The 56,544-nt window shown below is 43.8% G+C and carries 62 protein-coding genes and 5 tRNA genes (1 of these 67 only partly in view); 30 read left to right on the top strand and 37 right to left on the bottom strand.

Annotation, left to right across the window (positions count from 1 at the left end; all coding sequences use genetic code 11):
- The 12 genes from RT143_RS05105 to RT143_RS05050 all read right to left on the bottom strand — a co-directional run.
- Positions 1-318, bottom strand: partial view of a hypothetical protein gene (locus RT143_RS05105; protein WP_313091612.1) — the 5' portion only. It extends 204 nt beyond the left edge of the window; 318 of the gene's 522 nt are visible here — the first part of the coding sequence; its start codon is at positions 316-318; its stop codon lies off the left edge, out of view.
- 162 nt (positions 319-480) lie between these two features.
- Positions 481-1,056 (bottom strand): hypothetical protein, encoded by a 576-nt coding sequence (locus RT143_RS05100; protein ID WP_313091611.1) that lies wholly within the window; start codon positions 1,054-1,056, stop codon positions 481-483.
- Positions 1,053-1,202: a hypothetical protein gene (locus RT143_RS05095; RefSeq protein WP_313091609.1), complete on the bottom strand. Its 150-nt coding sequence runs from the start codon at positions 1,200-1,202 to the stop codon at positions 1,053-1,055. The genes RT143_RS05100 and RT143_RS05095 overlap by 4 nt, the downstream gene beginning before the upstream one ends.
- Positions 1,199-1,729 carry a hypothetical protein gene (locus RT143_RS05090; protein WP_313091608.1) on the bottom strand — a complete coding sequence of 177 codons (531 nt, stop codon included), beginning with the start codon at positions 1,727-1,729 and terminating at the stop codon, positions 1,199-1,201. The genes RT143_RS05095 and RT143_RS05090 overlap by 4 nt, the downstream gene beginning before the upstream one ends.
- A gap of 185 nt (positions 1,730-1,914) precedes the next feature.
- The gene (locus RT143_RS05085; protein ID WP_313091607.1) at positions 1,915-2,121 is read right to left on the bottom strand and encodes a hypothetical protein; all 207 of its coding nucleotides are present in this window, start codon (positions 2,119-2,121) and stop codon (positions 1,915-1,917) included.
- On the bottom strand, positions 2,118-3,368 hold the full coding sequence (locus RT143_RS05080; protein WP_313091605.1) for a YdaU family protein: 1,251 nt from the start codon (positions 3,366-3,368) through the stop codon (positions 2,118-2,120). Before RT143_RS05080 ends, RT143_RS05085 begins: the two co-directional genes overlap by 4 nt.
- A complete protein-coding gene (locus RT143_RS05075; RefSeq protein ID WP_313091604.1) occupies positions 3,368-4,063 on the bottom strand; it encodes a phage antirepressor KilAC domain-containing protein in 696 nt (231 codons plus the stop codon). The genes RT143_RS05080 and RT143_RS05075 overlap by 1 nt, the downstream gene beginning before the upstream one ends.
- A gap of 58 nt (positions 4,064-4,121) precedes the next feature.
- The gene (locus RT143_RS05070; RefSeq protein ID WP_313091603.1) at positions 4,122-4,550 is read right to left on the bottom strand and encodes a hypothetical protein; all 429 of its coding nucleotides are present in this window, start codon (positions 4,548-4,550) and stop codon (positions 4,122-4,124) included.
- A 2-nt stretch (positions 4,551-4,552) separates the two neighbouring features.
- Positions 4,553-4,768, bottom strand: coding sequence for a hypothetical protein (locus RT143_RS05065; protein WP_313091601.1), 216 nt, complete (start codon positions 4,766-4,768; stop codon positions 4,553-4,555).
- 10 nt (positions 4,769-4,778) lie between these two features.
- The gene (locus RT143_RS05060) at positions 4,779-5,033 is read right to left on the bottom strand and encodes a hypothetical protein (protein WP_313091600.1); all 255 of its coding nucleotides are present in this window, start codon (positions 5,031-5,033) and stop codon (positions 4,779-4,781) included.
- Entirely contained in the window at positions 5,030-5,497 is a 468-nt protein-coding gene (locus tag RT143_RS05055) for a phage regulatory CII family protein (RefSeq protein ID WP_313091599.1), read from the bottom strand. Before RT143_RS05055 ends, RT143_RS05060 begins: the two co-directional genes overlap by 4 nt.
- A gap of 47 nt (positions 5,498-5,544) precedes the next feature.
- Positions 5,545-5,760, bottom strand: coding sequence for a helix-turn-helix domain-containing protein (locus tag RT143_RS05050; RefSeq protein WP_313091597.1), 216 nt, complete (start codon positions 5,758-5,760; stop codon positions 5,545-5,547).
- Positions 5,761-5,864: 104 nt separating this feature from the next.
- Here RT143_RS05050 and RT143_RS05045 point away from each other — a divergent pair, with 104 nt between their 5' ends.
- From RT143_RS05045 to RT143_RS04975, 15 genes are all read left to right on the top strand, one after another.
- The gene (locus RT143_RS05045; protein WP_313091595.1) at positions 5,865-6,533 is read left to right on the top strand and encodes a LexA family protein; all 669 of its coding nucleotides are present in this window, start codon (positions 5,865-5,867) and stop codon (positions 6,531-6,533) included.
- Positions 6,530-6,898 carry a surface-adhesin E family protein gene (locus tag RT143_RS05040; RefSeq protein ID WP_313091593.1) on the top strand — a complete coding sequence of 123 codons (369 nt, stop codon included), beginning with the start codon at positions 6,530-6,532 and terminating at the stop codon, positions 6,896-6,898. Before RT143_RS05045 ends, RT143_RS05040 begins: the two co-directional genes overlap by 4 nt.
- Positions 6,899-6,911: 13 nt before the next feature.
- Positions 6,912-7,085 carry a hypothetical protein gene (locus tag RT143_RS05035; protein WP_313091592.1) on the top strand — a complete coding sequence of 58 codons (174 nt, stop codon included), beginning with the start codon at positions 6,912-6,914 and terminating at the stop codon, positions 7,083-7,085.
- A 13-nt stretch (positions 7,086-7,098) separates the two neighbouring features.
- The gene (locus tag RT143_RS05030) at positions 7,099-7,650 is read left to right on the top strand and encodes a DUF6932 family protein (RefSeq protein ID WP_313091591.1); all 552 of its coding nucleotides are present in this window, start codon (positions 7,099-7,101) and stop codon (positions 7,648-7,650) included.
- Positions 7,643-8,557 (top strand): hypothetical protein, encoded by a 915-nt coding sequence (locus tag RT143_RS05025; protein WP_313091590.1) that lies wholly within the window; start codon positions 7,643-7,645, stop codon positions 8,555-8,557. Before RT143_RS05030 ends, RT143_RS05025 begins: the two co-directional genes overlap by 8 nt.
- A gap of 227 nt (positions 8,558-8,784) precedes the next feature.
- Positions 8,785-8,943, top strand: a complete 159-nt coding sequence (locus RT143_RS05020) for a hypothetical protein (RefSeq protein WP_313091589.1) — start codon at positions 8,785-8,787, stop codon at positions 8,941-8,943.
- A 2-nt stretch (positions 8,944-8,945) separates the two neighbouring features.
- The gene (locus RT143_RS05015) at positions 8,946-9,110 is read left to right on the top strand and encodes a hypothetical protein (protein ID WP_313091587.1); all 165 of its coding nucleotides are present in this window, start codon (positions 8,946-8,948) and stop codon (positions 9,108-9,110) included.
- A complete protein-coding gene (locus RT143_RS05010; protein ID WP_313091586.1) occupies positions 9,110-10,261 on the top strand; it encodes a hypothetical protein in 1,152 nt (383 codons plus the stop codon). The genes RT143_RS05015 and RT143_RS05010 overlap by 1 nt, the downstream gene beginning before the upstream one ends.
- A 2-nt stretch (positions 10,262-10,263) precedes the next feature.
- A complete protein-coding gene (locus RT143_RS05005) occupies positions 10,264-10,449 on the top strand; it encodes a hypothetical protein (RefSeq protein ID WP_076774314.1) in 186 nt (61 codons plus the stop codon).
- Positions 10,450-10,531: 82 nt separating this feature from the next.
- The gene (locus RT143_RS05000; protein ID WP_313091584.1) at positions 10,532-10,825 is read left to right on the top strand and encodes a hypothetical protein; all 294 of its coding nucleotides are present in this window, start codon (positions 10,532-10,534) and stop codon (positions 10,823-10,825) included.
- A complete protein-coding gene (locus RT143_RS04995; protein ID WP_313091583.1) occupies positions 10,819-11,349 on the top strand; it encodes a hypothetical protein in 531 nt (176 codons plus the stop codon). Before RT143_RS05000 ends, RT143_RS04995 begins: the two co-directional genes overlap by 7 nt.
- Positions 11,346-11,549 (top strand): hypothetical protein, encoded by a 204-nt coding sequence (locus RT143_RS04990; protein ID WP_313091581.1) that lies wholly within the window; start codon positions 11,346-11,348, stop codon positions 11,547-11,549. The genes RT143_RS04995 and RT143_RS04990 overlap by 4 nt, the downstream gene beginning before the upstream one ends.
- On the top strand, positions 11,546-11,860 hold the full coding sequence (locus RT143_RS04985; protein ID WP_313091580.1) for a hypothetical protein: 315 nt from the start codon (positions 11,546-11,548) through the stop codon (positions 11,858-11,860). The genes RT143_RS04990 and RT143_RS04985 overlap by 4 nt, the downstream gene beginning before the upstream one ends.
- Positions 11,847-12,206 carry a hypothetical protein gene (locus RT143_RS04980; RefSeq protein WP_313091578.1) on the top strand — a complete coding sequence of 120 codons (360 nt, stop codon included), beginning with the start codon at positions 11,847-11,849 and terminating at the stop codon, positions 12,204-12,206. The genes RT143_RS04985 and RT143_RS04980 overlap by 14 nt, the downstream gene beginning before the upstream one ends.
- Positions 12,207-12,398: 192 nt before the next feature.
- Entirely contained in the window at positions 12,399-13,529 is a 1,131-nt protein-coding gene (locus RT143_RS04975; RefSeq protein ID WP_313091576.1) for a tyrosine-type recombinase/integrase, read from the top strand.
- A 66-nt stretch (positions 13,530-13,595) separates the two neighbouring features.
- On the opposite strand, the gene RT143_RS04970 is transcribed toward RT143_RS04975, so the two are convergent.
- A tRNA-Ser gene (locus RT143_RS04970) sits at positions 13,596-13,685 on the bottom strand.
- Positions 13,686-14,139: 454 nt separating this feature from the next.
- Between RT143_RS04970 and RT143_RS04965 the strand changes: the two genes are divergently transcribed.
- Positions 14,140-15,477, top strand: a complete 1,338-nt coding sequence (locus RT143_RS04965) for a dicarboxylate/amino acid:cation symporter (RefSeq protein ID WP_313091575.1) — start codon at positions 14,140-14,142, stop codon at positions 15,475-15,477.
- Positions 15,478-15,568: 91 nt separating this feature from the next.
- Here RT143_RS04965 and RT143_RS04960 read toward each other — a convergent pair whose 3' ends face one another.
- From RT143_RS04960 to RT143_RS04945, 4 genes are all read right to left on the bottom strand, one after another.
- Positions 15,569-15,874 (bottom strand): CopG family transcriptional regulator, encoded by a 306-nt coding sequence (locus tag RT143_RS04960; protein WP_313091573.1) that lies wholly within the window; start codon positions 15,872-15,874, stop codon positions 15,569-15,571.
- Between the two features lie 214 nt (positions 15,875-16,088).
- On the bottom strand, positions 16,089-16,577 hold the full coding sequence (locus RT143_RS04955; RefSeq protein ID WP_313091572.1) for a hypothetical protein: 489 nt from the start codon (positions 16,575-16,577) through the stop codon (positions 16,089-16,091).
- Positions 16,578-16,735: 158 nt separating this feature from the next.
- Positions 16,736-16,811: transfer RNA gene (locus tag RT143_RS04950), tRNA-Asn, on the bottom strand.
- Positions 16,812-16,992: 181 nt separating this feature from the next.
- A tRNA-Asn gene (locus RT143_RS04945) sits at positions 16,993-17,068 on the bottom strand.
- A gap of 409 nt (positions 17,069-17,477) precedes the next feature.
- Between RT143_RS04945 and RT143_RS04940 the strand changes: the two genes are divergently transcribed.
- The 4 genes from RT143_RS04940 (at position 17,478) to RT143_RS04925 (ending at position 18,886) form a co-directional block, all read left to right on the top strand.
- A complete protein-coding gene (locus tag RT143_RS04940) occupies positions 17,478-17,927 on the top strand; it encodes an acyl-CoA thioesterase (protein ID WP_313013336.1) in 450 nt (149 codons plus the stop codon).
- Between the two features lie 8 nt (positions 17,928-17,935).
- Positions 17,936-18,610: a DUF2059 domain-containing protein gene (locus RT143_RS04935; RefSeq protein WP_313091571.1), complete on the top strand. Its 675-nt coding sequence runs from the start codon at positions 17,936-17,938 to the stop codon at positions 18,608-18,610.
- 87 nt (positions 18,611-18,697) lie between these two features.
- Positions 18,698-18,773 (top strand) — tRNA-Val (locus tag RT143_RS04930).
- A 36-nt stretch (positions 18,774-18,809) separates the two neighbouring features.
- Positions 18,810-18,886 (top strand) — tRNA-Asp (locus RT143_RS04925).
- Between the two features lie 358 nt (positions 18,887-19,244).
- Here the strand turns inward: RT143_RS04925 and RT143_RS04920 are convergent.
- From RT143_RS04920 to cydD, 7 genes are all read right to left on the bottom strand, one after another.
- Positions 19,245-19,949, bottom strand: a complete 705-nt coding sequence (locus RT143_RS04920; RefSeq protein WP_313091570.1) for a potassium channel family protein — start codon at positions 19,947-19,949, stop codon at positions 19,245-19,247.
- A 23-nt stretch (positions 19,950-19,972) separates the two neighbouring features.
- Entirely contained in the window at positions 19,973-21,754 is a 1,782-nt protein-coding gene (locus RT143_RS04915) for a TrkH family potassium uptake protein (RefSeq protein WP_313091568.1), read from the bottom strand.
- Between the two features lie 153 nt (positions 21,755-21,907).
- Positions 21,908-23,770: a sensor histidine kinase gene (locus RT143_RS04910; RefSeq protein ID WP_313091567.1), complete on the bottom strand. Its 1,863-nt coding sequence runs from the start codon at positions 23,768-23,770 to the stop codon at positions 21,908-21,910.
- A gap of 68 nt (positions 23,771-23,838) precedes the next feature.
- The gene (locus RT143_RS04905) at positions 23,839-24,507 is read right to left on the bottom strand and encodes a response regulator (protein WP_313091565.1); all 669 of its coding nucleotides are present in this window, start codon (positions 24,505-24,507) and stop codon (positions 23,839-23,841) included.
- 111 nt (positions 24,508-24,618) lie between these two features.
- Positions 24,619-25,533, bottom strand: coding sequence for a PepSY domain-containing protein (locus tag RT143_RS04900; RefSeq protein ID WP_313091564.1), 915 nt, complete (start codon positions 25,531-25,533; stop codon positions 24,619-24,621).
- A gap of 220 nt (positions 25,534-25,753) precedes the next feature.
- Positions 25,754-27,547 carry an amino acid ABC transporter ATP-binding/permease protein gene (locus tag RT143_RS04895; RefSeq protein ID WP_313091563.1) on the bottom strand — a complete coding sequence of 598 codons (1,794 nt, stop codon included), beginning with the start codon at positions 27,545-27,547 and terminating at the stop codon, positions 25,754-25,756.
- A 4-nt stretch (positions 27,548-27,551) separates the two neighbouring features.
- Positions 27,552-29,249 carry a thiol reductant ABC exporter subunit CydD gene (gene cydD, locus RT143_RS04890; RefSeq protein ID WP_313091561.1) on the bottom strand — a complete coding sequence of 566 codons (1,698 nt, stop codon included), beginning with the start codon at positions 29,247-29,249 and terminating at the stop codon, positions 27,552-27,554.
- A gap of 439 nt (positions 29,250-29,688) precedes the next feature.
- Here cydD and RT143_RS04885 point away from each other — a divergent pair, with 439 nt between their 5' ends.
- The 6 genes from RT143_RS04885 to RT143_RS04860 all read left to right on the top strand — a co-directional run bounded on the left by RT143_RS04885 (position 29,689) and on the right by RT143_RS04860 (position 35,930).
- Complete coding sequence (locus RT143_RS04885) at positions 29,689-31,317, top strand: cytochrome ubiquinol oxidase subunit I (RefSeq protein ID WP_313091560.1); 1,629 nt, start codon at positions 29,689-29,691, stop codon at positions 31,315-31,317.
- Complete coding sequence (cydB, locus tag RT143_RS04880) at positions 31,310-32,446, top strand: cytochrome d ubiquinol oxidase subunit II (RefSeq protein WP_313091651.1); 1,137 nt, start codon at positions 31,310-31,312, stop codon at positions 32,444-32,446. Before RT143_RS04885 ends, cydB begins: the two co-directional genes overlap by 8 nt.
- Before the next feature lie 32 nt (positions 32,447-32,478).
- The gene (cydX, locus tag RT143_RS12305) at positions 32,479-32,688 is read left to right on the top strand and encodes a cytochrome bd-I oxidase subunit CydX (protein WP_135889256.1); all 210 of its coding nucleotides are present in this window, start codon (positions 32,479-32,481) and stop codon (positions 32,686-32,688) included.
- Between the two features lie 259 nt (positions 32,689-32,947).
- Positions 32,948-34,234, top strand: coding sequence for an ammonium transporter (locus RT143_RS04870; RefSeq protein WP_313091649.1), 1,287 nt, complete (start codon positions 32,948-32,950; stop codon positions 34,232-34,234).
- Positions 34,235-34,340: 106 nt separating this feature from the next.
- Positions 34,341-35,105 (top strand): hypothetical protein, encoded by a 765-nt coding sequence (locus tag RT143_RS04865; RefSeq protein ID WP_313091558.1) that lies wholly within the window; start codon positions 34,341-34,343, stop codon positions 35,103-35,105.
- A 252-nt stretch (positions 35,106-35,357) separates the two neighbouring features.
- Positions 35,358-35,930, top strand: coding sequence for a BLUF domain-containing protein (locus RT143_RS04860; RefSeq protein WP_313091557.1), 573 nt, complete (start codon positions 35,358-35,360; stop codon positions 35,928-35,930).
- A gap of 160 nt (positions 35,931-36,090) precedes the next feature.
- Here the strand turns inward: RT143_RS04860 and RT143_RS04855 are convergent, their stop codons facing one another.
- Both RT143_RS04855 and RT143_RS04850 read right to left on the bottom strand, forming a co-directional pair.
- Positions 36,091-36,666, bottom strand: coding sequence for a BLUF domain-containing protein (locus tag RT143_RS04855; RefSeq protein WP_284034451.1), 576 nt, complete (start codon positions 36,664-36,666; stop codon positions 36,091-36,093).
- A 160-nt stretch (positions 36,667-36,826) separates the two neighbouring features.
- Entirely contained in the window at positions 36,827-37,258 is a 432-nt protein-coding gene (locus RT143_RS04850; RefSeq protein ID WP_313091554.1) for a BLUF domain-containing protein, read from the bottom strand.
- A gap of 188 nt (positions 37,259-37,446) precedes the next feature.
- Between RT143_RS04850 and RT143_RS04845 the strand changes: the two genes are divergently transcribed.
- Positions 37,447-38,391, top strand: coding sequence for an alpha/beta hydrolase (locus RT143_RS04845; RefSeq protein WP_313091552.1), 945 nt, complete (start codon positions 37,447-37,449; stop codon positions 38,389-38,391).
- A 315-nt stretch (positions 38,392-38,706) separates the two neighbouring features.
- Positions 38,707-40,161 (top strand): NAD-dependent succinate-semialdehyde dehydrogenase, encoded by a 1,455-nt coding sequence (locus RT143_RS04840; RefSeq protein ID WP_313091551.1) that lies wholly within the window; start codon positions 38,707-38,709, stop codon positions 40,159-40,161.
- Between the two features lie 103 nt (positions 40,162-40,264).
- Here RT143_RS04840 and pncB read toward each other — a convergent pair whose 3' ends face one another.
- The 4 genes from pncB to RT143_RS04820 form a co-directional block, all read right to left on the bottom strand.
- On the bottom strand, positions 40,265-41,461 hold the full coding sequence (pncB, locus tag RT143_RS04835) for a nicotinate phosphoribosyltransferase (protein WP_313091549.1): 1,197 nt from the start codon (positions 41,459-41,461) through the stop codon (positions 40,265-40,267).
- 88 nt (positions 41,462-41,549) lie between these two features.
- Positions 41,550-42,056: a flavin reductase gene (locus RT143_RS04830; RefSeq protein ID WP_313091548.1), complete on the bottom strand. Its 507-nt coding sequence runs from the start codon at positions 42,054-42,056 to the stop codon at positions 41,550-41,552.
- 20 nt (positions 42,057-42,076) lie between these two features.
- Complete coding sequence (locus RT143_RS04825) at positions 42,077-43,132, bottom strand: methionine synthase (RefSeq protein WP_313091547.1); 1,056 nt, start codon at positions 43,130-43,132, stop codon at positions 42,077-42,079.
- A 49-nt stretch (positions 43,133-43,181) separates the two neighbouring features.
- Complete coding sequence (locus RT143_RS04820; RefSeq protein WP_313091546.1) at positions 43,182-44,159, bottom strand: DUF1852 domain-containing protein; 978 nt, start codon at positions 44,157-44,159, stop codon at positions 43,182-43,184.
- Between the two features lie 513 nt (positions 44,160-44,672).
- Here RT143_RS04820 and RT143_RS04815 point away from each other — a divergent pair.
- The gene (locus tag RT143_RS04815) at positions 44,673-47,162 is read left to right on the top strand and encodes a glucose/quinate/shikimate family membrane-bound PQQ-dependent dehydrogenase (RefSeq protein WP_409519687.1); all 2,490 of its coding nucleotides are present in this window, start codon (positions 44,673-44,675) and stop codon (positions 47,160-47,162) included.
- 124 nt (positions 47,163-47,286) lie between these two features.
- Here the strand turns inward: RT143_RS04815 and RT143_RS04810 are convergent, their stop codons facing one another.
- Positions 47,287-48,834, bottom strand: coding sequence for a cryptochrome/photolyase family protein (locus tag RT143_RS04810; protein WP_313091545.1), 1,548 nt, complete (start codon positions 48,832-48,834; stop codon positions 47,287-47,289).
- Positions 48,835-49,122: 288 nt separating this feature from the next.
- Between RT143_RS04810 and RT143_RS04805 the strand changes: the two genes are divergently transcribed.
- Entirely contained in the window at positions 49,123-50,238 is a 1,116-nt protein-coding gene (locus RT143_RS04805) for an energy transducer TonB (protein ID WP_313091544.1), read from the top strand.
- 134 nt (positions 50,239-50,372) lie between these two features.
- Here RT143_RS04805 and RT143_RS04800 read toward each other — a convergent pair whose 3' ends face one another.
- From RT143_RS04800 to RT143_RS04775, 6 genes are all read right to left on the bottom strand, one after another.
- Complete coding sequence (locus RT143_RS04800) at positions 50,373-51,887, bottom strand: outer membrane protein transport protein (protein ID WP_313091543.1); 1,515 nt, start codon at positions 51,885-51,887, stop codon at positions 50,373-50,375.
- 245 nt (positions 51,888-52,132) lie between these two features.
- Positions 52,133-52,354 (bottom strand): translation initiation factor IF-1, encoded by a 222-nt coding sequence (infA, locus tag RT143_RS04795; protein WP_007116282.1) that lies wholly within the window; start codon positions 52,352-52,354, stop codon positions 52,133-52,135.
- A gap of 128 nt (positions 52,355-52,482) precedes the next feature.
- Positions 52,483-53,289 (bottom strand): tRNA pseudouridine(38-40) synthase TruA, encoded by an 807-nt coding sequence (gene truA / locus RT143_RS04790; protein WP_313091541.1) that lies wholly within the window; start codon positions 53,287-53,289, stop codon positions 52,483-52,485.
- Between the two features lie 61 nt (positions 53,290-53,350).
- Positions 53,351-54,454: an asparaginase gene (locus tag RT143_RS04785; RefSeq protein WP_313091539.1), complete on the bottom strand. Its 1,104-nt coding sequence runs from the start codon at positions 54,452-54,454 to the stop codon at positions 53,351-53,353.
- Positions 54,455-54,462: 8 nt separating this feature from the next.
- Entirely contained in the window at positions 54,463-55,089 is a 627-nt protein-coding gene (ybeY, locus tag RT143_RS04780) for an rRNA maturation RNase YbeY (protein ID WP_313091537.1), read from the bottom strand.
- 3 nt (positions 55,090-55,092) lie between these two features.
- Positions 55,093-56,262, bottom strand: coding sequence for a PhoH family protein (locus tag RT143_RS04775; protein ID WP_313091535.1), 1,170 nt, complete (start codon positions 56,260-56,262; stop codon positions 55,093-55,095).
- Between the last annotated feature and the right edge of the window lie 282 nt (positions 56,263-56,544).

The following is a 56,544-nucleotide window of genomic DNA, read 5'->3' as shown; positions in this document are numbered from 1 at the left end:
CACAAATTTAAACTTCTCAAGAATTTCTCGTGCCCTTTGTGTAGTAATGTCATCACTTCCTTCATGTAAATACGCGCAACGTAAGGCATAAAAATCTGAGCCTGTTAAGAATACATGCTCTTGCCTTTCAGCACCTACTGCCGAAGTATAAGTTGGTTTCAAATATTTGTTATACCAATTTATTGTTCTTGCTTTTGAACCTAATGAAGGCTCGTCAATTTTACCGCAAATATCTGGCAAGGTTAATGAAATGAAAAGAACAGCATACCAATTTTCTGTATCAAGCGACTTTCTTAAAGCATTAGTAAAATTATTCATTTTATTCAGTTCCTTATTACGTTTATTATAACATTAAGATTTTGAAATCCTTTTGATGATGAAAATTTATAAAAATCATTTAAAACTGTAATAAAAATTATTTAATTTTAAACACTTACATAATATATAAGAATTATTCTTTTTACAATTAAGATTATCAGATTACAAACTCTGTGATTTGATGAACCCTAAATTCTGACGATAGCTGCTGACGTCTTTATCTATCTGTAAACTTAAATCTTTGATTTGGTCGGATAGCATTCTTTGATAGCTAAGCATTTGGTTGCTATATGTGCGGTCATTCATATTAATCCCACTGAATACCAAACGACCCTGTACCGTATAAAGCTCCCACAAATCGTACAGAGTAAAGTACAAAACCATCCGTGCCATCTTACTTGCCATGTCATCGATAGAGTAGGGACAGCCTTTAGGCATTGCTTTTTTATCCGCTCGACACTGAGCTGCCATCTTGCCCGCTAAGTGATCGGCGATAATATCAAACTGATCCTGGTCATATCCCCAGACAAGTAAGCTTGCCAGCGCACGTGCCGGCTTGGACTTAATCATGGCCACAGCTGCGCATCGGTCCTCCCATGTAACCTCAGGTGTGCCACCACCTTTGCCAATATCAAACCTGACCGTTTTTGCATGCATAGTTGACTCTAGCCATTCAAGCGCCTCAAGATTCAGTAAGCGACTTTGACCAAAACGTTTCCTCAAAATATCACTCTTCATTTATTTTTCCTTTGCTTACTGTGACGATGTTTTTTAAATTTTGACTTTCTTTTACGCTCTTTTAAATCAAAGCTTTCATCAAGTAATTCTTTGACTTCCATAAGCGTAAAAGGTTTGCGCTGGTCAAACTTGGTGTATTGCATCATGTACCTTTTTTACCCTGAGCCAATTGCGCTGATTTAATCTCCGATGGTTTCTTTGGCATCTGAACCATGCCTTTGGTAATCAGGCGATGATACTTCCATGTCATCATGCCAGCATCGCGGGCGTGCTCGCTGCATCGCTTGCCAGTCCAGCCAGTACGCTCACGAAAATCTTTCTCAGTCATCTTGGTTAAGCCTTGCAAGTGAGCAGGCGGTACTAGCAAGTAGGGGATATCGTGATACTCGCAAAACTCTTCCCAGATTGCGCCATCACGATTGACCGAGCCAACACCTTTGAGACGCTCACGTCCTACATCATGGCGTACCCATTTGCGCTGGCGTGTGTCTTCGATGCAGACTATAAATTCATGACCATAAACTGGGCATGATGGATTAAGCGTACCCTGATAAGTTTGCATGACAACTTGCTGTGCTTGAATGATGCCCAAAGTCTCAAGCTCTGTAATTGCACCATTAAAGTTGATGGCAAACCCCGTCTTGGTGCCAGTATCGATGCCTATGATGATCAATTAAATTCTCCAAAGTGTGACTTGATGATTGCTGAAATAATTTTGTTAGTTTTGGCCAGTTTAGGGTTAGCAGTCTTGAATGTTAATTCTAGGGGGCGCTTTCGGCACTTCTCGCATTTACCCATAAAAATATCGTTCGATGACGTCAACTTTGAACCACAAACACATTTGTACTGATTAAACACTTACGACTCCTTTATGATTAAATTCCCCATATCATGGTCAATCGCCAATCCATTGTCTTGCCAGCCGCGATGCCACTTAAAATACTGGTCATAGAACGGATTGTCTTTGACCATCCTAATTTTTCCTGACCACTGCTTTTGCCTGTGAGCATCTTCAATGCGCTGCAAGGCAAAGACTTGATAGCCAAGGGTGGTTAACGCTTTCACGCCACCGCTCCTGATAATTCATCTTTCAGAATTTGGTATGCCTCGGCGAAGGTGTAAAATTTACCCATCTTCTCGGTGACTGCCTCAAAGGTGCCTTTGGCGTCCATACCCTCAAGTGGCATGTAATTTTGACCATAAGCGCTAAACATACCAGGTAACTTTTTGGCTGGCGCTACAGGTGCATGGCTTGGGTGATAGGTTTGGTCTGACTGGCTAGATTGACGGTAAATCTCTGGTAAATCGTCATCATGTACCACAGGTGCGGCTACTGCTTGCTTCGACGCATGTTGTTTATTTGCTAAAATCTTGAACCAATCGATAAACTTGGTCATTCGGTAACTATCATCGACCAAAGATACTTTACCTTGAGCTGCCATGTTTGCGTTGTAGCCTTTGAACTTTTGCGCCTCGGTTGAGTACAAGTCCTGTGGTAATACCATGTGAATATCATTGTCCTGCAGAATTTCAATGAAGTCTGAGTATTCAGGTTCCACCCAATCACGAATGTCAAAATTTTGCTCGCGCGGTGTAGTGTTGTTTTTATCTTGGTTATTGGTTACTGGTTCTTGGTTATTGGTTATAGCGTCATGAAATGCGTTACTTTCAGAATTTCCAACGTTACCAGTTTCGTTACCAACGTTACCGCTAACGTTACCCAAGTTAGTACCAAAAAAGTTACCGTGTAATTCTCTTAGCGTCTTCATATCTGCATTGGGGTCGAAGTCAGCGCCTAAGTCTTGTAAGTCTGCAATGATTTTTTTACGCTCAGCTTTTGATTTAGCAGTTCTTTCTGCCTGCGTTAAAACGTTACCTTTTTTGTCATTGGTAACGTTTTGAACGTTACCGATAACGTTACCAACGTTACTTTTAACGTTACCGATATCGTTACCAGTAATGTTACCTTGCGTTACCTCTCTTGTATGGTCATATACGCGTCCGCCGTTTGCATGATGATAGTTTTTGATTTCGTTATCGATGCGGGCGTGGTGATAACATTCGACTGTGTCACCAGTTAGCTTGAGTTTTTTGACTTTGAAAAACTCAGATAGAACAGACTGCAACGCTTGGCGCTCATCGTCAGTTTTGAGCATCAACACGCGTGCAATGTAGTCAATGTCATTGGCCGGCATTGGACGCTCGTTGAGATAGTACCAATCGATTAGGCTGCGATAGACATAGTGCTCAGTTGGTGTAAGGTGGGCAGTATGACTACGATAGTCGCCAATGTTGAAGTTATAAAAATACATCACGCCACCTCTCGAGTATAAATTTTGGCAAGGTGAGTCAATCCTTTTGGCGTAAACATTGGTTGCATGGTCGCTCGCTCGGTTGAATCACTACCACGATACAACACAGACTTTTGGGCCATAAATCCCTGTTGAATGCGATTAGCGTAGGCTTTTAGCCGTTCGCAGTCATCACGGTATAACCAACCATGCTTAAGGCACCAACTAATAAAGTCGCTCTGTTTTGCTCCCAATGCTTTGGCAGTATCTCGAATATTGCTATTGCCTTTAGCATGAGTAATGGCATCAAGCGCTTGCGCCTTGGGTTGTAGCTCAGCCACTTGAGCAATGGCTTGTTGCTGGCGCTCCATGGCATCTGCCCATGCACGTGCAGCTTGTACTGGGTCAGCAAAGTTGGGTAGGGCATTGTTTTGGGTTTCAAGCTCTTGCCAGCGATCAATGACTGCAGCAGTAAATTCTGGAGATAGACGCGCAACGACAACAAGACTGTCACGTTTGTCTGATAAAAATTCTGTATACCATTGACCGTTTTGTGGGTGCATGTATTGGTGGGGTGTCGTAGATTTTACGATACCCCCATCTATCAAGCTTCTAATAAGTTTTAGCACATTGTCATGCGGTTTTTGGCAAAGCTGAGCAATCTCTCGGCTTGACATTGTTTGTGCTGTTTGTTTTAATATCGCTAAGTTATTCATTAATTACATCTCCTGTGATTAATACCAAAGCCCTAATGATTGCCGTCATTAGGGTTTTTTATTTTTGCCACACGCCTCTGTACTTTCTGTACCCAAGATCGGTTAAAACGCTTTGTAAAACTTCGCGGTTATTAAATCCTTTTAGTTCAGACTCTAGGATGCGCTTGCTATTCATTTTGACAATCTTGCTATGTATGACTTTATAAATTGCTGATTTGTCATTTAGATTGACGCTAGACTGCACGACTTGCTTACAAGTCGTAGATGCATGGCTAGGTTTATGATTAGCAGACAGTAACTTATAGCTTCTAATAAAGTAGCCATCGTACTCTGGCATCACACCCATACCTTGTTTCGCAAGTTGTTTTTTTGCCTGGTACATGTGTTGTTGTATTTTGATGCGATTACCTTCACCAAAGTCTGGCAATACTAACTCGCCCTTTGTTAAAAGGGTTTCTACGATTTGGCTAGTAGTTACGATTTGCATGGTTAGTTACCACCTTGCTCAAGTGGCATCACGACATCTTTGGCGACCAGCAAGCCATTTAGCATAAAAACGTGGGCATCCGCTTCATTATGATGATGTTCGTCTCGAGCATCGATAATGTGAGCTTGCGCTTTGTTGTCAGTGCGGATTGCTTCATGACAACATACGCCGTCAGTGTTATTGCAATATTTACAATCATCTGGGTTGAATTTCGCCATTGGTATCTCCTTATGACATTGGCTTAAGTGGTTTTGGTGGTCGAGTCGCTTGGCGATGAATCTGCTCAGCGTGATCAGCAATCCAAGCGATAGGGTTAACTTTGGCACCACACGTCAGGCACGTGAGCTCATCATCGCGTCGGTTAAAGCTGACGTTGTGATGCAAGCAAGGCTGTTTGTCTTGGTGATGACGTGCGAAGTCAACTTTGACTGTGATGCCATCATCACTTGCATCAATGATGTACTGGGTGGCTGATTTGGTCATTTTTTAGTATCAAATGGGTTGCTGTGGTCTGTATCAATTTGCATTGCTTGTTTGATGCAGTAGAGCGTCTGGATTGTCTCGTCAAGCGCTTGATTGATATCTTTGCGCTCAATGTGATCAAGATAACCATCTGCCAAAGCGTCACTGAATACTTTGCAAGTATTGCCGTGTGCGTTTGATGCGTTCAGCAACATGGCAATTAGCGACTGCTCAGTAACTTGTGATGTAGGAAGAAGGGCAAACGTGCCGCCAAGCTCGCCCGCCATGGCTTCAATGATTCTATAATCACCCGTCACTGCCATCATGCGCACAGCTTCATCAAGGCGTAAATGGTGCGTATCTGTAGTAGGATTGACTTTATTGCGTAGAACCTGTGGCGACTTTATGCCCATACGCGGCGCTAGGCTTTCGGCACCGCCTGGGTAGTCATGTACGGTAGCGTGGGTGGCATCTTTGACGTTCATGTTTTATTACTCGTTTGTTGCTGTGTTGGTTAAACGTATTTTTATTTTTACGCTGGGGTTATAGTTTCATCACAAGTTAATGGTTTGCTGAGATCGGCTTTTAACGCGCCCTTTGTTTTTATCTCAATCAATGATTGAGTTTTCTCAGGTATCCCATTGGCACGCCAAGTACTAAGCGTACTTTTAGCAGCGATTTTGGTTTTTAAAAAAAGCTGATTATCATTTGGAACATTATAAAAAATGAGTAAATCATCAACAGTCATGTTCGGATTTCCAAATATTAATAGTTCGTTTATTAGAACATAACGTTCGAGTAATTGTCAATCGGTTGTGTTCAAATATACGAACGCGGTAAGGAGTAATTTGTATGAAAGACATTGCTGATAGAATTCAAGAACGCATGCAGGTGACAGGGATTAAGCAAGCTGATATCCAGCGGGCTACTGGCGCAGGTAAAGCTACTATTTCTGGGTGGGTCAAAGGCTCAACTAAACCATCTAGCGAATATCTGACACCATTAGCCAGTGTCTTGAAGTGCAATACAAATTGGTTGCTTACTGGTCAAGGCAATCCAAGTGACCAAGTTATCAGCTCGGCAGGCATTGCTAATATTGAAGCTATCCCCCAAAAAATAAGAAAGGCGCCAGTATTGAATTGGGTGCAAGCGGGTGAATTTACTGATATCTATGAGAATGGGTATGATGAGTATGAATATTTCTACGATGACGGTTATGGACTGCAGGTGTATTGGCTACATATACGCGGCGATAGTATGGAACCGCAATTCTTTGAAGGCGACAAGATTTTAGTAGATGCTGAACGACAGGCTAACGCTGGTGATTATGTGATTGCCATGGTTGACCATGAATCTCAAGCGACATTCAAACGATTCAAACCGTGTGGCTACGATGAAAAGCTAGGTCGTGAATACTGCCAACTCGTACCGCTTAACGAGTTTTATCCTATTATTGACAGTCGAGCCGTGCATATTAATATCATCGGTGTGGTGGTCAAACATGAAAGGAAGCTTATATGAAAAGAATGATGCTTGTGTTGCTGCTTTTTGCTACAAATACCTATGCTAGTGAATGGGAGTCTTTGATTAAAAATGAAAAAGGGGAGATTTACTTCTCGCCATCTTCGCTTTCTAAAGATGGGCTTGATAGAACATTGGTTTGGGTAAAGTTCGTTGATAAAAGCAAAGAAACTGGGTTTTCTAATATAAAAATGCTAAAGGTTGTAGACTGTGAAAAACGCCAAGTCGGTACTGGTGCTTTTAAAGGTTATAAAGGTAGTAAGCTAGTAAAAGATATGGACTTACCGCCGCTTATGGCTCAGATGAATACGCCTGATCCTGATGGCTTTGATGCTGTTTTGGTTAAAGGTCTTTGCGAAATATAAATAGGGTGCTGACATGTACAGGAATGATTACCCTAAGTCTAAGCCAATCCTTTCAGGCTGGTCATTAGAGAATGTTGACCCTGACCATTATTTCATCGTTTGGTTTATCTACAATGCTGAGCTGATCACGCCAGTGACAAGATGCAAAGAATGGTGTGTGTATCGAGAGATTGAGTTGGATTTTTAGGGAGAGAATTGAAATGTGGAATATTCATGGAGTTATACCACCAATAGCAATTGGTGAGGATGGTCATAGTGCTAATCGTTCTCCTTATCTTATAAATATAATTGATTTTATACAGAGATTTTCCTTCACTGTCGAGCGCACAGAGATTTTGTCTGGGCTTTTAGCCTATAGACAATACTTATATAGTTTAGATATTGTCAATGGTTTACAATGGATTAATGGCAGTTTTACCGAAAATGTAGAGGTGCTAAGAGGAAGGCCACCTGCTGATATTGATTTGGTAACCCTTGGAGATTTGTCAAAAATTAACAACCTATTATGGGTCAATAATAATCCTTCATTCTTTGATAGGGCTTATTTAAAAGAGAATTACAAGGTCGATGCTTATACAATTGATTTGTCAAAACCTTCATCGAGTAATGTAAATATCATTACATATTGGTACAGCATGTGGTCTCATCAAAGAGAAACTGATATATGGAAAGGATTTTTCACAATACCACTATCCCCAAATGAAGATATTATTGCAGGGGATTTTTTGAAAGGAGTTAGTAGTCATGCGTGAACATGATTACAATAAATTATTGGCCGAAAAAAATACCCTTATTCATTTAATAGAGAATTCCTCGGGGGATGATTTTATCGGTCAAATGAGTTTGAAGTCACGCTTAAATTCTATAGAGAATGTATTGTCGTCTATTGACCCAGTGCATCTTATTAAAAAAGCTGTAATAACTTTTCGTGGCAAGCCTGTTCATGAAAGTCATGGTATTACGGCTGAATTTTCTGGCAAAGCAATAGATAGCTTGAATAATATGGTGGCAAGCGTTGTTGCCAGTCTTAATAATAACCTCAAACACCATGGTCCTATCCCTGATAGAGAGCAACATCAGTTAATGATTACAGGGACGGCTGTAGGCTCATTTGGGTTCGAGTTCGAGCTACCACCACCTAATTTCGACTTATTAGCAGAGCGAAATACCTCAGAAAATGCAATTGTTGATATTCAAATGCTTTTAGAGCTTGCTATCAACGGCAATGATGAAGAGATTAGCGATATTGTTGATACTATCCACCCAAGAGCCGTGAAGAAAGTAACTGAGTTCCTTGAGCTTATGAAAAGTTATAATGCACTATTTGCTTTGCAGTTCAATAATCGGCAGTTACGTATTCATAATGATGAACAGCTAACTCGCTTGATAGAACGATTATCAAATGACAATATTGTCGAAAAGGAAGAAACTTATACAGGGGAGTTCCAAGGTGTTCTTCCAAATTCAAGAACATTTGAATTTAAAACCATTGGCGATGGTGAAGTTATAAGAGGTAAATTAGAACCAACATTCGAAAGTCCTGAAATTTTGAATAATGAATATCTCAATCGTCCGATTACGGTAAAATTAAACACCATTACATTTGGTCAAGCCAAGCCAAAATATCGTTTATCTGATATCAATCATATTCATGATTAAAGATAGTTAACACAAAGACCCACTCCGGTGGGTTTTTTATTGCCTTTATCCCACCTTTTACAATTCCTTACAAGTAATGGACCCGCTTAAATGCGGGTTTTTATTGCCTAAAATTCAAGATTACAAACATTTTACAAATTAAGTTCGTATTTATGAACATTAATACTTGCCTTGTTTGTTCGTATATGCGAACATAATAAACATCACAACAACACAGGCAATTAAAAATGAAATCCATCGACCTTGTTGCATTCGCCGCCCTTCTTTTATTCGGTCTTCTCTTTGCTCAACTTGGCGTCCGTGCGCTAGAGACTGAGCAAAAAGGGCAAGACCAAGTTATCACCAGTCACATCGACTATCTCGCCCACAACCAAACAAAGGATTAATCATGCACCAAAACCGCTATCGCATCGACTATCGCCAGAACGGCAAAGAATACAAGTACTTCATCGCCGCCAAAAACGCTGAAGTCGCTGAGCAAATCTTGATGCAAGATGCGCAAGATGAAACCCAACCCCAAGTTCAACAAATCGTCACCTATGGAGAAGTGTAATGGCCGCAATCGTACATTCTGAAAAAGCACAAAAAGCAATCAAGAAAATAAAAGGCGCTATGCAGGATTATCCGCTGGGCGTTGAATTTGGTGAATTAATGCAAAAGACTGGCTATGCCAAATCGTCACTATATAACGCGCTGTCATTGGTGGGTGCGTATAAGTCCGACGATGGGCTTTGGCACTTACCAGGTAGTCAAAACGTTGTCGCGCCAGTCAACGAAACTGCTGAAGATGATCTCGATGATTTAGCCACTGCCATCGATCAGCCAGTCAAACAAGATGACGGCAGTAATATGCAAGATAACGGCGGTAATACCCAAGATGCGCCGGTAAATATCGAAGATGAGGAGCTTAATACCGAAGCTCCTCAGGTAAGCTCCCCTGATAACGAGTCGAGCTCCCCTGATAACGGTGAAGACACCTTAATTAATCCTAGTGCTGGAGTTACTAATCCCAGTGATATCGATACGGATGCCGACCAACAAGATACCACCGAAGTTGGTCAGATTATCGTCAGTAGCGATGACTTGCATCCGGAATTTGCGCAGTTGCCTGATTACCAGTCAAGCAACGGTCAAGCAATTGAGACCACATCTCTAGGCTTAGCAGCTGAGTTAAAGCAATTAGATAACGCTTATTTAGATGGTTTAGCAAGTAAGGCTGAAGCGCCAAATGCAGAAGTCAGTCAAGCAATTCACCCTGAGTTCTTTGGTGGCGATAAGGTTTACGTACTTAATGCTGGTAGTCCCTACATCCATGAGATTGACTGGGTTGAAAATAATCAACTTGGTACCGTGCATTTTAAAGACTCAATGGATTCACGCTCGCAGAAATGGTTATTACCAGCTACCAAAGAAAATCACGCCAAATTATGCGCCCTTATGCCTTGGATTGAGTGGCAGCGCCCTGAATTGGCTGGTAGCGATTTAATGCTTAAAATCCTTGAAGATGATGAAGTGTGGTTGTGTCGTGTTGGTAATGATGGTGATGAAAACTGCAGCTTTGAAGATATTCGCTTAGTTATTGGTCAACATGACGAGAAAGGTTTCTTTGTCGCTGGTCGTGGTGATATAGCTTTTAAAAATGCTGTCCCAGTTAATGTTCATGGCGCTCCGCTCACCGAATCCGATGTATTTGGAGCCGCGTAACAATGCCACGCAGTCACATCGAATACGAAGAAATGTACGAAGCCTGGGCGATTCACTGCGCTGATTGCGGTGAATTCATCGAGCATGCACCAAGCAAGCCAAATCATCATACATTCACTTGCCCAGATGGTTGCGAAGTAGATACTTGGGCGGATGACCTAGACGAGGGCTATGTCGAAGAATGGTAGAACTAACCGAAGAATTTAAAAAGCTGGCAAAAGCATTAACCTTGCCAGCCATCAAACCAAACAAACGAATCCGGAGAAAACCATGAGTTTAGAAAAATTATTAGCAATGGCTGAAGGCAAAGAAGTTATCAAAAAGGCATTTCAAGATGTTAAAAATGAAATTATGACGATCACCTTGATTCGCTTATCTGGTGACAATTTGGGCAAGGAGCTTGATAAATCCATTGATGAATTTATGGCTGCTCAAGATAAAACGGATGAGACCAGTCAAGGTGTCAGCAAGATAATTGCTGCGCATGTAAAAAAAGATGTTTTATGTTCGGTGGCTAATAAAAACGAGAACCCCGAGCGCAGAAGATACGAGATACCATGTTAGAGGCATCCATGATTAAATTCAAACGCTACCCATACCGCGTTGGCGAAACTTATGGCATGAATGGTGGTTTGACTAAACGTCAAATCACTATGGCCATCAACAAGCCCGTCCGTCAAGCCAAAAAGCTACAAGCAAAGGCGCCATTGCTTGCTGAGCTTATCACAGCCGAGCCTATCCAAGATTTTGATGCCAAAGCTGAATATGAGCGTCGTCAAGCCAACCATGATGATTACACGCGCTATCATCGCAGTTGTGAAGCCAAACGATGGCATGAAGCCCGTAAACGTTTCTTTGAGCTTGATAACGACACACAGGCAAAAATCATCAAAGAATGGGAGCAGCTAACGATTAAGGCAAGCATCAGCATGCCAGCTACAGCAGTCCGGTTTGCTGGATTGGTTGACCGTATTAGCGGTGACCGTGATAGACGCTTAGCGAAATACGAAGCTGAGCATAACGAGCGTATGCGACAAATCAGAGAACGACAAGGTCGTCAAATCGATATGTTTGGAGATTTGGCATGACTATTGGCGTAAAAGGTAAAAGAATAAAAACCGAATTGGGCGTTGAAAAACAATGTACTTGTTGCGGTGAATTTTATCCAATTCATAAAGATTTCTTTTACCGCAATGGCAAAGATAGATTTGGCGCTCAGCAATATGTTGCTCAGTGCAAAGATTGCTATGTCACTAACTATAGACCACATCGGAGAAAATCAGCATGAGTAAAAGACCCCCATTTGTACGCGCTGTATTTGACTTGTCAAAAATGACAAACAATGAAGTGCTTGCGTTAGGTGAACAACTTGGTGCTTATTTCAAAGACAATAAAGTCGTTAGCTTTGGCTATAAAAGCCAGTCACATTGTGATTGGACAAAAGAACAAGACGGAATGTTTGGTAGTCGTTATAAGGCTGGATGTTGCGATAATTACCAAGTCTTTAACTTTGGTAATGTGCATGGCAATGATTTTGAGTATTGTCCATATTGTGGGATGCAGATTATTGAAATTGGAGGGGATGATGACATTGATTGAGAAGCTGGAGCAAGAAAGCAAAGTGGTAATGGATAAAGCAAGAAACGCTAACTCAATGTTTGTACAACAGTTTACGCTTGGCATTGTCGCAGGTATTGATAATTCGATTGAGATTTTAAAACAACATAGCCAAGAAGTTTGCGGTTGGAAATGCAATGTAAGCACAGAGGCTTGGAGCGAATGGTCTGATTGTGGCGATTACTCAAGCGATTGCGGACTTGAGTGGAATATGTCAAATCCTGACAGCCCAATCGAAAATAGTATGAATTTTTGCCCTAAATGCGGCAAGAAATTAGTTGAAGTTAAACCACTAAGCGAGGAGCACAATGACAAACCTAGCGATTAATACTACGCCCACCACTGGCGCTGAAGTGGTAAATCTTGATTGGGTAGGGGTAGAACTTTTTACCACCATCACGGGAATCCCCAAAACCACGCTACACAACCGCCGCCAAAGGTGGCAAAAAATGGGGCTTAATATCTGCCAACTTTTACCAGGTAGTAAATCATACGTTTACTCATTAAGGAACTTTTACCAATGGTGCGACAAACTAGCCAACGAAAACTCCCTGAAGGCGTCCGCGTCCGAGAAAACGCCGTGCAAATCAACTTCATCGACCACCACGGCAAACGCCGCTGGATTACCTTGCCGAACCCCGCGACGGTCGAGGGGATCCGTGCAGCGTACAATACCCGTGCTGAACTGATCAACAAAAAACAATGGGGTGTGCTCACGGACGATGATATCAACCTCGCCTGTGGTATCTTGCCTGAGCTATCAGAAGCGCGCCCCACGTTCGCCGATTATGCCCAAATGTACCTAGATAACCTAAACTCGGATAATGTCAGTACGCGTAGCAAGTACAAAGGCATCCTAACTAACCACTGGATGCCCGCATTTGCCCTCATGGCTGTTGAAGATATCACGCCAGCCATCATCCGCCAGCATATCAATGAGCTATCATTTAACACCGAGAAAACGTTTAATAATGCATTGATACCGTTACGTGGTGTATTTGAATTGGCATTTGAAGATGAAGTCATCGACGATTTGCCGACCAAGCGAATTAAAAACAAGAAATTTCAAGAAGAAGAGCCCGACCCATTTACTGAAGATGAAATGACGAAGCTTTTAGGGTGGATAAAAGAGAACGCCAGTGACGTGATGCTTTACTGGTATTTTGAAGTGGCATTTTGGACCGGTGCGCGTCCAAGCGAAATGATAGCCTTGCTATGGTCTGACGTGGACCTTGAGAAAGGCACTATGTCAATCACGAAGGGAAGGGTGAGGGGAATACTGCAGAATAAAACCAAGACGTCAAAATCACGTCTGGTGTACCTAAATGACAATGCGCTATCAGCGTTTAAAAACGCCAGGGCATTGAACCGGGGTAATGAGTATGTATTTGTGAAAGCGGACGGCAGTCACTGGAACCACGAAAGCAATATGCGCTCAGTGATGCGTAGTGCGACCCAAGCCACCCATATACGTCATCGCCCAGCATATAACACTCGCCACACGTATGCGACAATCTTGCTAATGAATGGTATCAATCCAGCATTCGCTGCCAATCAATTGGGGCATAGCCTTTTAATGTTCACCAAGATTTATAGCCGATGGATTCACGGCGAACAATCTAGGAATGAAATAAACAAGCTAAACAAGTGAAGTGTGTCAAAAGTGTGTCAAACAAAAAAACCAACACCGCAAAGTGTTGGTTTTTCTGATGATATATGGCGGAAGCTGAGAGATTCGAACTCTCGAAGGGCTCGCACCCTTGCCGGTTTTCAAGACCGGTGCATTCAACCGCTCTGCCAAGCTTCCAAATTGTGGTGGCTATTATATACAAGTGAAATAACAATGCAAGCATTTTTTTACGTTAATGCAAAAAATATTAGTTAAAGAAAGTTAGATAATTATGCTGAACATTTTGGCTTAATACCTGGGCTTCATACCTTGCGCCGATGTTAAACAAAATATTGAAGCAAAAAACGCTCAAAAACCCACCAATCCTACGTCTAAAAATATTGATACAACGGGTTGTTTCAGTACCTCTAGGTGACCCATAGGAGCTTAACAATAATGTTGAAAATTACCTTGCTGATGCGTTACTACATTGTTAATATACGCGGCACTGCAATCCATTAGATTTTCTAACGATTGTTGATAAAATTCTAAAGGTTGTGCGACTATTTGGCTAAATTTGTTCCACAATTTTTATCGCAAATGTAACCTTATCGCAGTTTTAGGGTTCGTCAGATAAAGGAGTGTATCTGTCATGATACCTATCGATACCACGACGCTCGTGGAACCCCCCAAACCCCGTAAATGGTACCAAATTCTGTATGTACAAGTGATTATCGCCATTGGACTGGGTATCTTGCTTGGCGTATTTGCCCCAGAAGTGGGCGAGGCAATGAAACCACTGGGTGATGCATTTATTAAATTGGTTAAAATGATTATCGCCCCCGTTATTTTCTTGACAGTGGTGACGGGTATTGCTGGTATGAGCAATATGAAGCGAGTCGGTCGTGTTGCTGGTAAAGCGATGATCTACTTTATTACCTTTTCAACCTTGGCATTGATCATTGGTCTTGTGGTTGCCAATGTGTTGCAACCTGGCGCGGGTCTCAATATCGATCCAGCCACACTGGCAACAGGGAAAGATGCGGCTAAAGTGTCAGAGTATGTTAGCAAAGCGCACGATAGTACCATTACCGGTTTTTTGATGAATATCATTCCGGAAACCATGGTAAGTCCACTGACAGAAGGGAATATCCTGCAAGTGTTATTTGTTTCAGTACTGTTTGGTATTTCGTTAGCATCCGTGGGTGATCGTGCTCGTCCCGTGTTAAACTTTTTTCAAGAGTTATCTGCGCCTGTGTTTAAAGCGGTTGAAATCTTGATGAAAGCTGCGCCGATTGGTGCGTTTGGTGCGATGGCATTTACCATTGGTAAGTATGGCGTGCACTCACTGGGTAACCTAGCCTTTTTGATAGCCTGTTTTTATATCACTTCATTGCTATTTGTGCTGGTGGTGCTCGGTGCTGTAGCACGTTACAACGGCTTTTCAATCATCAAGATGATTAAATACATCAAAGATGAATTGCTATTGGTGCTAGGCACCAGTTCATCAGAAGCGGCACTACCAACCTTGATGCAAAAACTTGAACGCGCTGGCTGCGAAAAATCAGTGGTCGGTTTGGTGATTCCAACAGGGTATTCATTTAACCTAGATGGTACCAACATCTATATGACCATGGCAGCGTTATTCATCGCGCAAGCCTGTAATATTGATTTGACATTGACCCAAGAGATTACGTTATTATTGGTTGCGATGTTAAGCTCAAAAGGCGCGGCAGGTATCACGGGCGCTGGTTTTATCACCTTGGCAGCCACTTTGGCGGTAGTGCCAACTGTGCCAATCGAAGGGATGGCGCTTATCTTAGGCATTGACCGCTTTATGTCAGAGTGCCGTGCATTGACCAACTTAACCGGTAATGCCTGTGCGACGATTGTCGTGTCACGTTGGGAAAATGCGCTAGACAAACAGCGCTTGGACGCCGCGCTCAATGGTCAGCCATTACCGCCTATTGAGCATCATCCCACTGTATAATTGTATAAAGAATAAGCCTATAAAAGCGTTGATTAGCCATAAAAAACCCAAAACATTTGCGTTTTGGGTTTTTTTATGGGGCTGAACAAGCTTAAGGTTTTGCCGTATCAGTTGCTTTGGCTTCTGACTCATTGGCTGTCTCCTCAATCGCTTCAAAAATCACCTCGTCCGACACTCCTTGACGCTTCAGCTTTTCGATAAAACGGCTGTCTTTGGCGAGTGAGTAGCCGACATTCTCGGCATCAAGTCCACGGCGAATATATAAGCGAATCAAGCCTTGTATACGTGGAAAACCATGGCTTTTGGCGACTTGGGTCAACAAATCCCGCATTTCTTCAGTGATTTTGATATGGATAGGAACCATGACTTGTTGATTTTTTTTGATTTTAGTAATCATTTGCATGCCTCGCGTGTGATCAATTTTTAGCAATGAAGCTAGATATAACCAAATTATCAATTAGACGGAAAATTTAGCGCAATTAGATATCTTTAACCTAGTGTAATTATTTCATTGGCGATAAACAAGCAAGGCAAACGTAAAATTCCTACAAAAATCTTAGCCAAATGTTGCATTAGCTTAACGCTGGATGTGACAATCAGGCGAAATTTCTTTACAAAATTTGTTGTTCCCAATAGGTCTGTACCGATTTATCACATTGATAAACCTTCTCAACGATGCGATCGGCAGGGGCATTATTCACTTTTTTCACCAATTCAACCCACAGCTCAGGCGTACCGATTTCAATAATCACATTGAACAGGGGCGTCATATCGCGCTGCAACAGCGATTGGTCAATCATATATGCCGCAAACACACACGCTTTTGGGTTTTTATCAGCCACTGCGCGATAAGCCATGCCATCAAGCAAGGCTGGCACGGTGATTTTGAATTCTGGTAAAAGCTGCATGGCTAAATGCGCGCTATCAGGCAGCTTGATTAACTCGATAAATTGGGTAATTAGGCTTTCATAGTAAGATTTATCATCTGACGACAGCTTACCTTGCTGATGATCGCTTACTAGCTGGGTGATGCGGTCTTTATTAATCGCTTGTTGTAGGGTCAAAAATTGAGATTGGGTAGGGGAAAACGACAGCGTCATAACTAGTACCTTATCAATAGTATCTTAAGTACTTTAGCAAGTGAGATAATAGGGTATCAAACAAAGGCGTATTAAACAGCAAATTGCTAAAATTTGCTCATAAAAAAACCCATTCACAAGGGAACGGGTTCAAAATATACAACAGAATTTGGCTTGATTGGCTCTCCAACCTGGGCTCGAACCAGGGACACATGGATTAACAGTCCATTGCTCTACCGACTGAGCTATTGGAGAACAGATAATCAAGTGGTGCGTATATTACTGAGATTTAGACAATGAGTCAAGCATTTTTAGCAAAAAATTCATGGTGCAAAATGACTCATAGCAATCAAAATGACTAATAGCAATAACGATAGATAAAAAATGCCACATAAAAAAAGACCCTTAACAAGCGATGTTAAAGGTCTTCTTAATATGGCTCTCCAACCTGGGCTCGAACCAGGGACACATGGATTAACAGTCCATTGCTCTACCGACTGAGCTATTGGAGAATAAGCGGTAGAATTTTTTGTTAAACCTGCAAAAATCATCGCAGTGTTTAAGTGGTGCGTATTTTAGCAAATTAACCGTGACTGTCAAGCCCTAAATCAAAAAATTCTTTGGATATTTTTATTTTTGACCAGATTGTAGCTAGTAATCAGTCAGTTACTGATTGGCTATTGTGGTGATAAGACGAATTTGCTAGTTTAGCGATTAAGGCATTGCCATATCGGTCAAGTTGATTCACAGCATTGATTCAAAGCTGCGTTGATTTATAGCTTGTTAGTTCACAGCTAGGATGCCGAGGTTAATAATTTTTTATAATAATTGTTATATGAATTAAGAAGGATCTTCATTGTGGCTAATTCGGTTGAATTACAGCAAAATTTGCAAGTTGCCCCTTTACAAAACGAACTTACCATGTCTGTGCTGATGACGCCTGATTTGGCAAATTTCACCGGCAATGTGCATGGCGGTGATTTATTAAAGATGCTTGACCAAGTGGCCTATGCCTGTGCCAGTCGCTATAGCGGTAGCTACGTGGTGACGCTATCGGTGGATCAAGTGATTTTTCGTGAGCCGATTCATGTAGGGGAGTTAGTCACCTTTTTGGCAAGCGTCAATTATGTGGGCAAAACTTCGATGGAAGTGGGTATTCGAGTGCAAGCAGAAAATATCCAAAACCGTACGATACGCCATACCAACAGTTGTTACTTTACCATGGTAGCGGTGGATAAACATGGCAAGCCCACCCGTGTGCCACCCCTTGAAATCAAAGATAGCCCGCAAGAATGCCGCCAAAAAGCCGCACAGATGCGTAAAGCATTACGTTTTCAAAGTAACAACATTCCCCAATGTGATATCAAATAGGCAAGAGAATGCGTCATCAATATCCCTCTAAAAAAACCAACACACCGTTAAATCCATCAGGCTCATTAAATGCTAAAAAATTAGCCTTGCTAACTTTATTGACCTCGACTGGTATGACTATGTTGGTTCATCCTGCTTACGCCGAATTAATCATTCAAAACAATCCAGTCAATGCTCAAACACCAGTTACGACTATCAACGAATTGCAAACCCAGCCCACGGATGCATCGCTTGACAAGCTTATCAAGGTGCTACATATCGATAAAATGATTGATGAAATGATTGCCCAACGTCAGCAAGCGGCCAGTATGATGAAAGGGCTACCTCAAGAATTGCCTACAGATGAAAATGCGGGTATTTTTAGCCGTCATGCGCAAAAACAACTTAAAAATATCTTTGTTAAATATAGCACCATCTTGGGACAGCAATTAGACCAACCCATCTCTAAACAGCAACTGCAACAAGCTTATCAAGCAATTGCCAAAAGAACCTATACCCAAGCTGAAGTCGATGCCCTCAACCAATTTTATGAGACCCCAATGGGACAACGCATCTTGAGTAAACAATCGCAAGTTTCCAGTGAGTTTGTGCAGGTGATGATGCCGACCTTGATAGGTGACACAAGCCAATTTGAAAAAGCGATGCCAAGCTTGCAAAAAGATATCGAAAAAATCTTTAAATAACTAGTTGACAATCCATGACAAGTCTATATAATACGCGTCACTTCGATGATATTGAAGCAACTTGATTGGCTTATAGATTGCCTATCAGGGTCGTTAGCTCAGTTGGTAGAGCGTCTGCCTTACACGCAGAATGTCGGCGGTTCGAATCCGTCACGACCCACCAATTTGACAAGTTTGGGTCATCGTCATCAGCTACCGTGCAGTGGTAGTTCAGTTGGTTAGAATACCGGCCTGTCACGCCGGGGGTCGCGGGTTCGAGTCCCGTCCGCTGCGCCACTTATTTTAGTGGATTTAAAAACGAAATTTTTAAAGTTTTATGCCTCAAATCTCCCCTGATTTGAGGTTTTTTTTGGCTTAAATTTTATACCAAGTTATTGATTTTAAAAAATATATTGTTTTATATATTTTTCTCTTGAGGTGATTAGGAAAATTGATTTTTATTGTTAAGTTGAAAAGATATCTATTTTTAATATTTAAGTAAAACTAACGTGACCAAAGGCTTGTGACCAAACGTGACCATTTTGTGACCAAAAATTTTGGCTGACGACTTGCAAGGTCACAAGCCGTTGTTAAAACAGTCTATCAAAAATCAAAAACATTGGCCACAACGACTAGATGCTTTGATGGAGTATTGTCAACTATTCTGTGAGGCGTGCATATATTTGAACAGTCGTCTTAAGTCATTGGTTTCCCCAAATAATACTAAAACCGTATCAGGCTCAATGACAAAATCTGGATGCACAATGCCATCGATTTTGGATTGCGTTTGATTTCGACCAAATCCAAATTGGTTTTGGTGAAATGAAATGGTGGTTAACAGCATCACATTAAACTGATTGATTAAATCAAGCGCGTGAACTGTTTTACCGTAAAATGTAGGCGGTGTCTGTATTTGAACAATACTATAATCGTTATCGAGCTCAAACGAATCAATTAAGCCATTTAAGGAGAGTTTCTTTGCCCAGTGGGTTGCTGCCTCGTTTTCAGGTTGGATGATATCATCAACCCCCAATGCTTGTAGCACTTTTTCATGCAGGGGGTTAATCGCTCGGCTAATGATATATTTGGCATTAAGATTTTTGAAGAGGGCAGTGACCATCACGTTTTGCCCTTGGTCTTCACCAATGGTAATGAGCACCACATCTGTTTGGGCGATGGGTAACCCCGAGACGGCGTTTTCACTGGTAGAATCGATACAAATCGTGTGCGAAATGGATTCTTTGTAGCGCTCAACTTTATCCATATCGATATCAATGCCAATGACCTCATGCCCTTGACTGGTGAGTTTGGTGGCAAGTGATGAGCCAAAATTGCCTAGACCGACGATGATGTATTTCATATCTAAACCTTATCAATTTATCTTTAGGTGATAATAATTTCTTCGCTGGGATAGCGATAGCTTTGATGTCTTGGGCGATTTAATAAGGCAATTAAGATGGTCAACGCCCCAACCCGTCCACAAAACATCAGCCCAATCAGGACAGATTTGCTAAACGCACTTAAATGCGGAGTGATGCCTAAGCTTAGACCTGTGGTGGTGTAAGCAGAAACACTTTCAAATAACACTTCTGTCATACTCATGTTGGGCTCTGCCCAGCGTATTAACGTACAACCAAACGCAATGATAATCACTGACAAACAGATAATCGCAAATGCCCGCTTCACTGAGATATCCGCAATTTCACGACGAAATACTTCGATACGAGAATAGCCGCGTGCCAGTGACACAATATTGAGCACAGCGACCGCAAAGGTCGTGGTTTTGATACCACCGCCTGTAGAGTTTGGGGATGCCCCGACCCACATCAATGCAATGGTAAGCATCACGGTCGGTGGCGCTAGCTGAGCCATGTCTACCACGTTAATTCCTGATGAGCGCGGTGAAGCTGCCACAAAAAAACCTGTCACAAGTTTGCCTACGACACTGGTATGCTCAGTTAAAGTACCTTGCCACTCAAATACAAGCACACTGACAAAGGCAAGCACTAGCAAGGACAGGGTCGTCACTAGACTAATGCGACTATTGATACTCAGTAGCCACGGCTTGGCACCATATCGTGAGCGGTTAGGAAACAACAGGCGCATCACCTGATGGCGCAAATATTCCACGACATTGGCAACTATCGCAAACCCCAACCCCCCAAACAAAAACGTCACCGCCACAACCATTTGTAACGGATAATTAAAGCGCAGTTGTAACTCATATAAGCTATCACTCATCGTTGAAAAACCTGCATTACAAAATGCAGAGATGGCATGAAAAACCGAAAAAAAGATGCGGCGATGGATACTCATAGGGACATCAAGCATACTGAGATAAATCGCTATGGCTGCCACGGACTCCACTGCAAACGTGACCGCAAAAATTACTTTGAGTGTCTTTAGCACATCACTCATACGATTGGCTGAGGTCACATGCCCAATCTGTAGCTGTGTCTGATAGCTGATGCGTCCTCGGAAAAAATAGCTAAAATAAGTGGCAAAAGTTAAAATCCCTAAGCCGCCCAATTGAAACAAACACATGATAATGATTTGACCCAATGGGGTAAAAAAAGCACCTGTATCTTTTACCGCCAGACCTGTAATACACACCGCACTCGTGGCAGTAAATAAAGCATCAACAAACGCAATATGACCATAGGTGGCATTTGGCATCATCAGCAAAAACGTGCCGAGCAAAATAAGCAATAAAAAACTTAAAATAAACAACTGGGCAGGGTGCGCAACGACTATCTTAAAGCTAAACTCCATCACCAATAACTGACGAATAAAAGAAACCAACAACGCAATTTTTATCAGCGATTTTTCAAACAGGAATTTGTATAAAAAAGAACTATTATCGGCAAAAAAATGTGTCACCAATAACGCAATAACTAATAAAGCAATGGACAAATCAAACGTGAGCACAAGCTTTGAGCGTATACCTTTTTGCACATATTGACTCAATAATTCAATAAAATTAAGCCCAAGCACGATTAAATAAAACGTCGAAGCCACGCCATGCAACCAAACTTTAAAATCAAACCCTGTCTCAATAATCGCAAGCAATACAGCGAATAAACTGCTATAAAATACCAGTTTATTAAACATACCCGATGGCTTGTCATGCATTGAGTCCAGCGCATTTTTTTTATTTTTTTTCAATATAAAATCAAACATCGTAAAGTTGACTTCCGTTTTACCCAAGCATAGTTGTTGTACTTTATACCGCAATTATGCGTTTGAGAAAACTAGATTGAACAATGATTTAAAAAAAGTAGCGATGATTTGACAAAATTACGTTATTTTTGAGGCAGGCTAAAACACCAAGGTTACCGTTAAGCCTTGGGTGGTCGCAGTGGTTTGGGCGTTATTATCAACCACTTGCGTAGGACTGAGATAAATATCGATATTGGCTTGTTGGCAGATTTGATAAACAATCGATAAACCCAAGCCTGTACCGCCAATCACCGTGAAACCTGAATGGGCGCTTGTGTCTTTGGTAGAAAAAGATTTTTTGGCAGTATCGCTATGGGTTTGTGAGCTGCTTTTTTGTCCTTGTGCTAGTGACGCGCTCGACGCATTTTGATTGACACGGTAAAAGGGTTGAAAGACGTCTTGATAATGGGCTGCATCAATGCCAATGCCGGTATCGGCAACTTGGACGATGAGTCGTTTTGCGCGATGATTGAGTGCGTTGCTAGCGTTGTTCACCAACACAGGGGTCGGGGTCAATGCGTTGGCGAAGTTGGCATGGGTGGTATAGGTGGCATGGGTCGAATTGTTGCTGCTTGACGTCTGCGTTAAGTCTTCGATAGTCATCTGGTCAATGACAACCGCGATATTGCCTGTGGTTGGGGTGTATAAAATTGCATTTTGCAGTAAATTTTTGAGGAGGATAAACAAGGCAGTTTCATCTAGACTGACCTGCGTCGCTGACGTACCCAGCGCGGTGAGATGGTTGTCAATTGACAGGGTTTGGTCTTTGCTATCGGCAATCGGAAATAGCAGTTTGATGGCTTCTCGTAGCACTGCGATTAAATCGGTGGGCGTGTTGGTGCGCTCGGTCAGCTGTGATTGCTGGGCTTCCATACGGGCAAGGGTGAGTAGCTGTTCCACCAGATGTTGATTATGTTCCACTCTGACAGCGAGCTTATGAATGTTTTGTTTGAATTTGGCTTGCCTTGCAGGGTCGCTATACATCGCCGCGTCTAGACTGTATTTTTGCAGTTGTTGCACTTGCAGCGAGATGGCGGTCAATGGCGAGCGTAGCTCATGCGCGGCATCCGCGATAAAGCGATTTTGGTTTTGGATATGCGTGTCAACCCGTTGTAACAACGCATTGATTTCAATGACCAAGGGCATGAGCTCGCTGGGTAGAATCGAGCGATGTTGGCTGTCAGTGGGCAGCTCGATTAAGCTGAGATCTTGACCGTGACGTTTTGCCATTTGCTTTGCTAATAACTGAATCGGACGCAATACGCGCTTTAATACCCAAGGCAATAGTGCAAGCAGCATTAGGGTCGTTAGTAAAATTGGGATAATGGATTGCCAAGCCGATTTTAGGGCAATTTTTTTCTGCCATTCGACAGGTTGACGCACAAAAATCACTCGCCTTGGGGTGTCTTTACGAAAGACTTTCCAGATTTCACCATCGAGGGTTAATTCACTAAAACCAATAGGGGTGTTAATTAATTGCGGGTGAGCCTTTGGCTCAATAAAATTGGTGTCAATTTTGCCAAAACGGGCCGGGAAGATATCAACTTGCACACCGTCTTTAACGCCTTGATACTGTAGTACGCTGCTTTCATCATTGGGCGAGAAAACAGTGGTCGGCGTGCTACTGCTAGGGGCAGAAGCTATCATAGCTGGTATAGACGGTATAGGCGGTGGTAAGTCATGCGGTGCAAAATCATTATCTGGGTTTGATAGCCGCCTATTAGGCTTCAGATTGCGGGGAGGAAGTCGAACTGTCGCGCGCGAGCTAACCAGCTCCGCAAGATAGCTAAGATTAGTTTCTTGTGAGGTGTTAAACTCTTGATAGGTATAGCAAAATACCGCAATTTGTACCAAAATGCCAATCGATAGTAACGTGCCAAGTATCCAAACCAGCAATTGTTTTTGTAGTGATTTTTGCAACGATTTGTGCAAGGGTAGGGCGGTTTTTGTAGGGTTAGTCATGGTCATTTTCGCGGCTATTTGGCGGTCATTGTCTGGATATTTTTGAGCCTTTTTTCTATCGCTTTTTGTCAGTCTTGGGATTCGGCACTGATATACCAGCCTAACCCCCGGATGTTTTTAATCCGTTTTTGACCAATTTTTTTGCGCAGTCCATAGATTAAAAATTCAATGGCATTGCTCTCTATCCCAGCTTCCCAATTGTAGATAGAATTTTCCAATTCACTTTTTGAAAACACTTTATCGGGCGCGGTCATAAAAGTGGTGAGCAGCATGTATTCTTTGGCGGTAATATCGATTTCTATGCCGTCACGTTTGAGGCGTTTGGCATTGATATCAAGGGTTAAGTCGCCGACTTGTAGGGTGTTTTGGCTATTGCCCTGTGAGCGGCGCACCAATACACGCATACGAGCGAGTAATTCACTCATCGCAAACGGCTTAGTCATATAGTCATCAGCCCCAGCATCCAGTCCTTTCACGCGGTCTTTGATTTGGTCTCGGGCGGTCAGCACCAGTACAGGCGTATCGATTTTGGCACTGCGAAGCGTCTCTAACACGCTCATGCCGTCAATTTCTGGTAAGCCCAAATCCAGCAAAATCACGTCATACGCTTCGACTTTGAGGGTCAAAATCGCTTCTCGCCCATCTTTTGCCCAGTCTACTGCATACGCTTCTTCTTCTAGACTATCAATCAGACTGTCGGCAATGAAGACGTCATCTTCGACGAGTAATACTCTCATTGGGTTACCTTTATACACGAATATTGTTAAACAAATAGACTATAACACAAAAAACCGCCATTCTAAGAATGACGGTGTTGCTCATAAGCAAGGTTGCCATTTGTCGCTCAATTATGGCTGAGTAGGCGCACGACGGTTGAGGTCGTTAAGTGATTTGACATCGCTCACAGCACCTGTTTGGGCATCAACTTTGACATGGTAGATTTCTTTACCTTTTACCACCTCAATTTGATAGCTTGGGGTTCTTGGTGGTTGATTTTGGGCAGGGTTTGGTGCAGGCGGCATGCCTGTATTGCCCATTTGTGGGTCTCTGTTAGGGCGGCGTTGACCGTCACGAGGACCATGACCCATGTTATTCCCTTTATCCCCACCTAAATGGGCGCCAATGGCTTCACCACCCACTTGGCTTGCTGCCAATTGCATGGCGCGCTCTAGGCTGATATTCGTGGCAGGCGGCGCAGGCGGTTGATTGTTGTTGGGGTTGCCCATGTTATTGGGGCTATTAGGGTTATTGGGGTTGCCCATGTTATTGGTGTTATTGGGTTGTGGCGGACGCGCTGGGCGTGATGGCCGTGATGGCATAGTTGCTTGGGTCACTTGACCATTAGAGGCATTGACGATATAGAGTTGTGGCTGACCATTCGCACTAAGGGTCATGACCCGGTAGCCGACAATGTTGTCATCGGCGTTGTTGCCGCTACGGGCAGGGTTTGGGTTGGGTCGGTTGCTATTGTCATGATATTGTACACCAACAATGCGTGTGTTCGCGGCTTGTTTTTGTACCAATGCGACTGCTTGAGAGGCACTGATGCTGGCATTGGCGGCCGCTTGGGCGTTGGCCTGCATAGCTTGTAAGTGTTGCTCAAAGTTCTTGGCATTGGCTGGATGGCGTTTTTGCATGTTTTGCGCTTGTGGTGCCGCTGAGGTGCTAGCACAGGCGGTGAGTGTCGCACCTGTAACGACACTAAGCAGGGCTACACTAAGCCCAGTGGCTAAAAATGAGGGGTTAAATTTTGCTAAGTTCATAGGTTTTCCTGCGGTTGTTAATATAGTTGTTGATAACCCTTGATTGGATAGTACTATCATACAAAAATTAAGACAGCAGAAACTTAGCGATAACGCAGAATCAGGCTAGGTAGGTTATAGCAATCGGATTAAACAATTTGCTTTGCAAAACGCCGGCAACAATATTCAAAAATGTTTGTATCAATTTTTTTGCCTGTCAAATCAAACCTGACCCCACAGGTTAAATTAAAACATCAGGCTCAGGTAATTGCACGATATTAATTGGACACTCAGTTTGCCAAAGATGATGGGTGACAATGATTAAAATGCCTTGCTGCTGATGCTGTACTAGCATTTGCCACAGTGCTTCACGGCTTTTTTTATCAAGTCCTGCAAATGGTTCATCAAGCAGCAAGATTTTTTTGGGGCTGAGTAATAGCCGTGCCAAGGCAACGCGTCTGGCTTGTCCACCTGAAATGGCTTGCCCGTATTCCCCTAGCGGGGTCTCTAATTGTAGCGGCTGATTGCGCGCCCAGTCTTTGAGTCCAACCTTACCAAGCACTTGCCAAAGCTGTTCATCACTGGCATCGGCGTTGCCCAATCTTAGATTGGTCGCCAAAGTCTGGTCAAAAATATCAATCTGTTGCCCCAGATAACCTGTGAGCGCGGGCGTATCGGGTAAGGCTAGCCAATCCATCCCATTGAGCTCGATGCTCCCTTGTTGCGGCGCTAGTTCATGAGCTAGCACTTGTAACAGTGTTGATTTGCCTGCGCCTGAGCGCCCAGTAATCAATACAGGGATGCCTTGGGTGGCAGTCAAGCTGATAGCTTTGAAACCGACAATCGCCTGCGGCATTTTGGCAGCTAGCTGATTGATAGTGAGTGTGAGTGGTGCATTTAGGCGCGCAACATCAATGGGTAAAGGGGCTAAATCAGGTATTAAATGATGGGCTAAATCATGGGCTAAATGATGGCTAGGTTGTAGCGAAGGATTGAGTAATTCATTGAGTTGATGTTTTGCTGCCAAACTATTGCCAAGGGCTAGCGAATGGGTGACTAACGGTGCTAGCAAGTCGGTCATGCCAATGATACCGAGAAATAGCGCAAGCAACATCGGCACACTGATGACAAGGGGCGTGTGATAAAAACCCACTAACAAGCCGACCAAAACCGCTGCAATCAGCCACTGCATAATCAGCATGACCAATGACTGGGCGCGCTGGATGCGCTTTTGCTGATGCGTATGTTGAGTGTCCACGCTGTTAAAAGCAGTCAATTCGGATTGCCAGCGCTGCCAAATCAATAAATGGGTAAGCGCCGATAGCGGATTGAGCAAACTGACGCGTCTGGACTCTGCCAATGCTTGATGAGCGCGGGCGTGCTTGATACTGCGCCATGTCAGCATGGCAGGCAACATCAAACCTGCGATTAAAAATATGGCAATCAGCATGGGGTTAACCTCATACTGATAAAGTAAGGAGGCTACTAGCAAGCTCGCGGTTGTTGCGACTAGCCAAGGCGATACCACGCGCAGTGGCAACTCATTGAGTACCTCAATATCATGGGTTAAACGGTGCATGACATGGGTAGATTGTAGGGTACTTGATAAGTTTGCCAGTGGCAGGCGTGCAAACTGGTTAAAAAACCGCACTCGCAGCCGCCGCAACAAACCAAACACCGCATGGTGGGATACCATCATTTCACCATAGCGTCCCGCGGTACGTACCATCGCCATCACACGGATAATCGCTGCCGGTACCAGATAATTAAAACTGTGTGAGCCCAGCGCCACCATCCCCGCCATTGCTGCCGCAGAAATAAACCACCCTGACGTCATCAATAGCCCAATCACCGATAACGCAGTCATTATGCCTAAACAGGCAGCAATGAGCCATTTCTCTAGCTGCGTGCTAAACAGCTGGGTTAAACGAAAGGTTTGATGACTGTTTGCTTTTTTTTGCAGGTGAGTTTTGACAAGGCTATTTTCACTAGCAAATTTATTTTCACTATTTTTTTCACTATTAGAGGCTGCCATACCGTTACGCCTTCGCCAAAGTAGATGCAATATCAAGGCTTATTTGCCGATCCAGCCAAGGCAGATTTGTGGCATCGTGCGTCACCCATAACACGGTTTTGCCCCTAGTCACTTGTTGTAATAGCGCATTAATCTCGGCTGCGGTATCACTATCTAAATGCTCAGTGGGTTCATCGAGCAGCCAAAGCTGTGCGTCTTGTAAGAGTAACTGGGCTATTGCCAGTCGTCGCTGCTGTCCCCCTGACAAGCCGCTACCACGCTCACCTAACTGAGTATCTAGCTGATTTGGCAGTGCTTTTATCAAAGGTTTTAACCCCACTTGCGCAAGAATTTGCCATAATTTGTCATCACTGGCGGTTGGGTTTGGCAGGCGCAAATTATCGGCGATACTCATCGGCAGTAGCATGGTTTGCTGTGACAAATAGGCGATTTGGTGGCGAAATTGTGTGGAATTGATGGCATTAAAATTTTGGTTATCAATAAAGATATCGCCTTGGTAGGCACAAAAACCCAAAAAAATTTGCAATAGGGTGGATTTGCCGCTGCCACTTTGACCGACAATCGCCAACCGTTCCCCTGCGGCAATAGCAAAACTTAACGGCGCGAGCCGTGTGCGCTGCTGATGATTGACCCAAATATTATTTGCGTCAATGGCAGGGGGTGCAGTTAATATAAAGGGATTAGCTTTTGTTTTTTCCGCTGACTGAAAAGCTAACAACGGTGATAACTCAGCAATCGCACCTTCCGCTTGCGCTTTGACATGATAATCCGCGCCCAACTGACGTAGCGGGGCATAAAATTCGGGTGCCAACAGCAGTAAAAATAGCGCCGACTGGTAAGGCACAGGCACCGTGTTTTTTTGCCAAGGTAAAATACCGATTAAACCAAAACCCAAATACACGGCAAGTAGCGCAATCGACAGCGCGGCTAATAGTTCTAGCGCTGCGGTGTTTAAAAACGCAATTTTGAGTACCGACATGGTGCGCATACGGTAGGCTTCGGCTGAGGCGTCGATGTCTTGACTCGCGTGCCCGACAGCATCCAGCCGTTGCAGTGTCGCCGTGCCACGCAACCAATCCAAAAATCGCCCGCTCAGCTGTGCCATCGCGGCAAATTGTTGCCGACTTTTACGGGCGGTGGCATGACCAATTAATACCATAAATACAGGAACTAGGGGTGCGGTCAGCAGTAAAATCAGCGTCGCTATCCAGCTTTGGGTCGCAGCGGCGACTAATAGCATGATAGGTGTGGTCACCACAATCAGTCGCTGCAGATAAAAACGGCTGACATAGCCCGTTAAGGCGTCACATTGCTCAATCACCATACTGGCAAGCCCGCCATCACTGCCATACTGATCGCGCGCCGCACCTACTTGTGCCAGTTTTTCAACTAACGTTTTTCGCAGGATGCTGGCTACTTGTAGCCCCGCATCTAACGCCAACTGATCTTTGCAAAAATGCAGTAAAGGACGTAGCAACAGACACCCTAGTAGCCACGGCAGATAATCAAAAAATACGTCAGTGGCAGGGCGGTGATGGGCGATTTGCGTTAACCAATTTGCAAAGATGACCGCAATCAGCCAAGACTGCACAATCAATACCAGCGTGGATACAACTGACAGTCCCCATGCCATATAAATCGGTCGCTTTGCCATAGCGGCATAGTGACGAAGGGTTTGGTTGACAGTAGAAGTTTCAGACATGGTTGGTTAATAGTAACGATAAAATCAATTGACACATCATAGCGTATCAAGCGCTTGTTAGATATGGCGTAATGCTCATCAAGGCAATGAGACTAAAAAATGTAAACACATTGCCCACCGATAAGGGTTGATAAAACCTTGATAAAGGCATATAAGAGACAGTTAAATAAAGCGATGAACGACCGCGCCACTTTAAAATACTACCCATAAACTATCGCTTATCTATAGCATGATACCAGCAGATGGTAGCAGCAGCGCAATACGGCTCGTAGTATTTGCGCAAGATGGGTAGTCGTATTTGGTAGTCGGGTGCGACATTATGCCGCATGACAAATAATTTATAGATTTATATAATGTTTGTAAATAAAAACATTACCCTTTTTTAACCACGCATGAGGGTAATTGACATCTGAATTGGTTGTCAAACCAAGGAGTCAACATGATAACAGAACATCTCGTCGATATCTCCCGTCTGCAATTTGCAGTCACGGCGTTATATCATTTTTTATTTGTACCACTCACACTGGGCATGGTGTGGCTGCTGGTCATCATGGAATCCATGTACGTGATGACAGGCAAAGAAGTATGGAAAGACATGACGCGTTTTTGGGGCAAACTATTTGGCATCAACTTTGCCTTGGGTGTCACCACCGGCATCACCATGGAATTCCAGTTTGGTACCAACTGGGCATATTACTCACAATATGTCGGCGATATTTTTGGGGCGCCGCTTGCCATTGAAGGCTTGATGGCATTTTTTTTAGAATCGACCATGGTTGGACTGTTTTTCTTTGGTTGGGATAGACTGTCACGCGGACAGCATTTACTGGTGACTATGTTGATGGCACTGGGTACCAATCTATCCGCATTGTGGATTTTGATTGCCAATGGGTGGATGCAAAATCCTGTTGGCGCAGAGTTTAGTTACCAGACTATGCGCATGGAAATGACCGATTTTGCGGCAGTATTATTTAACCCTGAGGCGCAGAACAAATTCGTGCATACCGTCTCTGCCGGGTATACGGTGGGGGCAACCTTTGTGCTTGCCATCTCAGCGTGGTATTTGCTCAAAAAACGCGATGTCGAATTTGCCAAACGCAGCTTTCAAGTCGCGGCGGCGTTTGGTTTTGCATCGATTTGTAGCACCATCGTGCTGGGTGATGAGTCGGGTTATTCCATTGGCTTGGCACAGCAAACCAAAATGGCAGCAATAGAGGCGATGTGGGAAACCGAGCCTGCGCCTGCCAGTTTTAATTTGATTGCCGATATCAACCAAGCCGAGCAAAAAAATAACTGGGCAGTGCAAATTCCGTATGTGATGGGCTTGATTGGGACGCGCTCACTAGATACCCCGATTTTGGGTATCCATGACATCAAAATCATCAATGAAAAACGTATCATCAATGGTCAAAAAGCGGTGTTGCTACTGGATCAATTACGCAGTGCACCCCCAGGTTCAACCCCAAATCCTGTGACAGTGGCAGAATTTGAAAAGGTAAAAAAAGACTTGGGCTTTGGGTTATTGCTCAAACGCTATTCGCCAGATGTTAGCCAAGCCACGCCGGCAATGATTAAACAGGCCACCGATGCCACCATTCCACCTATTGTCCCGATGTTTTGGTCATTTCGTGCCATGGTGGGTTTGGGCTTTTTATTGTTGGCATTGTTTACTATTAGTCTTTGGTCAAGTGTCAAAGATAACTTTATCCAAAAACCTTGGCTGTTACGTTGGGCATTGTTTATGCTGCCTGCGCCTTGGCTTGCTGCTGAATTTGGTTGGTTTGTTGCTGAGTATGGACGTCAACCTTGGACGATTTATGGCATGTTGCCAACGTATTTTTCAGTCTCCAACATTAGCGTGGCGAATGTGTATGCCTCGCTGGCGGGATTTGTTGGTTTTTATACGGTGCTGCTGATGATTGAAATGTACTTGATGGTGAAATATGCCCGTAAAGGACCTGCAAGTCTAGGAACGGGCAAATACCACGGCGAAGACACTCACAAGGTTCATGTGAGTCCTTCATTAAATTTGCCCCATGATACAGCCGAGGTGAATCATGTTGTTTGATTATGAAACACTCAAAATTATTTGGTGGTTATTGGTCGGTGCGCTGCTCATTGGGTTTGCTATCATGGATGGGCATGATATGGGCGTGTGTTCGTTACTGCCTTTTGTCGGCAAAGATGATGAAGAGCGCCGGGTGATTATTAATACCATTGGTCCGCACTGGGAGGGTAACCAAGTATGGTTTATCACGGCAGGTGGCGCGATTTTTGCGGCATGGCCGATGGTGTACGCCACCGCTTTTAGCGGTTTTTATTGGGCATTGATGGCAGTGTTGTGGGCATTATTTTTCCGCCCGGTGGGGTTTAAATATCGCAGTATGATACACAATCCAACCTGGCGCAAAGCGTGGGACTGGGGGTTGTTTCTCGGTTCATTTATCCCGGCTGTGGTGTTTGGCGTGGCATTTGGTAATTTGTTTTTAGGCGTGCCCTTTAGTTTTAACAACCATTTGGTATCGACTTACACAGGCTCATTTTGGGCATTACTTAATCCATTTGCCCTACTGTGTGGCTTGATTAGTGCGTCTATGTTGATTATGCAAGGTGGGGCGTATTTGGCGCATCGCACCCTTGATGAGGTACAAAATCGTACCCTTAACTACGCTGCTATCAGTAGTATGGTGATGGCGGTGTTGTTTGTGCTGGCAGGGGTTTGGATACAATCGATTGACGGCTATCATATAACCAGCCACATTGACCCCCAAGCCTTACCAAATGTGCTCAATAAAGAGGTGACGCGTCAAGCGGGCGCATGGATGGCAAATTATCATCAGTATCCGCTGGCATGGGCATTCCCTGTGCTTGGTGTCATCATGCCGCTTGTCACGGCGATATTGTTAAAAGCGCGAAAAACCTTGACCGCATTTATCGCCTCCAGTATTGCTGTGCTTAGTGTGATTATGACCGCAGGCGTGGCGTTATTTCCGTTTGTCATGCCATCCTCTAGCGACCCACGTTCAAGCTTGACGGTTTGGGACAGTGTATCGAGTCATCTCACCTTGATGATTATGTTGGTTGTCGTGGTGGTGTTGTTACCGATGATTGTAGGCTACACCAGCTGGGCATATAACGTGATGCGCGGTAAAGTGACCAAGGCTTATGTTCGAGAGCAAGAGCATTCACTTTACTGACCCAAATGCAGGCAACTTAATAGGAGAACACAATGTGGTATTTTGCGTGGATATTAGGATTGGGGTTTGCGGTATTATTGGCGATTTTAAACGCGCTGTGGCTTGAAAATGCCGATGCGCGTAATAAAGCCTTTAATCCAAAAGCGCAGGATGATAATCCCACCAATGATGGTACAGTGACAGAAGGCAATCCCACTGAAGATATCCATAAAACAGGCAACACTTCAGATAACGAGTCCTAATAGCCATCGACCATTAGCGCTTTAAGTCATCACGGCTTAAAGCGCTTTTTTATGCGGTTTCACAACCCTCTATTTTTTAATTATTTTCTTATTTGGTACACAATTTGCATTCCCTGTCTTGGCAAAACTGATTAATACTTGAGCGATAGTTTTTTATCGAGGGCATAAGGGCAAAAGTTTTATGAGAAAGTTAAACAATACGGTTCAGCGGCATACGAGTAAACGGCTTAAGAAAGCCTATAAATGGCTATTATCCGTGATGGTTTTTTATCAACATTCCTCAGTGTACGCTGCGACGCCCACCAATGAGCAGCTATATGACTACCAAAATGTGATGTGGGTGGTTATTGGCGGTTTGCTGGTGTTCTTTATGCAGGCGGGTTTTGCGCTCATTGAATCAGGCTCAGTGCGCAGTAAAAATACCGTGAATGTGTTGATGAAAAACTACACCGACATGGCGATTGGCGGATTAATTTTTTATATCTTGGGCTATGGTTTGATGGCAGGCAACAACCCCACAGGTTACGTGGGTCAAAGCGAGTTTTTACCAGAGCAGCTTAGCAATATGCAATGGGCACATTTGTTTTTTCAGATGATGTTTGCTTCCACCGCCGCCACCATTGCCAGTGGTGCGATGGCGGAGCGCATTAAATTTTCAGGGTATCTGATTGGTACGTTGATGACTTGCGGACTGATTTATCCAGTCGTAGCAAGTTGGGCATGGGGTGGTTATTATGGCGGTCAAGGCTGGCTCACCGAGCTTGGATTTATTGATTTTGCCGGCTCTTCGGTGGTGCACTCTGTCGGTGGGTGGCTAGCGCTCGCGGGTATTATCGTCCTTGGACCGCGTATTGGTCGCTTTGCCCCTGATGGCACGCCGCGTTTGATTGCCGGTCATAATCTCACGCTTGTCACATTGGGCGGCTTTATCCTATGGTTAGCGTGGTTTGGATTTAACGCAGGTTCTACACTGACCAGCTCAGGTAATTTGGGCAAAATCATGCTAAATACCCACCTAGCAGGGGTGAGTGCGGTGACGGCTTATCTGCTAATTTCAGGGGTGATGCGTAAAGCGATTTTATTGAGTGATACGGTCAATATCAGCCTTGCAGGGTTGGTCGCCATTACCGCAGGCTGTGCGACCATGTCGCCTGTGTTTGCGATTGTCACCGGTGTGGGTGCATGTTTGGCGTATTTGGCGGTGAAGCGGTTGTTGGATAATGTTCAAATGGATGATGCGGTGTATGCCGTTGCTGTGCATGTGGGCGGCGGTGTGTGGGGTACGCTGGCAGCAGGGCTGTTTTATGAAGGTGATTTATTCGACAGCCATCGTATTATCGTACAGCTGATGGGCATCGGGGCAATGTTTGTCTGGTCGTTTGGACTGGGTATGGTGGTGTATTTTGTGATTGAAAAAACCATCGGTCTTCGGGTACTTGCACAGCATGAGCAACGCGGGCTTGACTTTACCGAACATGCCGAAGGGGCTTACCCTGAATTCCAAGATAGCTTATTTAGTCAGCAAACGCTAACTGAGCGGCATTAGTTTTAAATTTTGAGGTGCCTGTATGCTCTGTCGTCACAAGTACCCGACCTAATACAGTCATTTGCGTCAATTGTAATTTTATTAACTTTAAATATTTGGCACCGTCATGAACAAAGAAGCTACTATCAAATCTGCGTTAACACCGTTTTTAAAAGATGCTGATATACGTAAAGCTATGGACATCTTTCATAAAGATTATGCCGATATTACGCCTTACCAAATCCAGCGTTTTGTCCATGAAATTACGCAAGACAACGCAACCAAAGAATATCGCTCAAATATCCGTCGAAGTTTGATGAAAGCGCTGAGTGATTATCAAATGGGTGCAGCCAAACCTCAACCAATAACCCATGATATCCCTGATTTGGGGCAAAATAGCGCAGTAATTCACCCATCAACCAGTCAAGTAGCTATCGCTAACCAAAAACCTGATTCAGTATCTAGCCCAATATTTAGCCAAACATCTAGCCAAATAGCCGCCTTTGAGTTACTGATTGATAGTTTTATGGTGCAATTTTCACCATTATTGGGCAGCCGAATTTTAGACAGTGTCAAGCAGACAATTCATCAGCATCATAATTCATCAAAATCCCGTGGTTTTGGGCTATTAGCTCGCAAGGCAGAAACCAATCAGGCTTTAACCTTAACCATGATTCACTTTTTTAATCAGTTTTTTGGTGGGGACAAACAAAGTGCGTTGACAATGTCGTTGACCGATGCGGATACAGCAGGATTTAGAACTATCTTATCGTTATTTTATCAGCAAGCGTGTCAATGGGCAGGCCCTACTGATGCAGATATTGCTTTGGCGCAGGCAAACAAGATTACCAAAGCTAAGTTTGACGTATCTTTAGTTGAAAAATTTATGTAAAAATGCCATTGATATAAACTACTGCGGATTGACAGTATCATAGTACAATTTTTATGCAGACCTAAAGATGCTAAATGGCAAGTTCCCAGTTCATTTTATTTCCTGGTCCATTTTAGAGAGTTTAGCACTGCGTTTGATGCTGTATTGTAGCTTAATTTTATGAGACCAACTCTAGGTTTCATAAGATTAAGTTTTTTTAACCGATGAAAATTTATTGCAACTGGCCTCTCTCACAAATTTTCGGAAAATGTCATGAATCATCAAATTCAGTATTATGTCTACGCCAGTAAAATAAATTTGACCCAAATTTTTGACCATAATTTATTCACTGATATTCGCGAGCAAGCCCAGTCCAACAATCAACACCATCATATTACGGGGTTTTTATTGTTTAAGGATGGCAAATTTTTGCAGTATATTGAAGGTCAAAAAGCGGTATGTGAACAATTATTTAACACGATAAAGCAAGACCGACGACATAAAGAGATAGTGGTGCTAGACCAGGGACAGTTAGAAAAACGCTATTATCAGCAATGGCTGATGAATTGTTATAACATGGATGAAAAAACCCAAACCCTTGAACTGCTTAATCTTCCAGATATGGTGTACGACTTTGATATTTATCATTGGAGCCAAGCTCACGTACATGAAGTGATGTCACTAATGGCAAAAAACCATTTGCTTGGCATGACCCCTCAAACGGGGAGTTTTTTCTCGGTGGTTTATCGCCGCTTTATGGCGCAGAATAAAAAATATTTAATCATTCAACTGCTGATATTAGGTATGTTTTTCATCAGTTTATTGTTCTTAAAAAGCAACTATTAATAGCAAACATTGATTAACGCGATAGGGTATGAGTCTACAGTGACCACTACCAAATACCCAATAAAGACGGCGGAAAAATTGAGTTTAAAACCGCGTCACTATCTTGCGTTTGCGTAAGCGTTTAATGGTTAGCTTTTTTTACTATCAGATTGGCAAAAATCTACAGCTCAATTAACAACATAAATATCACCAACCATGGCACCGTGATGACAGTAAGCGTGAAAAAAAGGTGTTTTTTGACATGGTGTTTGATGATGGCGCCGATATAGCTTCCTGCTTTGACCTGGTAGGGGGCAATATCAGCATCATCGCGCTCATAGAATGCGACCATGTCATTGAGTAATTGCTCGACCTGTTCGGTCTGCCATTGGTAGGTTTCAAACTTTGCTAACAGCTCGCTAATTACTGGGGTTGTATGGGATATGCCGGGTGTCACACATAGCATATCGCATTGCTTAAAGCGTTTAGCAGGGGTCGTACCTTGATGGATAAGATGAATTTTATGGTGGCGTTTATCATGGGTGATAGCGAGGTACAAATTCGCTATATACATTTCACTACCTTCCATAAAATGCAGAAAGCGACCATCTTTGAATAGAATAAAACCCATGATGCCGGTTTTTTGATTATTATCTCTGGCACTTTGATAAATTTGGGTAAATGTGCTGGGCTTTAAAGCGGCTGACCAAGTAAGCGAACTGGTATAAGTCAGGTAATAAGTAGGGGGAGACATCATCGTAGAACTCCTCAGCCATACTCTTTATATGTTACTTTGAGTGTAGCATAATAATTTTTTAATGTTATGATTAATTTAGCATTTTTTATTAAAACTAAAGTATAACCCTTAATTCATACAAAAATAAATTAAAGTTTATAAATCTTTTTAGGGTAAAAATTTAATTATTTTTATGATGCTGTGGTTGCATATCTGTGATTAGCTCGTTCACCTCCGATGACTGCCAATCGGTGGGGTTAAACGCTTGAAATAGTCTGCTAATGGATAAATTATTCACATCCTTATCAATGTCAATACAGTACATATCCCATTTTTTGAACCGCGGCTGCTCCCGATAACCCTCGGTAATTATTTTTAAATTTTTATGGCGATAATCTTTAAGTAAATTTTGGTACAGGTGAGTGACTAATGCCTTATCCCCTTCCAAATATTGAAAAAAATGCCCATGTTTGAATAGCAAAAATCCCGTGATGTGTTGGGTATGATTGTTTTGCATAGAAATCCGCTCGATAGTTTTGAAAGTAAACGGATTAATCGCGCCCAGTAGGGTAATTTTACTGGTGTAGGTTAAATAATAAATAGCATTACACATAACGATATCCAACATAAGGTTACCGCTGTTACCAATTTACTACAGCGGGCATTTGATTAACCCTTATAAGCGATTATACTTAACAAAAAGCCATTCTGTTACATAAATATTTAATCATTTCAAATTTAACGTTCTGACTTAAAAACTTACTTATTTAAAAAAGCGAAACCCTTAAAAAAGAGAAACCTATGCTAAATTCATCTAGCCACGCTACAAAAAACCCGTCATCCGCCACCGTCCGCTCAAATAAATTCAAACTTGGGGCTGTTGCGGTTATAGCCATTGTGGGGTTAAGTTTGACAGGCTGTCATGCCATGGCGACAAAAAACGCACCCATCGCAGCAAAAGCTGATAGCACTAGCACTGTGTCAAATGGTATTAAAACCATCAAAAATATTGCCTATGGCACAGATACCCGCCAACAACTCGATATTTATACCCCTGCAGACGGTCAGCGACACCCTGTGTTGATATTTGTATACGGGGGCAGTTGGCAATATGGCAAACGTCAAACCTATGGCTTTGTCGGTAAGCAGTTTGCCAAGTCGGGCTACACCACAGTGGTGGTGGATTATCGCTTAGCTCCTGCAAACGTATTCCCAGATTATGTGCTCGATACAGCCAGCGCCATGGGTTGGGTGTATCGCAATATCGCTCAATATGGCGGCAATCCTAATCAGCTGTTTGTCATGGGGCATTCAGCAGGGGCATTTAATGTGGTATCTGCGGTGGATGATAACCGTTTTTGGACAACCACCGGCATTCCCAACAAGGCAATATTAGGCGTGATTGGGCTAGCAGGGCCGTATGATTACGATTTTCGTAGCGGTACTACCAAAGTTGCCTTTCCAGCTGATAGCACGCGCCAACAAGTAATGCCTGTGTATCATATCCGCCAAGATGTACCCCCACATTTGTTAGTCACAGGCAGTAAAGACAGGCTCGTCTACCCACAAAATGCTGATAGCTTACAAAAAGCGCTGACCCAAGCAGGCGGCAACGTAGAACGGGTGCAAGTCCCTGCCACTCATGCAGGCGTCGTCATTGGTCTGGCAGCACCGTTACAGTCTTTTTATCCCACCTTTAATAAGGTCAATGATTTTATGCAGCGGCATTTGCCAACAGCGCAGTGAGAAAGATTTCCAACAAAAACTTTTAAGCGGCGGCAATTTTCACAGACTCATGCAGTCAAAGGCATACCACTGCTGAGCCAGTAGCATCAAATGCGATAAGAGAGTCACAACCGAGTTGAGGTAACCGACTCGGTTTGCATTTTTATGCAATTATTTATGCCATTTGCTCTCCAATTTTTACTGCATAGACAGCTGCTGCAACATAATGACGCTATTGCAGGTAGCTGCTATCCGCTTATAATAAACGGCATTGACTCGCTTATCATAAAAAAGTTCTCAATATCCTCATAACAACATAACGAACAGGACTTCCTGATGCTACCAATCAAAGACCCAACCTTACTCAAAACCCAATCACTTATTAGCAACCAATGGACAGACGCCACGACAGGGGACACCATTGATGTCACCAATCCATTTGACAACCAAGTGATTGCCACCATACCCAGCCTAGAAAAATCCCAAGTCATCGACGCCGTCGCCATCGCCCACAAAGCGCAAATAGACTGGGCAAAAAAGACCGCCAACGAGCGCGCAGCTATTTTAAACAACTGGGCGGATTTAATCGACCAAAATAAAGAAGATTTGGCGACCATCATGACCGCTGAGCAAGGCAAACCAATCACCGAATCGCGCGGTGAAATCGGCTATGCCAATAGCTTTATCCGCTGGTTTGCCGAAGAAGGCAAACGCATCTATGGCGACATCATCCCTACCACCAACAAAGACCTACGCTACGTGGTGTTAAAACAGCCCATCGGTGTCTGTGCGGCGATTACCCCCTGGAATTTTCCCGCCGCCATGATTACCCGCAAAGTTGCCCCTGCCTTAGCCGCTGGTTGTAGCATAATTGTCAAACCTGCCACCGAAACCCCATTGACCGCATTAGCACTGGGCGAACTTGCCATACGTGCAGGCTTGCCTGCAGGCTTGCTACAAATCGTCACCGGCAAGTCATCCGTCATTGGCGAAGTGCTCACCCAAGATGAACGTATCCATAAACTATCCTTTACCGGCTCTACCGAAGTCGGTCGCACTTTGATGTCACAATGCGCGTCCACGGTCAAAAAACTCTCAATGGAGCTTGGTGGCAATGCGCCCTTTATCGTATTTGATGATGCCGACTTAGAAAAAGCAGCAACCGGTCTTATCGCTTCCAAATACCGTAATGCCGGACAAACCTGTGTGTGTGCAAACCGCGTCTATGTGCAAGCAAGCATCAAGGATAAATTTTTAGCCATCTTTAAACAAAAAGTAGAAGCCTTAAAAGTGGGTAACGGCATGACAGAGGGCACAAATATCGGTCCGCTCATCAACCAAGGTGCACTGGACAAAGTCGAGCAGTTACTTGAAGATGCAGTCAGCAAAGGCGCGACCGTGGTCACCGGTGGAAAGAAACACAGCGCGTCAGATTTAAGCTTTGAACCGACCGTTATCACGGGAATTACCGATGACATGGACATTGCTACTCAAGAGATTTTTGGTCCGATTGCGCCCGTGTTTGTGTTTGATAGCGATGAGGAAGTGATTGCCCATGCCAACAACACGATTTATGGATTAGCGGCGTATTTTTATACCCAAAGTCTAGCTCGCTCGTGGAAAGTGTGTGAAGGACTCGAATACGGTATGGTCGCCCAAAACACCGGGCTGTTATCCACGGAGGTCGCACCATTTGGGGGTGTCAAACAATCCGGTTTTGGGCGTGAAGGCTCAAAGTATGGGATTGAAGACTATGTCACGACCAAATATTGGTGTATTGATGTGCAATAATAGTTCAATCGTCCAAATTCATGGCATACATTGCCATGATTGGGCGTAAGATTGAACGCGCTGATTTTGCCTGTTAGCTTTTGCAATTAGCGCTTTAGGACTTTTACTCAGCGATATCAAATACTTGACGTAGGTATGCCAAAAAGGTATCGTTATCGGTCATAGTTTTGCCCGGGCTGTCGGATATTTTGGCGACCGATTGCCCATTACATTCAACCAGTTTAAGGACGATGTTGAGCGGTGTTTGTCCCATATCATTGGTCAAGTGAGTCCCGATCCCAAACCCAAGTTGAAAACGGTCGTTAAAATGCAAGTACAGCGCCCACGCCTTCTGCAACGTCAACCCATCGCTAAAATTTAACATTTTGGTTTTTGGGTTGATTTTGAGTTGTTGGTAGTGCGCATAGGCTTTTTCGCCCCATTCATACGGGTCGCCACTGTCATGACGCAGCCCATCAAATAGCTTGGCAAAATACAAGTCAAAATCGCGTAAAAACGCGTCCATCCCGACCACGTCTGTCAATGCAATACCTAAGTCACCTCGATATTCTTGAACCCAAGCTTCGAGTGCCGCTTTTTGGAAATTACGCAAACGCACATCAAGTGCCTGAAAGGCTTGTAAAAATTCATGCGCCATTGTGCCAATCGGGGTGATACCGAACTGTTTGGCAAAATACACATTGCTCGTACCGCGAAATATTTCCGGCACTGCCATCAACCGCTCAATCACTTGCTCTTGCCAAGCAACACTATAACGTCGACGCGTACCAAAATCTGATACCAAAAACGGGACGTCATAAGCCGCCATTTGGCGACGATAGTCTTGTAGCAGTAGCAGTTTATCGTTTAGCCGTTGTTCACCGACTTGCCAAGCCGATTGCTGGTCAAGGTGACTAAAATACAGTTCATTGACAATCGCCAACACAAAGATTTCAAACATCATTGCCTGAATCATCGGACCTTCAATACGAATGTCTAACCGACCTTCAGCATCAATGGTCGCTTTGATAAAACGGCGTTTGAGTTGAAATAATTCAAGATAATCAACAAAGTCACTTTTGATAAAGCGCAGACCACGAAGATATTGCAGCTCATCGGCTGTAAACCTTAGTTCACAAAGCGCATCGAGCTCGCTATTGACTTCATCGAGTAGTGTTGATAGGGGATAGGCGGTGTCTTCAAGGTTGCGACAGCGAAACGCATATACGCTATGCGTCTGTGGAAACTTATGTAGCACCACTTGTAGCATGGTAAATTTGTATAAATCCGTGTCCAATAAAGACTTAATAATCGCCATCATCCATCCTAAATTCTGTAACTATCGATATGAGTGACTACTTTAGCATTAATTCGCTTGGATTGTAGAAAATCTGACTCGGTGCTTGGCATTATGGTTGGCTGGGCGTTTCGACTTTAATTTTATTGACGGCATGGTATTCACGGTTAAAATACACCAAGCCTGTCTGGTCTTTGCCTTGTTGTATGGCTTCGATACGACAAATAAAAATCCCGTGTGTGCCGACTTCTTGGATTTGCTCGATTTGGCAATCAAAGCTCGCCAAGGCATTGTCCAAAATCGGTGATTGGGTCATCAAGGTATGCCATGTGCCATGCTCAAAGCGCGCTTGCGCTTCGAGTTTTGATGCAAAAACCGCGGATAATGGTACATGATGATCGGCAAGCACATTCACCGCCAATACCTTGTTTTGCACGAAATATTCATACGAGCGTGAGGCGGTATTCATACATACAAGCAAGGTCGGTGGGGTATCGGTTACACTGCACACCGCCGATGCAGTAAAGCCATGACGACCCGCAGGGCCATCGGTAGTGACCACATTGACCGCAGCCGATAACATCGACATGGCATTTCTAAAATCAGTAACGTCAACCATTGTTTTTTCCAAAGTACTTTTTAAATTATTAGGTCGTCCAATTGATGCGTGGCTAAATAGTCATTTCGGACGAGCTTGGCGCCTTGTGCTAAAGCAGACAGCTTGCCTTGTGCCACATGACGGGGGAGCGGCGCCATCCCGCAATTGGTACAAGGGTACAAATTTTCAGCATCCACAAACTGCAAGGCTTTATGCAGCGTCTCTGCCACTTGTTCAGGCGTTTCTATCTGATGCGTCGCCACATCAATCGCGCCCACCATCACTTTTTTGCCACGAATCAATTCGATAAGTTCCATCGGTACGCGCGAATTGTGACATTCCAGCGACACCATATCAATCGCCGATTGCTGTAGTTTGGGGAAGATGGCTTCATATTGTCGCCATTCACTGCCCAAGGTTTGTTTCCAATCGGTATTGGCTTTGATACCATAACCATAACAGATATGGACGGCAGTGTCACATTTCAACCCTTCTATAGCACGTTCGAGCGCCGCAATACCCCAATCATTGACCTCATCAAAAAATACATTAAAGGCAGGCTCATCAAATTGAATAATATCAACCCCTGCCGCCTCGAGTTCTTTAGCTTCTTGGTTGAGTACGGTGGCAAATTCCCAAGCCAGCTTTTCGCGGCTGCCGTAGTATTGGTCACTTAAGGTATCAATCATGGTCATGGGTCCAGGTAGCGCCCATTTGATAGGTTTGTCTGTGTGCTCACGTAAAAACTTGGCGTCCTCAGCAAATACCGATTGCGGGCGCGACACCGCACCTACCACAGTCGGCACACTGGCTTCATAGCGATTGCGAATTTTTACCGTAGCGCGATTGGCAAAATCAACCCCATCTAGATGCTCAATAAAGGTGGTGACAAAATGTTGGCGGGTTTGCTCGCCATCACTCACAATATCAATGCCTGCCGCTAATTGCTGCTGCAATGATACCAATAACGCGTCTTGTTTGCCTTGGACAAGCGCGCTGTCTGTCAGCTTCCAAGGTGACCAAAGTTGTTCAGGTTCAGCAAGCCAGCTTGGTTTAGGCAGGCTACCTGCCGTTGATGTTGGAAAAAGTGTCGTCATTGTTTTCTCTTTGATTGTTTGGTGTTAGCAAAACTGCTTAAGCGACTTATTAAGCGACTTGGGAATTTAACCAGTTTTGTAATAAGGTTTGGTAGGGTTTGATAAAGTGGGTTTCTGTGTATTGACCTTGTTGAATCGCTAGCTGACTACGTTCTTCACGGTCATACTCGATTTTGGTCAGTGAATAATCCTCATGATTTAAACTGGGCCGATAGCTTTGACCTGCCACGGTATTGGCGTTATAAATCTCCGGACGATAGATTTTTTGGAACGTTTCCATCGTGCTAATCGCGCTAATAAGCTCAAGGTTGGTGTAGTCGTTGAGCAAATCACCTTTAAAATAAAACGCAAAAGGTGCCACTGATTTTGGCGGCATAAAATAACGCACCGATAAACCCATTTTGCTAAAGTACTCATCTGTCAGCGAATACGCGTCTTGTACATATTCAGTGCCCAAAATCGGATGACAATTGGCGGTTCGGGTGTAGGTCTTAGTGGTCGATACACTCAGACAAATCACCGGTGGTTTGTTAAATTGCTCACGGTAGGCAGGCGAGTTCAGCACATAATCAAACAACTTACCATGCAAATCCCCAAACCGCTCGGGCACGCTAAACAATGGCTGGTTTTTGTTATGGGCCAACAGCCATACACTAAAGTCATAATCGCGCACATAGGAAGAAAAACTGTTCCCCACGATGCCATCGATTCGCTGCTGGGTCTGGGTGTCAAAGATAACGGTTTTTAAAATCTCAATAGCCGGAAAGCTGTCTTTCGTACCCGCTATCTCAAGATTGGCAGAGACAATCTCAAGCTCGACCTGATAGCGGTCGCCAGTCACATTGTCCCAATGTGCCAAGTCATTAAATCGACGGTTAATCATTTGCAGGGTATTGCGTAAGTTTTGCTCGCGGTGTTCACCCCGTGCTAGATTGGCAAAGTTGGTAGTCAGCCTAGTATCTTTGGCAGGTTGGTAATTTTCATCAAATGCAATGGTTTTGATATGACAATCAATCGGTAAAGTCATGTCTATAATCTCCGTAACAGTCGTGCAAAAAAAATTCTTTTAGCACCCTACGACCACTAGAAATCGTCACTGCTAAAAGTACAAAGACAGTTATACGCTAAAATGGAGATGAATAAAAACGAATTAAAATTTAAAAATGATGAATTCTATTCATTTTAAATTTTTCCTTGAATAAAAAAACGGCTAGAGAGTATCTAACAGTTTTTTTATTGGCAGCACTGAGATTTGGTATTAGCGACATAAAAATACCCTAACATAAATTCAGCGAAGCTAGCGATACTGGCTATTTTTTGAGGTTGACGAAGATTAATTTTGTTAGAAGTTTTGCATATTCAATAAAAGTTGATAGTTAAAAAATAATTTGTGCAACAAAGTAATAAATTTTGTACCTATAAAATAAGTAATTCGCTATCAGAAAGGTTAACTTACCAATTACCAACATTACGCTACAAGTCTGTAGCATTAAAGGCTTCATAGCCCGCTCTATAATCACGGGAAAATAAGGAGGGTGATATGACAATAAGCAATCATCAAAATATACCCTCGTCAGCAATCAATACGGTAAAACCACCCTATATCACCATGGCGATTTTTGCCATCATAGGCTTTGTATTATTGTTTGGCGGGATTTATCTCATTAGTTTGGGCGGCTCGTGGTACTACTTAGTAGCGGGTCTTTGGATATTAGCCACGGCGGTGTTACTTAAAAAACGCGCTGCACTGGCGCTTTGGCTGTTTGCTGCTTTATTGGTTGTGACAGCGGTATGGTCGTTATGGGAAGTGGGCAGCGATTTTTGGGCACTCGCACCTAGACTTGATATTTTAACCTTTATGGGGATTTGGCTATGGTTGCCACATATCACCCGCTATGTTAAATCTCATCAGCCAATTAACCAGACGACTCCATCATCAACGCCTAAAGCAACGTTATTTGATCATACTTGGCTAACCCCGGTTCGACATGGCTTAGGCTTAGTCATTCTATCAATTTTTGCATTGATGGGTTATGCCGCTTTTCACGACCCCCAAGAGATCAATGGCACCATCACCCGCGCGCAGCCTACGCCAAAACCATTGGCAGGCATTGCTCCTGGCGATTGGACCGATTATGGACGGACACCTGAAGGTACACGCTATTCACCTTTGACCCAAATCAATGATAGCAATGTCAAAAATCTTAAAGAAGCGTGGACGTTTCGTACTGGCGACTTTAAAACTGCCAATGATTCTGGGGAAACCACTAACCAAGTCACCCCGCTTAAAGTCAACAATACCTTATATTTTTGTACCGCGCATCAGTTTTTGATTGCGCTTGACCCTGCCACTGGTAAACAAAAATGGCGGTTTGATCCGAAACTCAAATCAGACAAAACCTTCCAACATTTGACCTGCCGTGGGGTATCGTATCACGATGACGCCAATGTCAGTAAAAATGCTGCCAGTTTGCAAGCGCGCCAAACCCAATCGGCGCTTTGCCCGCGTAAAATTATTTTGCCGGTCAATGATGGTCGCCTAGTCGCTGTCAATGCCGATACGGGTCAACGTTGTAGCGATTTTGGTACCAATGGTGAAGTCAATCTGCAACAAGATATGCCATACCCATATCCCGGTGGCTACAACCCAACGTCACCGCCTGTAGTGACAGGTACGACGATTGTTATCGGTGGGTCTGTGACTGACAACCTCTCTACCAAAGAGCCTTCGGGCGTTATCCGTGGCTATGATGTTAATACCGGTAAATTGATGTGGGTGTTTGACACAGGCGCAGAAGACCCCAATGCCATTCCAGCACCTGGGCAAAAATTTGTACACAACTCGCCAAATGCATGGGCACCGCTTGCGTATGATAGCCAAGCCGACGTCGTATATGTGCCTGTTGGTGTTGGTACGCCAGATATTTGGGGCGGTAATCGTGACCGACTACAAGAGCGTTTTGCCAACTCGGTTGTTGCGCTCAATGGCACCACAGGTAAAGTGCTGTGGAGCTTCCAGACCACGCATCACGACTTGTGGGATATGGATGTACCCTCGCAGCCAACCATTGCAGAATTGACCGACCAAACGGGCAAAACCACGCCTGTGGTCTACGTCACCACCAAAACGGGTAATGTGTTTGTTCTTGACCGCCGTACGGGTAAACCTGTGGTACCGGTGACAGAACGTGCCGTACCGCAAACGGTCAAACGCGGTAACCAAACCAAAGGTGAAAAATACGCTGCCACTCAGCCATTTTCTGAGTTAAACCTTGCGCCACCAAATCCGCTACAGGATAAAGATATGTGGGGCGCGACCATGTTTGACCAGCTATATTGCCGTGCGTATTTTAAATCACTCAATTATGAGGGTATCTATACGCCACCGTCAGAAAACGGTACCTTGGTTTTCCCAGGTAATTTAGGGGTATTTGAATGGGGCGGTATTTCAGTCAATCCTGATCGCCAAGTCGCGGTGATGAATCCTTTAGCGTTACCTTTCGTCAGTACTTTGATTCCACAAGATCCTAACCGTCCACAAAAAGAAAAAGGCGCAGGCACTGAACAAGGCGTCCAGCCTATGTATGGTGCGCCTTATGGTGTTGAAATCAAACCTTTCTTATCACCTGTGGGATTACCTTGTAAACAACCTGGCTGGGGCTATGTAGCAGGGGTGGACTTGACCACCCATCAAATCGTGTGGAAAAAACGTATCGGTACTATCCGTGATAGCTTGCCAAAACTGATGCAGTTACCGCCATTAAAAATCGGTGTACCCGGACTGGGTGGTTCGATTTCGACAGCGGGAAATGTGATGTTTGTCGCGGCGACCCAAGATAATTATATCCGTGCCTTTAATGTCAGCAACGGCGATAAACTCTGGGAAGCACGTTTGCCTGCTGGTGGACAAGCCACGCCAATGACCTATGAGATTAATGGCAAACAGTATGTGGTCATCATGGCAGGCGGGCATGGCTCGTTTGGCACCAAGATGGGTGACTACATGGTTGCCTATGCGTTACCCGATTAGTCATAAATGTTTTAAAAAAACCACGTTAACACCTTAACGTGGTTTTTTTATGACCCTAGATTAAGTGGGCAGTGTATTTAGTCATAATTTATATCGGCAATTAAAAAACACTTAACGATAGCAATTACTTAACTGGTTTTTTAAATGCCTCAATCGCCATCGTTCGTGAGACTTTTGTTGGGGTGTCAAGCTTTGGATAGGCGATGTGGGGATGTTGTGTTAGGTAAGTTTGGAGTTTCTGCTCATCGTTGATGATGTTAGCTGGCACTGTTGCAAGCTCGGGCACCCAGTATTGGATATAGCTGGCGTCAGGGTCATGCGTTGCCGCCTGACTAAATGGATTCATCACCCGAAAATAGGGCTGAGCATCGGTACCGACGGAAGCTGACCATTGCCATCCACCATTATTACTGGCAAAATCACCATCTACCAAATGCTGCATAAAATACGCCTCACCCCAACGCCAATCGATCAGTAGGTTTTTGCTCAGATACATCGCCACCACCATACGCAGCCGATTGTGCATAAAACCTGTAGCATTGAGACAGCGCATCGCTGCATCCACCAGCGGCACGCCGGTCTTACCTTGATACCAGCTTTCAAAGTCGGCTAGGTCATAGCGCCAAGCCACAGATTCATCGAGTGGGGTCAAAAGCGCCTTGCCTTTAACGATATCTGGACGGTTAACCATAACGTCATAATAAAAATCGCGCCAAGCCAGCTCGCTAATCCAGCGCATGATGTCTTTCTCGCTTCCCAGTCCTTGCTGACTGTTCAGCTTTTGTCTGGCTTTGAGATAGCATAATCTTGGTGATAGCATACCGATTGCTAAATAGGGCGATAAACGACTGGTCGCACCCAAGTGATTATTCAAAGCGGGCACGTCTCTGGCGGTATTGTAATCAGCGATATGTTTTTTTAAAAAATCATCCAGTCGTGATTGGGCAGCCGCTTCACCGGCAGGGTATAACAATTGTGCTAACTTACCCACGTGATTGAGCTGTTTATCGAGCGCAGGGGTGGGGGTAAGATAAGCGCGATAAAATGCATCAATCGTTATATAGTCATTGGTATTGGTATTGGTATTGCGGCTGTCTTTGGCAACTTGTGTGGTATTTATAGCCATGGCGGCAGGGGTGGGCGATAGGGTTAAGTCGGCGGTTTCAATCATCGCAAGCCAACGCTTGTAAAAAGGGGTAAAGACTTTGTACGGCATACCTTTGTCGGTGACGATACGCTGAGGGGCAATCACCTGACTATCATCAAACCATTGGGTAACTATGCCCAACGACTGCGCCTGCCGGGCGATATATTGATCGCGGGCAACTTCATTAACCGGGTACTCCAGATTGGCAAATACATGGCTAATAGAAAGCTGCTGGCAAAGCTCAAGCACATCCGTCGCCTGCAAGGCAAAATCATCCACCACTCTGATGATAATACCAATATTCAACTGAGATAAACTCTGCTCAAGTGCGCGGATTTGCCGCAGTATCAAGTCAATTTGCCACAGCGATTTGCGGTGGGATTGCCATTGCTTGGGTGTCAAATAAACCACGCCTATGACACCAGCATGGTTTTGCTGTGCATGCTCACAGCAAGCCGCAAAAGCGGTATTGTCAAAGGTGCGCAAATCTTGGCGAAACCACATCAAGTTCGTTTTGCTGCTCATTATCTTTACCCCAATACAACAGTTTATCGTTAGGGTATTATGTCAACAAAAGGCTTGGCTTCCCAAGACATTTTTTCAGGTTTATTGTGCCATCATAACGGTAAAACACCACTCATGCCGTTGCAAAAATGTGCAATGACCTGCACCAAAAGTCGGGTAAACGTTGTGTTGGCTTTGCAATATACGCGCCTTAAATAGCAAACTAACTATTTGATTTATGGCACAATTATATTAAGATGGCAATATCATCTGCCATCATTCAAGCGTGTATCAAGCGATTTCCCTGTTATGCTATCTACCCTATCATCCGATAACAAATCGTCAAAACTATATATTAGGGTAGTGGTAGTTGGCATCGTTACGGCGCTGCATGGGCTGCTGCTATATCTATTTTTTCAGTACCAAACTGCTTTAAAAATCAAACCGCAAACGACACAGCCGCTCGAAATTAGCTTTATCCAGCTGAAGCCTCACCCCTCGCAGACCTACCATTCACAACCGCCTGTGGTCATCCATCATGCAGACCCTGCCAAACAACCTCATCTTAGCGATAACACACAAGCAGCTGATATTAAGGGAAAACCATTATCAAAACCAAACCCTGTACCCGCTAAAATGGTAAATGACCCAGCAAAAAATAGTAGCCACAAGCCAATCGAACTCAGACCAACGATAGATAATTCGACTAACCAACAAAAAGCCAGTCAACCTACAACTCCGTTATCTACACCAAGTCAAAGTCAAAGCCAAACTCAATCCCAAAAAAAATCACAAGATATTCCTAGCCAGCCATTACTGAACGCGCGTCAATATAACGCTCACTATGAACAACAGCAAGCGGCGCAAATAGAACGCAACATAAGTTCAAATAATAGCCAATCTCTTGCTCAACCCAACTCAGCTACTATCAAATCAGCTGCTAACAACCAAAGCCATACCAATGCTGAGTATGCTTTAAAACCTATAACTCACGATGAGCGTGCTAAATCATCTAAAGATTCAATGCGTCCTCAAATACAAAAAACGCCAAATCAGCCCGTTAGCCCAGTTATTTCAACTATCCCCGCTGTCCCCACTATTAATTCGTCACCAAAACCAGCAACACCCATCACCTTTGGCAATGCGGATGCAAGTTGGCAGAAAAGACCTAACACGCAGTTACCACCCAATTTATCCCGTATTGTGACGCTAAAGCAGCTATCTAGCCTACAAGTAAAACTCAATGTCAATGCCCAAGGTGGCGTGGAAAAATGCAGGATTACGCAAACATCGGGTGATTCAGAGGTGGATAAATTTATTTGCCAACAAGTGCAAAAAGCCAAACTTTACCCAAAAAAAACCAATGGCGTCACGGTACCAAGCATTGGTAATCTCACCATAGCACTGACCAATCTTGCAAATTAAACCATACGATATGTTGTTGAAGCGGAACCTATGTAATAATCATGAAAGGCTTACTGTGTCAATGTTGATTAACTAGACACATAAAAAAAGCCAACCTGATGAACAGATTGGCTTTCATGTTATTGAAAGTTAGCTTATTTCTTTTGGTAAGATAAACGTAGACCGTATACCCAGCCATCATTGTCTTGGAAATCGCCAACAATGCTACCATCGGGTAGTTTTGCTTTGGCATCACCAAACATCAAGTATTTAACGCCGCCTGAGATAGCCCATTCAGGCGTCAAATTGTATTTTGCTCCCAAGCCCACATTCCAGTTACCCTCGACAGGTCCTAGAGAAGTGGTTGGATTACCTGCACCTGAGTCATAACCCACAGCGCCTGAAATAGCTAATTGTGGTGATAATTTTTTACCTAAACCGACTTCAGCAGTCCAAGCGTCATCGTCATAAGAAACTAAATTTAGACCGCTTGCGCTACCATAGATTTTTGGTTTAATCGCAAAATCGCTCCAAGGTACCCACCGTGCTTTTGCGGTTAATAAGGTTGTTGGATTGATACCTGTTTGGAAATCTAAGTTAACAGATTTTGGCGTGGTGATAGTAATTTCATTGGTGCCGACACCCGCTGCACCAAGTGCAGGCAGGTTTTCCGTCATATTGACGTCGTGGTCGATTTCAGAGCGATAAGTTAACGCGGCTTTGAGGGCAATTTCAGGTTTTAAATAAGCAATACCAGCCATCCAGCCATAAGCCGTATCACGCGTAATATTTGCATCATAGCCAGAGGCGGTTTTATAAGCGTTACCACGTAAATGGACATCGCCTTCTAAACGCTGAATCGTAGGGCCACCATAGATTTGAATATTTTTCTTTTCACCCAGTTTTACCCCCAACAGTCCTGTGAAATTTTGGCTGCTGATAGAAACGTTGGTTGCACCTGTGACTTTAGATAAATTTTGTGAAGCCGCTTGTGCGGTAGATAAAGTCTTAACTGCTTGGTTACCAGCCGCAACTTGGGTAGTACCTGCAGCAATCCCTTGTTGAAGTGCAGTAATTTGTGGCGTTAAAACAGGCGCTAATGCAGGGTTAGCAGCCAAAGCGGCTTGAGCTCTCGCTAATTGAGTATTCGCTGCATCTAATCGCGCTTGCCCTGCAGTAACTTGATTTTGGATGGTTGAGATAGCGGTTTGCAGTTCTGTAGCATTGGTAACAGGCAGTGCAATACCTGCATTTTGCAATCCTGCTGCTGCCTGAGCATAGATACCACCAATAACCGCAGTTGGCGTGCCAACAAAGTTGTTATCGCCAGAAAACTCAACATCTGCGCCCCAAGGCTGATCAAAAAATGCCCCTACGCTGATGGTGTCATTGACATCGGCTTTTGCGCCAAAATTTAAAAACTGGTAATCATCGGCCATATCAGGGACATTGCGACCTTCTTGATAATTATCTTTAGTAGCAAAAGCATTTTGATTATCTTTACCCTCGATTTTTGGATCGATGGTAATGTGCTCAACATAGGCAAAAGTACCTTGCTCGGTAAAAGCCCAGCTTGGTTGGGTAGAGCGGTCTAGACCGGCTGCGTTTGCGATAGAAACAGTAGAAAGCGTAGCAACGGCTAGCGCGAGAGAAGAAATTTTAAATGACATGTGAAGCTCCCTGTTTGATTTTAATCATCACGTCTAACAGCTAATTTAACAAAAACTTATCAATAAATTAGAATCAACGTAATACCTTCCTTTGGTCAGTGAAAGAATAATCAAAATTTTAACAATTGACAACCGTATAATCACATTTTTGTAAGAATTTATTGACCTGAGCAGTCACGAAAAAAAGAGGGTTTTAACTCATTGAGTTAACACCCTCTTTTTACTGACTATATCTAGCTAAACAACTATCGACCGCGGTAAGTAATACGTCCTTTCGATAAGTCGTAAGGTGTCATTTCAACTTTAACTTTATCGCCTGTTAAGATACGGATATAGTTTTTACGCATTTTTCCAGAAATATGCGCAATAATTTCATGCCCATTTTCTAAACGCACTTTAAATAATGTGTTAGGTAAAGTATCGACCACTTCGCCTTCAAATTCAATTACATCGTCTTTTTTTGCCATAATACCTATATCTATGAGTCAAATGTATAAATGCAGATTATACGCTGATGCGCGTGTTATCGCAACTTTTAAGCCCTAAATCAATCAATTGAAAAAAAACAGCTAGAAGATTTGCGCGCATCGCGTCCTTATTCAGGCAAATTTAGCCAAATAGGGGATAGCCTTGTTGCAGGTAACAGTGATTGAAATTGGGGTGGATATAGCGCATTGATAAAGTACAGCCCATCGGCAGAAGCAGTCGCTGCCGCAAGTGACCGATTTTTGCTAAGTAGCAATGCTTCAATCCATGCGACTGGCTGTTCACCGCGCCCAATTTCAAATAACGTACCCATAATATTTCGCACCATGTGATGCAAAAAACCATCGGCTTGGATATCTAGTACCAACAGCTCACCATGCTGAATTAATTTGGCAAAATGGACATGGCGGACAGGCTGATTAGATTGGCAGGAAGCGGCACGAAAACTGGTAAAATCATGAGTGCCTTCCAGATAGGTCGCTGCCTGCTGCATCAGTTTGACATTCAGTGGGGCATATTCATGAGTAATTTGCTGATTGAGTATCGCAGGTCGAAAGGGGTGGTTGAGGGTAATATAGCGGTAGCGTCGAGCAATGGCAGAAAAGCGCGCATGAAACTCAGCAGGCATCATTTGTATCCAGCGCACCGCAATATCATCAGGTAGTAGAGAATTTGCGGCACGCAGCCAATTATAAGGCTGACGTGTGGCAGTGGTTTGAAAATGGGCTATCATATTTGACGCATGGACGCCGGCATCAGTACGACCCGCAGCGATGACTTCTATGGGTTGATTGGCTATCTTTGATAACGCTGCTTCAACATGCTGCTGAATACTATCAACTTCTTGTTGGCGTTGCCAGCCGCGATAGCGAGTACCAATAAATTCGATGCTGATCGCATAAGTATTTACAGTCATAAAAAAGCCAATTTTGCCAAAACCTACAATAAAAAAGCCTAGTATAACAACTAATCAGTTATTAGGCGACGGTGTGGGTATCTTTTAGACAATGCGCCCAACGCTGACGGCGGCGAGCAGGGGTATCATAACTGCCAATCAACCATAGCAGACGTGCAAATATCGCAGGTAAAGTCAATCGTCCCGTCATCAAAACTTCACACTGAGCCAGCTGAGCCAGCCATGCCCCCGCTTCATACGCTTGGCTGACGCCGCCATACGCGCATTGGGTCGTCACTGCCACCAGACAGCCTTGTTTTTTCGCCTGTAATAATTGGTTTTTAATGGATTCGGCATACGGCACATTGCCTGCACCAAATGCCAAAATAATGATGGCATCAGGTTTTTCAGACAATAAATTATCCAAGCGAGCAGCGAGCAAATGCGTATCCACGGGCGTCAAATAGAGTGTGGCAATATTAGCATGGGACAAGCTGTCAAAGACTTGCGGCAATTGACTCAACCGATCTTCTAGCCAAAGTTGATGCTGAGCCTGGGTGATTTTTGAGGTATAGCTATTGGCGGGATAACCAGCACGGTGGTGCCCCACAAACGCCATTAAATCATGGCTATGAATTTTTTGCACCGTTTGCGCAGGCCAATCTTCACCAGAAAAACAAACCCGCACCCCAGGCTCACCATGACGGGCTAATTTGCAGGCATCAAATAAATTCTGCGTGGCATCGCTCTGCGCGTCGATAAGGTAATCAGTTAACACATTGCTATCAAGTAAAGGTCTCATTGCCCCTGTCACCACAATACTGATATGACTACCCGCAAAACACTCTGCCAAAAAAGCCGCGAGGTAGCTGAGCGTATCCGTGCCTGTTAGCACCACAAATTGGCGAATCCCTTGCGCAATGGCTTGTAATATCAATTGATAAAAATGCGCAAAATCGGCAGGCGTTAACTGGCTACTGTCTTTAATGACATCATTATCCAATATCCGCCAGTCCACAGGGTCGTGTGCATGGTTTGGGTAGGTGGCAAAATGGGTCTGTAGTATCTGTGATAACACAGGTAAAAAAATATCAGCATTTAAGCTAGCAAGCGGTTTGCCATAACTGCCAAAAGTGCCGCCCGCGTAGATGATGCCAATACCTGATTTGGTGATAGATTTACTCAATTGAAATTTTACTCATAAGGGTTGGCAACGGATAACTTATCAAGGACAGCGATTTCAATCGCTTCCATTTCATCTTGCTCAGCTTGCCCAAGTTCATGGTCAAAACCCAGCAAATGCAGCATCCCATGCACCAGCAAATGGGTCAGATGCTGCTCAATGGTCTTGCCTTGCTCAGCCGCTTGACTGACCACCACTGCATGGCAAATCACTAATTCACCTAGCGGCAGTGCGGGCAGTAATTCTAGTACAGCTTCAGGCAATTCACTGGCATAGGATAAAATATTGGTGGCGTAGTCTTTGCCACGCGCATCCAAATTGATAGCGCGGGCTTCCACAGGCTCCGTGACATAAATTTCTAATTCAACGGTTTTTTGAAAGATAAATTCACCCAGTTGACTAGGTATTTCGGTAGTGTCTTGATGGGTTTGAAAATACTGCAGCACTTGTTGCAAAATAGCGACAATCTTGTCTTGTTGGTACAAGGCTTCAAGTTCGCCAAAATTTGGCAGTTCAATTAAGTCTTCGGCAAAACTAATTATCACTTGACTCATCGGCACTTGACTAAGCGGCGCTTGCGACAAAGCGCCTGCTAAATCACCTGTTAAATCAATTTGGGTTGGCAAAGCTGATGACATAAGCTACTCCGCGATACCTATATCAATGGGTGCGTTATCAATCGTAGCTTTATCAACCGGTGCATGGTTATTCGTTACCCCGATAGCCAAGCTTGCTGCTTGGGACTGTGCTTGGCTTTGTTCAAGTAGGCGCGATTGCTTTTTGGCTTCTTTAATCGCTTCTTGCGCTTCATCGTATTTATCGTAGGCTTGCACGATTTTTTGAACCAATTGATGGCGTACCACATCTTTGCTATCAAACCGCGTCACATGAATTTCTTCAATATCCGCCAAGATTTCTAACGAATGCCGCAAGCCTGACTTGGTGCCGCGAGGTAAATCCACCTGTGACATATCGCCCGTGATGACCGCACGTGAGCCAAAACCCAAACGGGTCAAGAACATTTTCATCTGCTCAGGGGTGGTATTTTGTGCTTCATCCAAAATCACAAACGAGTTATTTAAGGTACGACCGCGCATGTAGGCAAGGGGGGCTACTTCAATAACTTGTTTTTCAATCAGTTTGGCCACTTTTTCAAACCCTAGCATTTCATATAAAGCATCATAAAGTGGGCGTAAATAAGGGTCGATTTTTTGGGTCAAATCCCCCGGTAAAAAGCCCAGTTTTTCCCCTGCTTCTACCGCAGGGCGCACGAGCAAAATACGCTCAATCTCATTGCGCTCTAGCATATCCACCGCACAAGCCACCGCCAAGTAAGTCTTACCCGTCCCTGCAGGCCCTACGCCAAACGAAACATCAGACAGTAAGATTTTTTTGACATATTGCTGTTGGTTGTAACCGCGGGGGATGATTTTTCCTTTACGGGTTCTCAAACTAATCGGGGTGAATTCAGTGCTATCGGCGCGCTCGCTGCCATTTTCGCTAGCGGCACCATTTTCTAGCGCTAAATCTTGCTCACGGCTAAAACTCGTTTGCACGAGCAGGTGCAAATCTTCTGGCGAGATGACGTCGTTGCTTTGTGCTTCATCGGCAAGCTGTACCAAGATACGCTCAGCACGCGCGACTGAATCAAGCTCACCTGAAATCACAAAATCGGTTTTGCGTTGGTGAATGTGGACTGACAGACGATGTTCAAGATACTTAATGTGGTTATTGTATTCGCCCAATAAGGTTTTGAGTTGATGGGCTTTTAGAGATGATAAATCGACCGTTCTGCTGATGGTATCGCTCAAGAGTGCTTCCTTTTATGGGTTTTTATAGTTGTGATAAATCATAAGGTTGAGAGATTATGGGGGTGTGACAGTAACCAATATAATATTTTGGCACGTTGATACTATTATGGTAAATATATGCAAAAATTCAAGTGACGTTCACGGGTTTTTGTCATTTCAAGTGATTTTGAGGTCGACACGGAGCCAATGCTCAGCCACAACGGGCAAAAAATTAAATTTTGAGAAAATGAAAAAAAAATGTGACAAAATGCTTGACGACATAGGGTTAAATACGCATAATAT

This window comes from Moraxella sp. CTOTU48268, from assembly GCF_032069585.1.
Lineage (GTDB): Bacteria > Pseudomonadota > Gammaproteobacteria > Pseudomonadales > Moraxellaceae > Faucicola > Faucicola cinerea.
Note: the sequence above shows the minus strand (reverse complement) of the source record. Positions and strands in the feature narration are given on the sequence as shown.

Bases quoted from the DNA above. Each gene is read 5' to 3' on its own strand.
- RT143_RS05100 (WP_313091611.1), bottom strand. From the start codon at position 1,056: ATGAAGAGTGATATTTTGAGGAAACGTTTTGGTCAAAGTCGCTTACTG.
- RT143_RS05095 (WP_313091609.1), bottom strand. From the start codon at position 1,202: ATGATGCAATACACCAAGTTTGACCAGCGCAAACCTTTTACGCTTATG.
- RT143_RS05080 (WP_313091605.1), bottom strand. From the start codon at position 3,368: ATGTATTTTTATAACTTCAACATTGGCGACTATCGTAGTCATACTGCC.
- RT143_RS05075 (WP_313091604.1), bottom strand. From the start codon at position 4,063: ATGAATAACTTAGCGATATTAAAACAAACAGCACAAACAATGTCAAGC.
- RT143_RS05070 (WP_313091603.1), bottom strand. From the start codon at position 4,550: ATGCAAATCGTAACTACTAGCCAAATCGTAGAAACCCTTTTAACAAAG.
- RT143_RS05065 (WP_313091601.1), bottom strand. From the start codon at position 4,768: ATGGCGAAATTCAACCCAGATGATTGTAAATATTGCAATAACACTGAC.
- RT143_RS05060 (WP_313091600.1), bottom strand. From the start codon at position 5,033: ATGACCAAATCAGCCACCCAGTACATCATTGATGCAAGTGATGATGGC.
- RT143_RS05055 (WP_313091599.1), bottom strand. From the start codon at position 5,497: ATGAACGTCAAAGATGCCACCCACGCTACCGTACATGACTACCCAGGC.
- RT143_RS05050 (WP_313091597.1), bottom strand. From the start codon at position 5,760: ATGACTGTTGATGATTTACTCATTTTTTATAATGTTCCAAATGATAAT.
- RT143_RS05045 (WP_313091595.1), top strand. From the start codon at position 5,865: ATGAAAGACATTGCTGATAGAATTCAAGAACGCATGCAGGTGACAGGG.
- RT143_RS05040 (WP_313091593.1), top strand. From the start codon at position 6,530: ATGAAAAGAATGATGCTTGTGTTGCTGCTTTTTGCTACAAATACCTAT.
- RT143_RS05035 (WP_313091592.1), top strand. From the start codon at position 6,912: ATGTACAGGAATGATTACCCTAAGTCTAAGCCAATCCTTTCAGGCTGG.
- RT143_RS05030 (WP_313091591.1), top strand. From the start codon at position 7,099: ATGTGGAATATTCATGGAGTTATACCACCAATAGCAATTGGTGAGGAT.
- RT143_RS05025 (WP_313091590.1), top strand. From the start codon at position 7,643: ATGCGTGAACATGATTACAATAAATTATTGGCCGAAAAAAATACCCTT.
- RT143_RS05020 (WP_313091589.1), top strand. From the start codon at position 8,785: ATGAAATCCATCGACCTTGTTGCATTCGCCGCCCTTCTTTTATTCGGT.
- RT143_RS05015 (WP_313091587.1), top strand. From the start codon at position 8,946: ATGCACCAAAACCGCTATCGCATCGACTATCGCCAGAACGGCAAAGAA.
- RT143_RS05010 (WP_313091586.1), top strand. From the start codon at position 9,110: ATGGCCGCAATCGTACATTCTGAAAAAGCACAAAAAGCAATCAAGAAA.
- RT143_RS05005 (WP_076774314.1), top strand. From the start codon at position 10,264: ATGCCACGCAGTCACATCGAATACGAAGAAATGTACGAAGCCTGGGCG.
- RT143_RS05000 (WP_313091584.1), top strand. From the start codon at position 10,532: ATGAGTTTAGAAAAATTATTAGCAATGGCTGAAGGCAAAGAAGTTATC.
- RT143_RS04995 (WP_313091583.1), top strand. From the start codon at position 10,819: ATGTTAGAGGCATCCATGATTAAATTCAAACGCTACCCATACCGCGTT.
- RT143_RS04990 (WP_313091581.1), top strand. From the start codon at position 11,346: ATGACTATTGGCGTAAAAGGTAAAAGAATAAAAACCGAATTGGGCGTT.
- RT143_RS04985 (WP_313091580.1), top strand. From the start codon at position 11,546: ATGAGTAAAAGACCCCCATTTGTACGCGCTGTATTTGACTTGTCAAAA.
- RT143_RS04980 (WP_313091578.1), top strand. From the start codon at position 11,847: ATGACATTGATTGAGAAGCTGGAGCAAGAAAGCAAAGTGGTAATGGAT.
- RT143_RS04975 (WP_313091576.1), top strand. From the start codon at position 12,399: ATGGTGCGACAAACTAGCCAACGAAAACTCCCTGAAGGCGTCCGCGTC.
- RT143_RS04965 (WP_313091575.1), top strand. From the start codon at position 14,140: ATGATACCTATCGATACCACGACGCTCGTGGAACCCCCCAAACCCCGT.
- RT143_RS04960 (WP_313091573.1), bottom strand. From the start codon at position 15,874: ATGATTACTAAAATCAAAAAAAATCAACAAGTCATGGTTCCTATCCAT.
- RT143_RS04955 (WP_313091572.1), bottom strand. From the start codon at position 16,577: ATGACGCTGTCGTTTTCCCCTACCCAATCTCAATTTTTGACCCTACAA.
- RT143_RS04940 (WP_313013336.1), top strand. From the start codon at position 17,478: ATGTCTGTGCTGATGACGCCTGATTTGGCAAATTTCACCGGCAATGTG.
- RT143_RS04935 (WP_313091571.1), top strand. From the start codon at position 17,936: ATGCGTCATCAATATCCCTCTAAAAAAACCAACACACCGTTAAATCCA.
- RT143_RS04920 (WP_313091570.1), bottom strand. From the start codon at position 19,949: ATGAAATACATCATCGTCGGTCTAGGCAATTTTGGCTCATCACTTGCC.
- RT143_RS04910 (WP_313091567.1), bottom strand. From the start codon at position 23,770: ATGACTAACCCTACAAAAACCGCCCTACCCTTGCACAAATCGTTGCAA.
- RT143_RS04905 (WP_313091565.1), bottom strand. From the start codon at position 24,507: ATGAGAGTATTACTCGTCGAAGATGACGTCTTCATTGCCGACAGTCTG.
- RT143_RS04900 (WP_313091564.1), bottom strand. From the start codon at position 25,533: ATGAACTTAGCAAAATTTAACCCCTCATTTTTAGCCACTGGGCTTAGT.
- RT143_RS04895 (WP_313091563.1), bottom strand. From the start codon at position 27,547: ATGGCAGCCTCTAATAGTGAAAAAAATAGTGAAAATAAATTTGCTAGT.
- cydD (WP_313091561.1), bottom strand. From the start codon at position 29,249: ATGTCTGAAACTTCTACTGTCAACCAAACCCTTCGTCACTATGCCGCT.
- RT143_RS04885 (WP_313091560.1), top strand. From the start codon at position 29,689: ATGATAACAGAACATCTCGTCGATATCTCCCGTCTGCAATTTGCAGTC.
- cydX (WP_135889256.1), top strand. From the start codon at position 32,479: ATGTGGTATTTTGCGTGGATATTAGGATTGGGGTTTGCGGTATTATTG.
- RT143_RS04870 (WP_313091649.1), top strand. From the start codon at position 32,948: ATGGTTTTTTATCAACATTCCTCAGTGTACGCTGCGACGCCCACCAAT.
- RT143_RS04865 (WP_313091558.1), top strand. From the start codon at position 34,341: ATGAACAAAGAAGCTACTATCAAATCTGCGTTAACACCGTTTTTAAAA.
- RT143_RS04860 (WP_313091557.1), top strand. From the start codon at position 35,358: ATGAATCATCAAATTCAGTATTATGTCTACGCCAGTAAAATAAATTTG.
- RT143_RS04855 (WP_284034451.1), bottom strand. From the start codon at position 36,666: ATGATGTCTCCCCCTACTTATTACCTGACTTATACCAGTTCGCTTACT.
- RT143_RS04850 (WP_313091554.1), bottom strand. From the start codon at position 37,258: ATGTGTAATGCTATTTATTATTTAACCTACACCAGTAAAATTACCCTA.
- RT143_RS04845 (WP_313091552.1), top strand. From the start codon at position 37,447: ATGCTAAATTCATCTAGCCACGCTACAAAAAACCCGTCATCCGCCACC.
- RT143_RS04840 (WP_313091551.1), top strand. From the start codon at position 38,707: ATGCTACCAATCAAAGACCCAACCTTACTCAAAACCCAATCACTTATT.
- pncB (WP_313091549.1), bottom strand. From the start codon at position 41,461: ATGATGGCGATTATTAAGTCTTTATTGGACACGGATTTATACAAATTT.
- RT143_RS04830 (WP_313091548.1), bottom strand. From the start codon at position 42,056: ATGGTTGACGTTACTGATTTTAGAAATGCCATGTCGATGTTATCGGCT.
- RT143_RS04825 (WP_313091547.1), bottom strand. From the start codon at position 43,132: ATGACGACACTTTTTCCAACATCAACGGCAGGTAGCCTGCCTAAACCA.
- RT143_RS04820 (WP_313091546.1), bottom strand. From the start codon at position 44,159: ATGACTTTACCGATTGATTGTCATATCAAAACCATTGCATTTGATGAA.
- RT143_RS04815 (WP_409519687.1), top strand. From the start codon at position 44,673: ATGACAATAAGCAATCATCAAAATATACCCTCGTCAGCAATCAATACG.
- RT143_RS04810 (WP_313091545.1), bottom strand. From the start codon at position 48,834: ATGAGCAGCAAAACGAACTTGATGTGGTTTCGCCAAGATTTGCGCACC.
- RT143_RS04805 (WP_313091544.1), top strand. From the start codon at position 49,123: ATGCTATCTACCCTATCATCCGATAACAAATCGTCAAAACTATATATT.
- RT143_RS04800 (WP_313091543.1), bottom strand. From the start codon at position 51,887: ATGTCATTTAAAATTTCTTCTCTCGCGCTAGCCGTTGCTACGCTTTCT.
- infA (WP_007116282.1), bottom strand. From the start codon at position 52,354: ATGGCAAAAAAAGACGATGTAATTGAATTTGAAGGCGAAGTGGTCGAT.
- truA (WP_313091541.1), bottom strand. From the start codon at position 53,289: ATGACTGTAAATACTTATGCGATCAGCATCGAATTTATTGGTACTCGC.
- ybeY (WP_313091537.1), bottom strand. From the start codon at position 55,089: ATGTCATCAGCTTTGCCAACCCAAATTGATTTAACAGGTGATTTAGCA.